53 protein-coding genes (2 of these 53 running past the window's edge) are annotated in these 56,357 nt (G+C 67.8%); 9 read left to right on the forward strand and 44 right to left on the reverse strand.

The genetic code is table 11. The features are described from left to right. The 17 genes from C8261_RS08205 to C8261_RS08285 all read right to left on the reverse strand — a co-directional run. Positions 1–821, reverse strand: the 5' end (the start) of a protein-coding gene (locus tag C8261_RS08205; protein WP_328588064.1) for an asparagine synthetase B family protein. It extends 988 nt beyond the left edge of the window; 821 of the gene's 1,809 nt are visible here — the first part of the coding sequence; its start codon is at positions 819–821; the stop codon falls past the left edge of the window. 11 nt (positions 822–832) lie between these two features. Further along, positions 833–2,437, reverse strand: coding sequence for an acyl-CoA ligase (AMP-forming), exosortase A system-associated (locus C8261_RS08210; RefSeq protein WP_107493185.1), 1,605 nt, complete (start codon positions 2,435–2,437; stop codon positions 833–835). Between the two features lie 46 nt (positions 2,438–2,483). Next, positions 2,484–3,629, reverse strand: a complete 1,146-nt coding sequence (locus tag C8261_RS08215) for a VanZ family protein (protein ID WP_107493186.1) — start codon at positions 3,627–3,629, stop codon at positions 2,484–2,486. A 28-nt stretch (positions 3,630–3,657) separates the two neighbouring features. Continuing rightward, entirely contained in the window at positions 3,658–4,818 is a 1,161-nt protein-coding gene (locus C8261_RS08220; RefSeq protein WP_107493187.1) for a right-handed parallel beta-helix repeat-containing protein, read from the reverse strand. After that, positions 4,815–5,714 carry an acetylglutamate kinase gene (gene argB / locus C8261_RS08225; RefSeq protein WP_107493267.1) on the reverse strand — a complete coding sequence of 300 codons (900 nt, stop codon included), beginning with the start codon at positions 5,712–5,714 and terminating at the stop codon, positions 4,815–4,817. Before argB ends, C8261_RS08220 begins: the two co-directional genes overlap by 4 nt. Positions 5,715–5,814: 100 nt before the next feature. Further along, on the reverse strand, positions 5,815–6,231 hold the full coding sequence (locus C8261_RS08230; protein ID WP_181358886.1) for an Hsp20/alpha crystallin family protein: 417 nt from the start codon (positions 6,229–6,231) through the stop codon (positions 5,815–5,817). 83 nt (positions 6,232–6,314) lie between these two features. Then, positions 6,315–6,716 carry a barstar family protein gene (locus C8261_RS08235; protein ID WP_107493188.1) on the reverse strand — a complete coding sequence of 134 codons (402 nt, stop codon included), beginning with the start codon at positions 6,714–6,716 and terminating at the stop codon, positions 6,315–6,317. Then, positions 6,713–7,087 carry a ribonuclease domain-containing protein gene (locus C8261_RS08240; RefSeq protein WP_107493189.1) on the reverse strand — a complete coding sequence of 125 codons (375 nt, stop codon included), beginning with the start codon at positions 7,085–7,087 and terminating at the stop codon, positions 6,713–6,715. The genes C8261_RS08235 and C8261_RS08240 overlap by 4 nt, the downstream gene beginning before the upstream one ends. Continuing rightward, complete coding sequence (locus C8261_RS08245; protein ID WP_107493190.1) at positions 7,084–8,757, reverse strand: response regulator; 1,674 nt, start codon at positions 8,755–8,757, stop codon at positions 7,084–7,086. Before C8261_RS08245 ends, C8261_RS08240 begins: the two co-directional genes overlap by 4 nt. A 118-nt stretch (positions 8,758–8,875) precedes the next feature. Continuing rightward, the gene (gene aspS, locus C8261_RS08250; RefSeq protein ID WP_107493191.1) at positions 8,876–10,675 is read right to left on the reverse strand and encodes an aspartate--tRNA ligase; all 1,800 of its coding nucleotides are present in this window, start codon (positions 10,673–10,675) and stop codon (positions 8,876–8,878) included. A gap of 35 nt (positions 10,676–10,710) precedes the next feature. Then, complete coding sequence (locus C8261_RS08255; RefSeq protein WP_107493192.1) at positions 10,711–11,358, reverse strand: DUF502 domain-containing protein; 648 nt, start codon at positions 11,356–11,358, stop codon at positions 10,711–10,713. A gap of 18 nt (positions 11,359–11,376) precedes the next feature. Next, positions 11,377–11,640, reverse strand: a complete 264-nt coding sequence (locus tag C8261_RS08260) for an FmdB family zinc ribbon protein (protein WP_107493193.1) — start codon at positions 11,638–11,640, stop codon at positions 11,377–11,379. 116 nt (positions 11,641–11,756) lie between these two features. After that, positions 11,757–12,608, reverse strand: coding sequence for a prepilin peptidase (locus C8261_RS08265; protein ID WP_107493194.1), 852 nt, complete (start codon positions 12,606–12,608; stop codon positions 11,757–11,759). A 40-nt stretch (positions 12,609–12,648) separates the two neighbouring features. Continuing rightward, positions 12,649–13,884 carry a type II secretion system F family protein gene (locus tag C8261_RS08270; protein ID WP_107493195.1) on the reverse strand — a complete coding sequence of 412 codons (1,236 nt, stop codon included), beginning with the start codon at positions 13,882–13,884 and terminating at the stop codon, positions 12,649–12,651. 16 nt (positions 13,885–13,900) lie between these two features. Further along, positions 13,901–15,628, reverse strand: a complete 1,728-nt coding sequence (gene pilB, locus C8261_RS08275) for a type IV-A pilus assembly ATPase PilB (protein WP_107493196.1) — start codon at positions 15,626–15,628, stop codon at positions 13,901–13,903. 69 nt (positions 15,629–15,697) lie between these two features. Beyond that, the gene (locus C8261_RS08280; protein ID WP_107493197.1) at positions 15,698–17,002 is read right to left on the reverse strand and encodes an HlyC/CorC family transporter; all 1,305 of its coding nucleotides are present in this window, start codon (positions 17,000–17,002) and stop codon (positions 15,698–15,700) included. 81 nt (positions 17,003–17,083) lie between these two features. Next, positions 17,084–17,911: a cytochrome C assembly family protein gene (locus tag C8261_RS08285; RefSeq protein ID WP_107493198.1), complete on the reverse strand. Its 828-nt coding sequence runs from the start codon at positions 17,909–17,911 to the stop codon at positions 17,084–17,086. Positions 17,912–17,952: 41 nt separating this feature from the next. Here C8261_RS08285 and ffh point away from each other — a divergent pair, with 41 nt between their 5' ends. Genes ffh through gloA form a run of 5 tightly spaced genes read left to right on the forward strand, consistent with a single transcriptional unit; the run spans position 17,953 to position 21,998 of the window. Continuing rightward, positions 17,953–19,314, forward strand: a complete 1,362-nt coding sequence (gene ffh / locus C8261_RS08290) for a signal recognition particle protein (RefSeq protein ID WP_107493199.1) — start codon at positions 17,953–17,955, stop codon at positions 19,312–19,314. Next, entirely contained in the window at positions 19,311–20,105 is a 795-nt protein-coding gene (locus C8261_RS08295) for an EI24 domain-containing protein (protein WP_107493200.1), read from the forward strand. The genes ffh and C8261_RS08295 overlap by 4 nt, the downstream gene beginning before the upstream one ends. Then, positions 20,087–20,833 carry a competence/damage-inducible protein A gene (locus C8261_RS08300; RefSeq protein ID WP_107493201.1) on the forward strand — a complete coding sequence of 249 codons (747 nt, stop codon included), beginning with the start codon at positions 20,087–20,089 and terminating at the stop codon, positions 20,831–20,833. The genes C8261_RS08295 and C8261_RS08300 overlap by 19 nt, the downstream gene beginning before the upstream one ends. 5 nt (positions 20,834–20,838) lie before the next feature. Next, on the forward strand, positions 20,839–21,609 hold the full coding sequence (locus C8261_RS08305; protein ID WP_107493202.1) for a M48 family metallopeptidase: 771 nt from the start codon (positions 20,839–20,841) through the stop codon (positions 21,607–21,609). Between the two features lie 5 nt (positions 21,610–21,614). Beyond that, the gene (gene gloA / locus C8261_RS08310) at positions 21,615–21,998 is read left to right on the forward strand and encodes a lactoylglutathione lyase (RefSeq protein ID WP_107493269.1); all 384 of its coding nucleotides are present in this window, start codon (positions 21,615–21,617) and stop codon (positions 21,996–21,998) included. A gap of 49 nt (positions 21,999–22,047) precedes the next feature. On the opposite strand, the gene C8261_RS08315 is transcribed toward gloA, so the two are convergent. Further along, positions 22,048–23,106, reverse strand: a complete 1,059-nt coding sequence (locus C8261_RS08315; protein WP_235864871.1) for an HD domain-containing phosphohydrolase — start codon at positions 23,104–23,106, stop codon at positions 22,048–22,050. A 123-nt stretch (positions 23,107–23,229) separates the two neighbouring features. Here C8261_RS08315 and tsaD point away from each other — a divergent pair, with 123 nt between their 5' ends. After that, on the forward strand, positions 23,230–24,249 hold the full coding sequence (gene tsaD / locus C8261_RS08320; protein WP_107493203.1) for a tRNA (adenosine(37)-N6)-threonylcarbamoyltransferase complex transferase subunit TsaD: 1,020 nt from the start codon (positions 23,230–23,232) through the stop codon (positions 24,247–24,249). 18 nt (positions 24,250–24,267) lie between these two features. Here tsaD and plsY read toward each other — a convergent pair whose 3' ends face one another. Then, entirely contained in the window at positions 24,268–24,858 is a 591-nt protein-coding gene (plsY, locus tag C8261_RS08325) for a glycerol-3-phosphate 1-O-acyltransferase PlsY (protein WP_107493204.1), read from the reverse strand. A gap of 85 nt (positions 24,859–24,943) precedes the next feature. Between plsY and C8261_RS08330 the strand changes: the two genes are divergently transcribed. Then, entirely contained in the window at positions 24,944–25,321 is a 378-nt protein-coding gene (locus tag C8261_RS08330; protein ID WP_107493205.1) for a dihydroneopterin aldolase, read from the forward strand. Between the two features lie 63 nt (positions 25,322–25,384). Here the strand turns inward: C8261_RS08330 and C8261_RS08335 are convergent, their stop codons facing one another. The 8 genes from C8261_RS08335 to C8261_RS08370 all read right to left on the reverse strand — a co-directional run bounded on the left by C8261_RS08335 (position 25,385) and on the right by C8261_RS08370 (position 33,487). Then, the gene (locus C8261_RS08335) at positions 25,385–25,762 is read right to left on the reverse strand and encodes an H-NS histone family protein (RefSeq protein WP_107493206.1); all 378 of its coding nucleotides are present in this window, start codon (positions 25,760–25,762) and stop codon (positions 25,385–25,387) included. Positions 25,763–25,963: 201 nt separating this feature from the next. After that, positions 25,964–26,452 (reverse strand): Cys-tRNA(Pro) deacylase, encoded by a 489-nt coding sequence (gene ybaK / locus C8261_RS08340; protein ID WP_107493207.1) that lies wholly within the window; start codon positions 26,450–26,452, stop codon positions 25,964–25,966. A gap of 31 nt (positions 26,453–26,483) precedes the next feature. Beyond that, positions 26,484–27,401 carry a site-specific tyrosine recombinase XerD gene (xerD, locus tag C8261_RS08345; RefSeq protein ID WP_107493208.1) on the reverse strand — a complete coding sequence of 306 codons (918 nt, stop codon included), beginning with the start codon at positions 27,399–27,401 and terminating at the stop codon, positions 26,484–26,486. A 22-nt stretch (positions 27,402–27,423) separates the two neighbouring features. Further along, positions 27,424–28,701: a glutamate-5-semialdehyde dehydrogenase gene (locus C8261_RS08350; RefSeq protein WP_107493209.1), complete on the reverse strand. Its 1,278-nt coding sequence runs from the start codon at positions 28,699–28,701 to the stop codon at positions 27,424–27,426. A gap of 31 nt (positions 28,702–28,732) precedes the next feature. Further along, a complete protein-coding gene (holA, locus tag C8261_RS08355) occupies positions 28,733–29,773 on the reverse strand; it encodes a DNA polymerase III subunit delta (RefSeq protein WP_107493210.1) in 1,041 nt (346 codons plus the stop codon). Next, positions 29,770–30,276, reverse strand: coding sequence for an LPS-assembly lipoprotein LptE (locus C8261_RS08360; protein WP_107493211.1), 507 nt, complete (start codon positions 30,274–30,276; stop codon positions 29,770–29,772). The genes holA and C8261_RS08360 overlap by 4 nt, the downstream gene beginning before the upstream one ends. An 8-nt stretch (positions 30,277–30,284) precedes the next feature. After that, positions 30,285–32,912 (reverse strand): leucine--tRNA ligase, encoded by a 2,628-nt coding sequence (leuS, locus tag C8261_RS08365; RefSeq protein ID WP_107493212.1) that lies wholly within the window; start codon positions 32,910–32,912, stop codon positions 30,285–30,287. Between the two features lie 248 nt (positions 32,913–33,160). Beyond that, the gene (locus tag C8261_RS08370; protein WP_107493213.1) at positions 33,161–33,487 is read right to left on the reverse strand and encodes a hypothetical protein; all 327 of its coding nucleotides are present in this window, start codon (positions 33,485–33,487) and stop codon (positions 33,161–33,163) included. Positions 33,488–33,771: 284 nt separating this feature from the next. On the opposite strand from C8261_RS08370, the gene C8261_RS08375 reads away from it, so the two are divergent. Then, positions 33,772–35,961, forward strand: coding sequence for a UvrD-helicase domain-containing protein (locus C8261_RS08375; protein WP_107493214.1), 2,190 nt, complete (start codon positions 33,772–33,774; stop codon positions 35,959–35,961). Between the two features lie 20 nt (positions 35,962–35,981). Here C8261_RS08375 and C8261_RS08380 read toward each other — a convergent pair whose 3' ends face one another. From C8261_RS08380 to pilM, 17 genes are all read right to left on the reverse strand, one after another. Further along, entirely contained in the window at positions 35,982–36,761 is a 780-nt protein-coding gene (locus C8261_RS08380; protein WP_107493215.1) for a ParA family protein, read from the reverse strand. Between the two features lie 60 nt (positions 36,762–36,821). Continuing rightward, the gene (locus tag C8261_RS08385; protein WP_146161660.1) at positions 36,822–41,279 is read right to left on the reverse strand and encodes a DUF6701 domain-containing protein; all 4,458 of its coding nucleotides are present in this window, start codon (positions 41,277–41,279) and stop codon (positions 36,822–36,824) included. Continuing rightward, the gene (locus tag C8261_RS08390) at positions 41,276–41,656 is read right to left on the reverse strand and encodes a hypothetical protein (RefSeq protein ID WP_107493217.1); all 381 of its coding nucleotides are present in this window, start codon (positions 41,654–41,656) and stop codon (positions 41,276–41,278) included. Before C8261_RS08390 ends, C8261_RS08385 begins: the two co-directional genes overlap by 4 nt. After that, positions 41,653–42,477, reverse strand: coding sequence for a prepilin-type N-terminal cleavage/methylation domain-containing protein (locus C8261_RS08395; protein WP_107493218.1), 825 nt, complete (start codon positions 42,475–42,477; stop codon positions 41,653–41,655). Before C8261_RS08395 ends, C8261_RS08390 begins: the two co-directional genes overlap by 4 nt. A 13-nt stretch (positions 42,478–42,490) precedes the next feature. After that, positions 42,491–42,931, reverse strand: coding sequence for a type II secretion system protein (locus C8261_RS08400; protein WP_181358887.1), 441 nt, complete (start codon positions 42,929–42,931; stop codon positions 42,491–42,493). Continuing rightward, on the reverse strand, positions 42,921–43,436 hold the full coding sequence (locus tag C8261_RS17600) for a GspH/FimT family pseudopilin (RefSeq protein WP_107493220.1): 516 nt from the start codon (positions 43,434–43,436) through the stop codon (positions 42,921–42,923). The genes C8261_RS08400 and C8261_RS17600 overlap by 11 nt, the downstream gene beginning before the upstream one ends. A 54-nt stretch (positions 43,437–43,490) precedes the next feature. Continuing rightward, positions 43,491–43,904, reverse strand: a complete 414-nt coding sequence (locus tag C8261_RS17805; protein WP_107493221.1) for a type II secretion system protein — start codon at positions 43,902–43,904, stop codon at positions 43,491–43,493. Positions 43,905–43,936: 32 nt separating this feature from the next. Next, complete coding sequence (locus tag C8261_RS17810; RefSeq protein WP_181358888.1) at positions 43,937–44,425, reverse strand: type II secretion system protein; 489 nt, start codon at positions 44,423–44,425, stop codon at positions 43,937–43,939. Positions 44,426–44,526: 101 nt separating this feature from the next. Then, on the reverse strand, positions 44,527–45,753 hold the full coding sequence (locus C8261_RS08420; RefSeq protein WP_107493223.1) for a type II secretion system F family protein: 1,227 nt from the start codon (positions 45,751–45,753) through the stop codon (positions 44,527–44,529). Positions 45,754–45,775: 22 nt separating this feature from the next. After that, the gene (locus C8261_RS08425; protein ID WP_107493224.1) at positions 45,776–47,548 is read right to left on the reverse strand and encodes a GspE/PulE family protein; all 1,773 of its coding nucleotides are present in this window, start codon (positions 47,546–47,548) and stop codon (positions 45,776–45,778) included. Positions 47,549–47,552: 4 nt separating this feature from the next. Further along, complete coding sequence (locus tag C8261_RS08430) at positions 47,553–48,899, reverse strand: SH3 domain-containing protein (protein ID WP_107493225.1); 1,347 nt, start codon at positions 48,897–48,899, stop codon at positions 47,553–47,555. Beyond that, the gene (locus C8261_RS08435) at positions 48,896–49,768 is read right to left on the reverse strand and encodes an ExeA family protein (protein ID WP_107493226.1); all 873 of its coding nucleotides are present in this window, start codon (positions 49,766–49,768) and stop codon (positions 48,896–48,898) included. Before C8261_RS08435 ends, C8261_RS08430 begins: the two co-directional genes overlap by 4 nt. A 13-nt stretch (positions 49,769–49,781) precedes the next feature. Then, positions 49,782–51,479, reverse strand: a complete 1,698-nt coding sequence (gene mshL / locus C8261_RS08440) for a pilus (MSHA type) biogenesis protein MshL (protein ID WP_107493227.1) — start codon at positions 51,477–51,479, stop codon at positions 49,782–49,784. Beyond that, positions 51,476–51,856, reverse strand: a complete 381-nt coding sequence (locus C8261_RS08445; RefSeq protein WP_107493228.1) for a hypothetical protein — start codon at positions 51,854–51,856, stop codon at positions 51,476–51,478. The genes mshL and C8261_RS08445 overlap by 4 nt, the downstream gene beginning before the upstream one ends. Beyond that, the gene (locus C8261_RS08450) at positions 51,849–52,523 is read right to left on the reverse strand and encodes a type II secretion system protein M (protein WP_181358889.1); all 675 of its coding nucleotides are present in this window, start codon (positions 52,521–52,523) and stop codon (positions 51,849–51,851) included. The genes C8261_RS08445 and C8261_RS08450 overlap by 8 nt, the downstream gene beginning before the upstream one ends. After that, positions 52,520–53,146 (reverse strand): hypothetical protein, encoded by a 627-nt coding sequence (locus C8261_RS08455; protein WP_107493230.1) that lies wholly within the window; start codon positions 53,144–53,146, stop codon positions 52,520–52,522. Before C8261_RS08455 ends, C8261_RS08450 begins: the two co-directional genes overlap by 4 nt. A 7-nt stretch (positions 53,147–53,153) precedes the next feature. Further along, positions 53,154–54,089 carry a type IV pilus biogenesis protein PilM gene (gene pilM / locus C8261_RS08460; RefSeq protein ID WP_146161661.1) on the reverse strand — a complete coding sequence of 312 codons (936 nt, stop codon included), beginning with the start codon at positions 54,087–54,089 and terminating at the stop codon, positions 53,154–53,156. A gap of 462 nt (positions 54,090–54,551) precedes the next feature. Here pilM and C8261_RS08465 point away from each other — a divergent pair, with 462 nt between their 5' ends. Beyond that, positions 54,552–56,357 carry the 5' portion of an NADP-dependent malic enzyme gene (locus C8261_RS08465; protein WP_107493232.1) on the forward strand. The gene runs 492 nt beyond the window's last position, so only the first 1,806 of its 2,298 coding nucleotides appear in the window; the start codon lies at positions 54,552–54,554; the stop codon falls past the right edge of the window.

Here is a 56,357-nt window from a genome sequence, read left to right on the forward strand (position 1 = left end):
CGCGCGGCAATGCGGGCGTATTCCATCTCGTCATAGCCGCTGGCGTCGAAGCCGATGGAGTGGCAGCGCGCCGGTGCGTCGAGCGCCCGGCCGAGCATGCCGGCAACGGTCGAACTGTCGGTGCCGCCGGAGAGGAAGGCACCAACCTGATGGCCGTCGGCTTCACGCCGCACGCCGTCGTCGATGATCTGCAGGAAGCGCTCGCGCGCAGTGGCGAAGTCCGCCGCGCCGGGTTCCGCGAAGCGCGGCGTCCACCACGGCCGGCAACTGGCCTGGCCGTCCTGCCAGTGCAGCAGGTGGCCGCCGGGGAGGCGGGCGATGCCGTCGAAGATGGTCAGCGGGGCGGGGATGGCGTGGAAGAAGAGGTACTCGAAGATCGCCTGCGTGCTGATCGTGCGCTGTGTGGCGGGCACGCGGTCGGCGCGGTCGGCGAAGGCCAGGCCGTGGGCGTCGGCGCGGTAGCACACCGGCCAGGTGGCGAAGCGGTCGCTGGCGAGCAGCGCACGGCTGCCGTCGGTGGCCACCATGACGACACAGAAGCGCCCGTGCATGCCGTTCAGCGCGGCTTCGCCGTGGCTCGCCCAGGCCTGCGCCCAGGCCGCTGCGGCGCCTTCGCGGATGGCGGTGTCGTGCACCGCGGGGTCGTCGAAACGGGGAGTGCCGGCGACCAGGCTGAGCAGGCCGTCGCGTTCATAGACGGTATGGGCACTGCGGTGGGCGAGCATGCCGCGGGCGAAGGCGAGGCGGGCGAGCTCCGCTGCCGGCGCAGGGAGGGCAGCGGTGGTGCCGCTGTGGATGTAGCCACTGAATTGTTCGAGCACGGGGGTCTCCGTCAGCGCGCCGGGGGCGCGTCGTCTGCGAGGCTGTTGGCCAGGGCCTTGCGGTCGATCTTGCCGTTGGGGTTGCGCGGCAGCGGCCCGGCGCGCTCCACGAAACGCGCGGGCACCATGTAGGCCGGCATGCGCGCGCGGCACTCGGCGTGCAGGGCGTCAAGGTCGAGGCTTGCGCCGGGCGGGGCGCTGACCACCGCGACGATGGCCTGGCCCAGGGCGTCGCTGTCCACACCGAAGGCGGCGCATTCGCCGACCAGGCGGGTGGCGTAGAGGATTTCCTCGACTTCGTTGGGGCTGACGCGGTAGCCCGAGGTCTTGATCATTTCGTCGCGGCGGCCGATGAAGTAGAGGAAGCCTTCCTCGTCGCGGCGCACGGTGTCACCCGAGAACACCGCCAGTTCGGGAATCACCAGGCCGTCCAGGCGTCCGCCGACGCCACTGGGCAGGGGCTTGTAGCGCTCGGCGGTCTTCTCTGCATCGTTCCAGTAGCCCATGCCGACCAGGGCGCCGCGCTGCACCAGTTCGCCGGGTTCGTTGGCGGCGCATTCACTGCCGTCCTCGCGCAGGACGAGGATCTCGGCGTTGGGGATGGCCTTGCCGATCGAGTCCGGGCGGCGGTCGACCTCCTCAGGGGGCAGGAAGGTGGCGCGGAAGGCCTCGGTGAGCCCGTACATCAGGTAGGGGCGGGCGGCAGGCAGGGCGGCGCGCAGGCGCTTCAGGGTTTCCAGCGGCATGCGCCCGCCGGTGTTGGCGAAGTAGCGCAGATGCTCGCCGACGCCGGTCGGCCACTCCAGCTGGGCAAGCTGTATCCACAGCGGCGGCACGGCGGTGAGCCCGGTGATGCGTTCGCGCTCCACGGCCTTGAGGACGTCGCGCGGCAGCAGGTAGTTGAGCAGCACCGTGCGTGCGCCGACGTGGAAGGCGGTGGTCAGTTGCGAGAAGCCGGCATCGAAGGACAGTGGCAGGGCGGCCAGCAGACTGTCCTCGGGGCGGTTGTCGAGATACTGGGCAACGCTCTTGGCGCCGGCCACCATGTTGCGGTGGGAAAGCACGACACCCTTGGGGCGCCCGGTGCTGCCGGAGGTGTACAGGATGGTGGCGACGTCGGTATCGATGATGCGGTGGCCGGTGGCCGCGGGGGCGGCCTGCAGGGCCTCCCAGCCGTGCACCGAGGCGCCGCCCAGGGTGGGCAGGGCGTCGCCGCTGCCGACCAGCACGACATGGCGCAGATCGTGGCAGCCGGCCAGCGTTTCGGCGAGGGCGGCGAAGCGCTCGTTGCTGGTGACGAGGACGCGGACGTTGCAGTCACGCAGGATGTGGCCGACCTGCTCGGCCTTGAGGATGGGATTGACGGGGACGAAGACGCCACCGGCCAGACCGCTTCCGAAGCTCGCCACGACGGTCTCGATGCGTTTGTCGAGATAGATCGCCACGCGTTCGCCGCGCGCCAGGCCGAGGGCGCCGAGGCCGTTGGCGAAGCGCTGCAGGGCCGCTGCCAGGGAGCCGTAATCGAGCGTATCGCGGCCGAGGCTGAGGGCGGGCGCGGCGGGGCTGCGATGGGCCGAAGCGATGACGAGATCGGGCAGCAGTGCGGTGTTGAGCATGGCGGCGGCAATGAGGGTCGGGGAGGTCGAGTTTAAACCAGCTTGTTCACGATGCCTGAGACATATGACCGCGCGTCGCGTGTTGGCCGCCCTCGCGACGGGGTTGCAGGCGGGCGATGACGACGCCGAGGAGGATCGCCAGCAAGGGGTCGGTGATCTCCGCCGTACGCCCGGCGACGAGCACCTGCAGGCCTTCGATCACGCCCAGCCAGGTGGCGCATGCCAGGGTCGCTGCGCCCAGCGGCGTACCGTTGTGGACCATCAGGCAGATGAGGGCGCCGTAGAGATAGCATTTTTCCACCAGGACGAGGGTGTTGGTGCTCATGCTGCCTTCGAGGAAGCCGGAGAAGGGCAGCCAGGAGAAGCTGTTTGGCGGGCTGGCGAGGGCGAACGGGCGCAGGCCCTCGATGAGTACGGTGACGAAGAGTGCGGCGACGATCAGTCCGCTGGCCTGGGGGCGGCGCAGCAGCGGCAGGGCGGCGATGGCCAGGGCGACGGCGGCAATGTTGTTGAGCGAGATGCTGCCGCCGACGATGAAGGCCTGGCCGGCAGTGACCAGTGCGGCGCTGCCGGCGAGCGCGAGTGCAGGCAGCGGGCGTCCGGCCGCCACCGCGCCGAGGCGGAAGAAGGCCAGCCAGGCGACCGCGGTGTGCAGGCTGCGCAGCGGCGAGAAGCGTTCTATCGCCATCAGCGGCTTGAGGGCGTCACGGACGTTTTGCAGGTCGACGGTTGGCACCAGCGGGAACCAGCGGTAGCAGATCCACAGCAACGCCAGCAGCATGGGGGCGAGCAGCAGGCGCCGGGGCCCGGCGTTGCGCAGCAGCGGCGCAAGGGCGAGGCCGAGGCCATAGCCGAGCAGCAGGCCGAAGGTATTGACGATGGCGTCGCCGAGTGCCGGCACGCGGCTGGGCAGCCAGATCTGCACGACCTGCAGGGCCACCGCGAGGCTCACCCCCAGGACTGCCAGCGTGGCGGTGCGCAGGGTGCTGCCGCCGCGGTGCAGGGCGAGCACCAGCCCGTAGGGCAGGAACAGCAATACGTTGCCGACGAGGTCGCCGCGATGAGCGGGGAGGGCGGGGTCGCTGGCGAGTTGAAGAAGCTCGGTCATGCTGCCTTCGTGGGCGGCAAAGCTGAAGGGGTACAAGGAGCCGTAGCTGATCAGTACGGCAATGAGGATCAGCAGGGTGGGCATGGCGGCGTTCTCCTTCCCTGTCGGTTCTTCAGGGTGTGACTTGCACCGCACCGGGCGGCAGCGGCGCGTCCGCAGGGAGGGTGCGGCGGCCTGCTGGCGGCACGAAGGCCGCGGTGGGGCGGGAGGGGTCGCCGGCCGCAGGGGCCGGGCGCATCTGCCGGGGCAGGTGGCGGGGGTCGAGTTGCAAGGTGCCGAGGTCGAAGGCTGTGGCGGGAACCTGGGCGTTGCCCGCGCTGCGGGTGCCCGGCGGGACGGCGTAGAGTGCGCTGCCGACGGCGAGATTGTTGAGCAGGGTGGTCGAGCTGTCCGCGGGCAGGCGCTCTTCCCACACGCGCAGCAGCCATGCGCCCAGCGGGCGACCACCGAGCAGGGTGTTGTGGGCGAGCAGGAGGTGGCTGTGCGGCCAGGGCTGGCCTTCGGCGCCGAAGGCGATGAGGGCCGGATTGGCGCTGCGTTCGTTCTGCGCAATGATGTTGCCGACCACTTCGGCGCGGCCGCCGTTGGGCAGGTCGATGGCGTAGGAGGCTTGCCCTTCCGGGCCGTCGGCGATGAGGTTGTAGCGGATGGTGCTGGTGCGTGCGCGCGACTTGATGAGGTGGCCGCGGTGGCCGTCGCGGAAATGACTGCCGCGCACATCGAGGCTGGCAATGCGGCCGACGTAGAGCAGATGCGGCAGCGGCGTATCCTGGGCAATCGCCGGTCCGAACACGCTGTCGCGGATGATCAGTTCGGCGTTGGCGTCGTTGGCGGTGAGGATGCCGTTCTGGTTGTCGATGAAGCGGCAGTTGTGCACCGTCAGCCGGCCGCGCTCGAAGCGGATGCCGGCGCCGTTGCCGTCGGCGACGCGGGCGCCGCGGAACTCGATGTTGTCGATGCGGATGTCGCCGCCGCGTACCACCCAGATCGCCTTGCCTTCGGCGCTGCGGCCGTCGGCGAGGAGTACCGCGCCACTGCCGGTGGCGCGGATGTCGAGGCGCGCCTGCGTCCATACCGCCACATCGCCGCGGTATTCGCCGGCGGCGATCAGCACGGTGTCGCCGCTGCGCGCCTGACGGGCTGCCTCGGCGATGGTGGCAAAGGCTTCGCCGGGGCCCACGCGCAGGATGCTGGCGCCGCCGGCGGCGGCCGGCGCGGCAAGCAGTGCGGCCAGCAGCGCGGCGCTGCGGCAGGCGCGCAGCGCCGTGGTCATCTGCTCTTGATCATCGTGCCGACGCCGTGGTCGGTGAGGATCTCCAGCAGCAGGCAGTGCTCGACGCGGCCGTCGATGATGTGCACGGACTTCACGCCGTTGCGCGCGGCGTCGAGTGCCGAGGCGATCTTCGGCAGCATGCCGCCGGAAAGGGTGCCGTCGGCGACCATCTCGTCGATTTCGCGCGGAGTCAGGCCGGTGAGCAGATTGCCGGCCTTGTCGAGCACACCCGGGGTGTTGGTGAGCAGGACGAGCTTCTCGGCCTTGAGGATCTCGGCGAGCTTGCCGGCCACCACGTCGGCGTTGATGTTGTAGGTTTCGCCCTCTTCGCCGACGCCGATGGGGGCAATCACCGGGATGAAGTCGCCCTGATCGAGGAAGGCGATCAGGCTGGGGTCGATGCCGGTGATCTCGCCGACCTGGCCGACGTCGATGAGGTCGCCCTGCGGAGCGTCCTTCTTCTGCATCAGCAGCTTCTTGGCGCGGATGAAGCCGGCGTCCTTGCCGGTCAGGCCCACCGCCTTGCCGCCATGCTGGTTGATGAGGTTGACGATCTCCTTGTTCACCTGGCCGCCGAGCACCATCTCGACCACTTCCATGGTCTCGGCGTCGGTGACCCGCATGCCCTGGATGAACTCCCCCTTCTTGCCGACCCTGGCGAGCAGGCTTTCGATCTGCGGGCCGCCACCATGTACCACCACCGGGTTGAGGCCGACGAGCTTGAGGAGCACCACGTCGCGCGCGAAGCAGTCCTTGAGGTGCGGGTCGGTCATCGCGTTGCCACCGTACTTGATGACGATGGTCTTGTCGAAGAAGCGCTTGATGTAGGGCAGGGCCTCGGCAAGGATCTCGGCCTTGCGGGCGGGGGTGACGGTGTCGGCGGCGGGTGCGGTCATGGCGGGGTCCATCGGCGGGTTGGGAAACTGCGCCGATTCTACCCCGTCCGGGCGTCGTGCTGCGGCCCCGCGCGGATGCCGGCGGGGCCGCATGGCCGAGTCAGTCGATGGCCAGCCGGCGGGCCTGGGCGGCGGCCTTCTTGGGCAGGGTGAGCTCGAGCACGCCGTCGTTGAAGCGGGCGCTGGCGCGGGCCTCGTCGATGTCCTGGCCAAGCTGGAAGCTGCGCGAGACCTTGCCGAAGTAGCGTTCGGTGCGCAGCACGCGTTCGCCTTCCTTGACTTCCTTCTCCTGCTTGCGCTCGGCGCTGATCGACACCACCGGGCCGTCGATGCTGACGTGGATGTCGTCCTTCCTGACCCCGGGCAGCTCCGCATGGACCTGGTAGGCGTCGTTGTCCTCCTTGACATCGACACGCATCTGCGGAGCCTCGGCGGTGGTGTTGCCGAATTCGACCGGGCGGACGAAGAACCCGCGGAACAGGTCTTCGAAGGGGTCACGACGGATGATGTTGGTCATGATGGTCTCCTGACTGTCTGTGGGTGGGGAACTGCCTGCGTTGAATATAGGTTCGGCAAGGGCGATTTCAAGCCACCCCGGCATTACCCCGGTGCGCCCAGTAGATAGACTGCCAGGCAGGTTCCCGCCACGGCCTGCCGTGCCGCGGCCTCGGCGAAGATGTCGAGGAGGGTGGCGTGGTCGGCCGGTGAATGCGCGTGCAGGGTGCCGAGGCCGCTGACGAGCACGACGATGGCGTCATCGTGCAGCCAGTCGAGATCGCCGAGGCAGTCGGCGAGGGCATCCCAGTTGTGGCCGAAATGCCCGGGGAAGTGCAGCGCAGCGGCAAGGCGGCCAAGCACGGCGGCTTTGTCCGCGCAGTCATGCAGATCCACGCGGTGCACATCGCGGCCGCCGGCAGCGAGGGCGCTCAGCAGTGCTTCGGCGTGTGCTGCGGGCAGGTGGTGGACGCCCGCCTGGGGCGCGTGGTCGGCGAAGGGGTTCATCGCTTGCGGTCTATGCGCTGGAAACTGCGGTAGTGGTCGGCGGTCCAGTAATACACCTCCGGCGGGCGGCCGCCGGTGACGATGCGGCGGGCGCCGCGGTTGCGCGCGCCGGGGGTGTCGACGGTGTATTCGCGGTAGTAGCCGCGCGGCTGGGCAGGCAGCAGCCCCTCGCGGTTGTGGAAGGTGGTGCCGTCCTGGCGGTAAGGGAAGGGGCCGCCGGCGTCGATCAGGGCGAGGGTGGCGTGGGCCTCGGCGGGGAGTCGGCTGGCTGCGATTCCGCCATCGTCGGCAGGGGCGCAGGCCAGCAGTGCGGCGCCGAGCAGCGCCAGCACGGCAGGGCGCAGGAGGGCTGCCAGACGGTCACGCATCATGCCGAGAAGAAATCCTTCAGGCCGGCGGCTGCCCGCATGCTGCCGGTGCCGCGCTGGCGCAGCTTGTCGTGCTTCTTGAACAGCGCATGCATGAATTCGGAGATTGCCGCCAGGCGTGGGCTGGCGGGGTCGGCGCGGCGCGCGCGGGTGATCAGGGCGCCGGCCTGGGTGGCGAAACGCTCGTTCCAGCCGCGGTGTTCGATGTGGCGCAGCAGCGCCAGCGCGGCGTTGAAGAGGACGTGGGGATTGCCGGGCATGCGCCGCGCGGCGTTCATCATCTCCACCACCGCGCCGTCGAAGTCGCCGCTCTTGGCTTTCTCCGCACCGGTGACGATGAGCTTGCGCACTTCCTCGCGGGTGCGCGTCTCGAGTTCTTCGGCGAGCGTTTCCAGGCCGCGGCTGTGCAGCGCGGCGCGGGTGCTCTCCACGGTGCCGTCGTCGGCGGCATTGCGCAGCACATCGAGCACCAGTTCGCAGCCTTCGGATTCCAGATCGTTGTCGAAGCAGGCCTTGAACAGATCCTGCTTCAGCGCCGGGCTCAGCTCGGTGGTGTCGGCGCCGGTGGCGATGGCGTCGACCAGCGCGCTGCGGGCTTCCTCCGGTTGCGCGGCGGCGGTGTAGTAGAGGTTGCGGCACAGCGCCGCACAGATCTGCGTCTTGCGGCGGGCGCCGAGGCTGCGCTCCATGTCGCGGATGGTTTCGCGGGCCGCTTCAGGCTTGCCCTGGCCGAGTTGCGCCTGTACCAGACGGACGTGATCCTCGGGATCACGGAACTCGGAGTAGCGGCTCTTCTCGATCAGTGCGCCGAGGGCTTCGGCGGCGGCATCGGGCTGGCCGAGCTGCAGTGCCAGGGTGGCGCTGTTGCGCAGTCGGTGGAGGCGGTGGGGTGAGCGCCTGACGGCGTCGTTGAGGGTTTCCAGCGCTGCGCCGCTGTGCCCGCGCAGTTCGCGGCATTGCGCCAGCAGATCGTAGGCGCCGATATAGAGTTCGTGCTCGGCGACCAGAGCACAGAGGATGTCCTCGGCGGCTTCATAGTGCTTCTTGAGCATCAGCGTGCGTGCCAGGCCGAACTGTGCCCAGGGCAGGCTGCCGAGGGTCAGTGCGGCGCGATAGGCGGTCTCGGCGTCGTCCAGGCGGCCCATGTCGATGAGCAGTTCGGCCTGCTTGCGCAGCAGTTCGCTGCGGTACTGGGGGTGGCTGGCCTCGGCCTCGTGGAGGATCTCGGCGGCACCCATGGGGTTGCCCATCGCCATCAGGCGGTAGGCGGGCAGGAAGACCTCGCGGCGATCGAGTACCTTCTGCAGCCTGTAGTGCAGGGCGTGGGCAGCGAGCGGCTTGAGGATGTAGTCATCCGGGGTGAGCTCGGCGGTGCTGACCACGCGCTCGTAGTTGCGCTCGCCGGTGACCATCACGAACAGCGTGTCGAGGGGGATGATGTCGTGGCTGCGGAGGTCTTCGAGCAGATGCTGGCCGTCCTGGCCGTCGTCGAGGTTGTACTCGCACAGGACGATGTCGAAGCGCCGTTCCTTGAGCCGTTTGATGGCACTGCCGGCATTGGTGGCGAACTGCACCTGGCTGACCCCGAAGCTCGCCAGCATGGCGCGCAACTGTGCGCGCATGCCGGGATTGGCATCGATGACCAGTACGGAGGCGGCGGCTAGTTCGGCCATGAAGACGGCTCGGCAGGGCAACGGCGGTATACGGTTTACGGCCGCAGCCGTCAGCCCTTGAGCGGACAACAAAAAGCGGACGGCAGGCCGTCCGCTCATCTTGCCATACGCCGCTCGCTCAGTCGCGGGCGATCTCGATCTGGTTGTCCACCTTCTGGCGCAGGCGGATGTGCAGCTCGCGCAGTTGCTTCTCATCGACCCCCGAAGGCGCATCGGTGAGCAGGCACTGGGCGCGCTGGGTCTTGGGGAAGGCGATGACGTCGCGGATCGACTCGGCGCCGGTCATCAGGGTGACGATACGGTCCAGGCCGAAGGCCAGGCCGCCGTGCGGCGGCGCGCCGTACTTGAGCGCGTCGAGCAGGAAGCCGAACTTCACCTGCTGCTCCTCGGGGCCGATGTTGAGCGCCTCGAAGACCTCGGCCTGCACGTCGGCGCGGTGGATACGCACCGAGCCGCCGCCGATCTCCCAGCCGTTGAGCGCGAGGTCGTAGGCCTTGGCCAGGCACTCGCCCGGATTGCTCTTGAGCAGTTCGAGGTGGCCGTCCTTCGGGCTGGTGAAGGGATGGTGGCAGGCGGTCCAGCGCTTGTCGTCCTCGTCGTATTCGAACATCGGGAAGTCCACCACCCACACCGGGCACCAGGTCTCACCGGTGAGGTAGCCCTTCTCGTGGCCGAGCTTGACGCGCAGCGCGCCCAGCGCATCGTTGACCACCTTGGTCTTGTCGGCGCCGAAGAAGATCAGGTCGCCGGACTGCGCGCCGGTACGCTCCAGGATGGTGGTGAGCGCCTTCTCGTGCAGGTTCTTGACGATCGGCGACTGCAGGCCTTCCTCGTTGGGCTTGGCGGCGTCGTTGACCTTGATGTAGGCCAGGCCCTTGGCGCCATAGATGCCGACGAACCTGGTGTACTCGTCGATCTCGCCGCGCGTCAGGCTGCCGCCGCCGGGCACGCGCATCGCCGCCACGCGCCCGCCGCTGGCGGCCGGGCCGGAGAACACCTTGAAGGCCACGTCGGCCACCGCGTCGGTGACGTCGACCAGTTCCAGGGTGACGCGCAGGTCCGGCTTGTCGGAGCCGTAGCGGCGCATCGCCTCGGCGTAGGTCATGCGCGGGAAGGGGGCGGGCAGTTCGACGGCGAGCGACTCGCGGAACACGAAGCGGATCATCTCCTCGACCAGCGCGGTGATCTGCTGCTCGTCCATGAAGGAGGTTTCCAGGTCGACCTGGGTGAATTCCGGCTGGCGGTCGGCACGCAGGTCCTCGTCGCGGAAGCACTTGGTGATCTGGTAGTAGCGGTCGTAGCCGGCCACCATGAGCAGCTGCTTGAAGAGCTGCGGCGACTGCGGCAGGGCGAAGAACTGGCCCGGATGCACGCGCGAGGGCACCAGATAGTCGCGCGCGCCTTCCGGCGTGCTCTTGGTGAGCATCGGCGTTTCGACGTCGATGAAACCCTGGGCGTCGAGGAAGCGGCGGAAGGCCATCGCCACCTTGTAGCGCAGCATCAGGTTCTTCTGCATCTGCGGGCGGCGCAGGTCGATGACGCGGTGGGTGAGGCGCACGTTCTCCGACAGGTTGTCGTCGTCGAGCTGGAAGGGCGGGGTGGCTGCGGCGTTGAGGACTTCGATGTCCTGGCACAGCACCTCGATCTCGCCCGAGGTCAGGTTGGCGTTCTCGGTGCCGGCCGGGCGGCGGCGCACGCGGCCGCTCATCTTCAGCACGAACTCGTTGCGCACCGATTCGGCGATGGCGAACATCTCCGCACGGTCCGGGTCGCACACCACCTGCACCAGGCCTTCGCGGTCGCGCAGGTCGATGAAGATCACCCCGCCGTGGTCGCGGCGGCGATGTACCCAGCCGCAGAGGGTGACGGTCTGGTCGAGGTCGGCGGCAGTGACTTGGCCGCAGTAGTGGGTTCGCATGGTCGTTCGGGTTCCGGCAGAAAACAGGATGAGGGTCAGGGGGCGCTCGCCCCGGGCTGGCCGCCCAGCAGGGCGGCGCGGGCTTCGGCATGGCGTGGCGGTGGTGCTACCACGCCCATCGAGATGATGTACTTGAGGGCTTCATCCACGCTCATGTCGAGCTCGATGACGTCTTCGCGCGGCATCATCAGGAAGAAACCAGAGGTCGGGTTGGGCGTGGTCGGGACATAGACACTGACGTAGTCGCCGTGCAGGTGACGGGCGGCATCGCCGCCCGGTTGCCCGGTAAGGAAGGCAATGGTCCATGAGCCATGGCGCGGGTACTGCACCAGCAGGGCCTTGCGGAAGGCCTGGCCGGTACTCGAAAAAAGGGTGTCGGAAACCTGCTTGACACCGTAATAGAGCGACTTCACCACCGGGATGCGGCCGAGCAGGGCCTCCCAGTAACGCACCAGCTTCTGCCCCAGCACGTTGGCGGCGACGACGCCGGTGAGCAGCACCAGGGTGACGCTCACCAGCAGGCCGACACCCGGCAGGTTGAAGCCCAGCATCGCCCGTGGTTGCACGTCGGCGGGCAGCCACTCGATGACCTGGTCAAGGGTGCCGATGATCCACGCCAGCACCATGAAGGTGATGGCGAGGGGAATCCAGATCAGCAGTCCGGTGACGAAGTATTTCTTCACGCCGCGGGGTGTCCGGGCTCAGCCCGGGTGGCAGGCACAGCTGCCGCCGCAGCCTGCCGGCGCGGGGGCGGCCTCGCCCTGCGGCGCGGCCGGGCAGCTGGCACCCTTGAAATCGGTGGCATACCAGCCGCTGCCCTTGAGCTGGAAGCCCGCTGCCGACAGCAGCTTGACGTAGCTGGCAGTGCCGCACGACGGGCAGGTGCTGAGCGGTGCATCGCTCATCTTCTGGATGTGTTCCTTCTGGAACCCGCAGCTTTCACAACGATATTCGTAAATGGGCATGACGACCTCCCGAAAGGCAAGCGTGCAAGTCTAGCGCAATGCGGCAATGCGGAAAAGCAAGCCTCCGCGCTCCGGCGTCAGCAAGGTGGGGGCGTCGCGGCTGCTTTCAAGAGCACTCAGAAAATGGCCAGGTAGTGGCGCGTGATCGCTTCGCCCCAGAACAGCGCGATGACGCCGGCGGCAGCGAGGTAGGGGCCGAAAGGGATGGGGACGTTGCGGCCGTGGCGGGCAAGGACGATGAGGGCGATGCCGACCGCGGCGCCGACCAGCGAGGACAGCAGGATGGTCAGCGGCAGCACCTGCCAGCCCAGCCATGCGCCGATGGCGGCGAGCAGCTTGAAGTCGCCGTAGCCCATCCCTTCCTTGCCGGTGAGGAGCTTGAAGAGCCAATACACCGACCACAGGGCGAGGTAGCCGGCCATCGCGCCGATCACCGCACTGGAGAGGTCGGTGTAGGTGCCGGCGAGGTTGAACAGCAGCCCACCCCACAGCAGCGGCAGCGTGAGGTCGTCGGGGAGGAGCTGGGTATCGAGGTCGATGAAGGCCAGTGCAATCATCGTCCACAGGAAGAACAGGGCGCCGAGCGCGGCGAGCCCGAAGCCGAAGTGCCAGGCGGCGTAGCCGCTGAGCGCGGCGCTGAGCAGCTCGACCACCGGATAACGGCCGCTGATCGGCGCCGAACAATGGCGGCAGCGTCCCCGCAGGATCAGGTAGCTGACCACCGGGATGTTCTCTACCGCGGTGATCAGGTGGCCGCAGTGCGGACAGCGCGAGCGTGGGGTGGCGAGATTGAAGCGCTCCTGGGAGGGCGCCGCTTCGCCCCGCAGTTCGGCCGCCTGGGCTTGCCATTCGCGTTCCATCATGCGCGGCAGGCGGTGGATGACGACGTTGAGGAAGCTGCCGACGAAGAGGCCGAGCACGGCCGCGACGACGCCGAAAGCGAGCGGCTGTTGGAGGAATTCTGTCATGGGAAGATGAGCGGGTGCCCGCAGGCACCCGCCGGAGGGGTCAGACCACGGCGCCGATCTTGAAGATGGGCAGGTACATGGCAACCACCAGGCCGCCGATCACGGTGCCGAGGAAGACCATGATGATGGGCTCAAGGAGCTGCGACAGGCCGGCAACGGCATCGTCGACTTCCTGCTCGAAGAAATCAGCGACCTTGCTGAGCATGGAGTCGAGCTGGCCGGATTCCTCACCGATGGAAACCATCTGCACCACCATGGTGGGGAAGACGAAGGCGTTCTGCATCGCCACGGTGAGGCTGGTGCCGGTGCTGACTTCGCCCTGGATCTGCTTGGTGGCGGTGACGTAAACATGGTTGCCGGAAGCGCTGCCCACCGAATCGAGCGCTTCGACGAGCGGGACGCCGGCGGCAAACATCGTCGATAACGTGCGGGCCCAGCGCGCCACGGTGGCCTTGCGGATGATGTCGCCGATCACCGGCAGCTTCAGCACGGTACGGTCGACCGCGATCTGCATTGCCACCGAGCGCCGGTAGGTGTAGCCGATGGCGACGACGATGCCGATGAGGATGCCGAAGATGACGTACCAGTAGTCGACGAAGAAGTCGGAGATGGCGATGACGATCTGCGTCGGTGCGGGAAGGTCGGCACCAAAGCTGGAAAAGACATTCTTGAACTCGGGAATCACGAACAGCATCATTACCGAGATCACCAGGGCGGCTACCACCATCACCGCGATGGGGTAGAACAGCGCCGACTTGATCTTGCTCTTGATGGCGAGGATCTTTTCCTTGTAGGTGGCGATGCGGTCGAGCAGGCTGTCGAGGATGCCGGCCTGTTCGCCGGCGGCGACGAGGCTGCAGAAGAGCTTGTCGAAATGCACCGGGTGCCTGCTGAAGGCCTGCGACAGGCTGAGGCCGGTTTCGACGTCGTTGCGCACTTCGTTGAGCAGGCGGGCCAGGGCGGGGTTGCCGGAACCCTTGATGCCGATGTCGAAAGCCTGCAGCAGCGGCACGCCGGCCTTCATCATGGTCGCCAGCTGACGGGTGAACAGGGCGATGTCCTTGTCGGTAATCTTGCCGCCGCGCGACATGCGCTGCTTCTTGACCTTGCTGACCGTCACCCCCTGGCGCCGCAGGGTGGCCTGCACCACCGACTCCGCCGCGGCGCGCATTTCGCCGCGAATGATCTTGCCGCCCTTGTCCTTGCCTTCCCAGTGATAGAGATCTTCCTTGGGGCCGCCCTTCACTGGTCGGCTGGCGCGGGTTGCTGTGGCCATGAGTGTGGTCCTCGTGTTATTCGTTGGTGGAGGCCAGCACTTCTTCCAGAGAAGTGACCCCCTGCTTGACCTTCAGAAGCCCGGACTGGCGCAGATCGCGCACCCCCTCGCGGTGGGCCTGTTCGGCAATGTCCATGGAGTTGCCGTTGGTCATGATGATGTGGGCGATTTCCTCGGAGATCGGCATGACCTGATAGATGCCCACGCGACCCTTGTAGCCGCTGCCCTTGCAGCGCTCGCAGCCTGCCGGGCCATAGGGTTGCCAGCTGCCATCGAGGTCGGCCTCGTCGAAGCCGGCCTGCAGCAGCACCTCGATGGGAATGTCTACCGGCTGCTTGCAGGTGCACAGACGGCGGGCGAGGCGCTGGGCGGTGATGAGGATTACCGAGGAGGCGATGTTGAATGGCGCCACGCCCATGTTCTTCAAGCGTTCGAGCGTTGTCGGGGCGTCGTTGGTGTGCAGCGTGGACAGCACCAGGTGGCCGGTCTGTGCGGCCTTGACGGAGATCTCGGCGGTTTCCAGGTCGCGGATTTCGCCCACCATGATGACGTCCGGATCCTGGCGCAGGAAGGCGCGCAGCGCTGAGGAAAAGCTCAGGCCGGCCTTGTCGTTGACATTGACCTGGTTGATGCCGGGCAGGTTGATTTCTGCCGGGTCTTCGGCGGTGGAGATGTTGACCCCCGCCTTGTTGAGGATGTTCAGGCAGGTATACAGCGACACCGTCTTGCCCGAGCCGGTCGGTCCGGTGACCAGGATCATGCCGTAGGGGCGGTCGATGGCATCAAGCAGGGCTTTCTTCTGGTCGGGCTCGTAGCCGAGCGCATCGACTCCCAGCATCGCAGAGGATGGGTCGAGAATACGCATCACGATCTTCTCGCCATGCAGCGTCGGCAGCGTGGAGACGCGGAAGTCGATGGCCTTGTTCTTGGACAGCACCAGCTTCATGCGGCCGTCCTGCGGGACGCGCTTCTCGGAGATGTCGAGGCGGGAGATCACCTTGATGCGGGCGGCGATCTTCTCGCGCAGCACCAAGGGTGGCTGGGCAACCTCGCGCAGGACGCCATCGGTGCGTACGCGGATGCGGTAGTACTTCTCGTAGGGTTCGAAGTGGATGTCCGAAGCCCCCTCGTTGATGGCGTCGATAAGTACCTTCTGGATGAAGCGCACCACCGGGGCGTCGTCGACTTCGGAGGCGGCATCGTCGGCAGTGGGTTCGGCGGTTCCGCCCTCCTGATCGAGGAGGTCCATGTCGAAGTCGTCGCCGGTGAGTTCCTTGATGCTGTCGGCGGCCGATTCGTTGAGGCCTTCGGCCAGCTTGGCGAGCTTGTCGGCCTCCGCTACCACCAGATCGATCTGCAGCCCGGTCTGGAAGCGGATCTCGTCGAGCACCCGCATGTTGGAGGGGTCGGCGATGGCGACCAGGACACGGTTCTGGCGCTTGCCCAGGGGCACCACGTGGTGCTTGGCGCAGAGCTTGCGGTCTACGGCGTCGGCCGGGATGAAGGACTTGTCGAGGGCGCCGATGTCGAACAGTGGGTAGCCGAAGGTCTCGGCAGCGAAGCGCGCGACGTCGCGGGTGCTGATCAGCTTGCGCTGCGCCAGTTCGAGCAGGAAGCCGTTCGATGAGCCCTTGCCGGTACCCGCCTCGGTAGCACAGGACAGCGCGTCCGCCTCGGAAAGACGTCCGTGCTGGACCAGGGCGCGGGCAAGACCGCTCAGGGCTGACTGCGAGGTGGCTGCCATGTGTGCAATATTAACTAACTGACATTCGATCTTGCACGCCGCCGCCCGGCTTGTAAAGGCCCGCGGCGCTCAGGGGTGTTCCAGAGAGTGTGTGGAGGCGTCCGGCCGGGTCTGGGGGCGGAACAGGCGTACCGTGCGCACCCGCCTATCCTGAGTCTGTACGACCTCGATCGGGGTGTCGGCGATCTTCAGCGACAGTCCGCCTTCAGGAATATCCTGCAGGTGCTCGAGGATCAGTCCGTTGAGGGTCTTGGGGCCGTCAAGCGGCAGGGAGAGGTCGAGCTTGCGGTTCAGCTCGCGCAGGTTGAGGCTGCCATCGACCAGCACGCTGCCGTCCTCGCCCCAGCATACGCGGTCGCCGCTGTCGGGCACGCTGGTGGTGAATTTGCCGATCAGTTCCTCGATGATGTCTTCCAGGGTCACCAGGCCGAGCAGTTCGCCGTATTCGTCCACCACCAGGGCGAGGCGCTGGTGGTTTTCCTGGAAGAACTGCAACTGCGAGTACAGCGGTGTGTCGGCGGGGATGAAGTAGGGTTTGCCGACCAGCTCGCGGATTGCCTCGGGCTCGAAGCCTTCCTCCAGAGTGTGGCCGAGCAGGCGGCGCAGGTGGAGGATGCCGATGACGCGTTCGGAGTCGTCTTCGAACACCGGCAGGCGGGTGTGGTAGCTGGTGGCGATGCGGCGGCGGATCTCCTCGGGCGGGGCGGAGAGATCGATGCTCTCGATGGCGCCGCGTGCGGTCATGACGTCTTCGACGGTGATGTTCTCGAGATCGAAGATATTGACCAGGATGCTGCGGTGCTTGCCGGGAATGTACTGCCCGGACTCCAGCACCATGGCGCGCAGTTCTTCCAGTGACAGGCTGCTCGCCGCCGCGTCGCTCTGCGGCTGCAGGCGCAGGATGGAGAGCAGGCCGGCAACGAAGAGGTTGACGAACCAGACCGCGAAATAGGACAGCTTCAGCAACGCGGTGAGCGGATAGCTGAGGATGGGGGCGAGGCGGTCGGCGTGGTGGGCGCCGATGACTTTCGGGGAGATCTCCGAGAACACCAGGATCAGGAAGGTCAGGGCGACCGTGCCGGCGCCCAGCGCCCAGCGATCCTCGCCGAAGAGGTGAATGGTGATCACGCTCGACAGCGTCGCTGCGGCGATGTTGATCAGATTGTTGAACAGCAGGATCACGCCCAGCAGGCGATCGGTCTTGGCCAGCAGTTCAAGTGCAAGCCTGGCGCCGGTGTGGCCTGCGGCGGCCCTGGAGCGAAGCTTGTAGCGGTTGGCGGCCATCATGACCGTTTCGGTCATGGAAAAGGCCCCCGAGAAGATCAGCAGCAGAACCAGGGTGGCAAGCTGCGCGGGGAGAAGTGATTCGGACACGCCGACTCGTCAGTTACGCGGGAATCCGAGTATTGGCGGGGGGGCTCCGGCTGTCAAGTGATGAGCCGTTGTGTGCCCGTCTCAGTAGGCGCGGCTGAGCATCACCTCGATCACGAAGCGGCTGCCGACGTAGGCCAGCAGCAGGGCGACGAAGCCTGCCAGGGTCCAGCGCAGCGCCATGCGTCCGCGCCAGCCGCGGACGTGGCGGCCGATCAGCAGGATGCCGAAGAGCAGCCAGGACACCACCGCAAACACCGTCTTGTGGTCGAGTCGGAAGGCCTGCCCGAAGAGCGTTTCGGAAAAGGCGATGCCGGTGATCAGGGTGAGGGTGAGCAGCACGAAGGCGATGCCGATGAGGCGGAACAGCAGCGCCTCCATGGTCAGCAGTGGCGGCAGGCTGGCGAGTGCGCGGGAAAAGCGGGCGTTGTGGAGCTGGCGCGCGGCCACGGCCATGAGCATGGCGTGCAGGGCGGCAAGGGTGAACAGGCTGTAGGCCAGCATGGCGATGATGAAGTGGGCGCGGAAGGCCGGCGAGCCGGCGTTGGTGAGCACGTGATCGCCGGGGAACAGCGCCGGCAGCAGGCTGCCACCGACGCCGGCGAACATCGCCAGCGCGTGCAGGCCGTCGAGGCGGGCGTAGAGGGTTTCCACCCAGTAGAAGCAGATCGCCAGCCACACCATCAACGAGATGGCCACGCCAAAGCCGAAGCGCATCTCGCCGCCGGCGAACAGGGCGCCGTGCAGTGCCGCGCCGTGGGCGAGCAGGGCGGCGAGCAGCACCAGACGCTCACGCAATGACATGCACTGGCGCGCGCCGGAGACGCCGCCGGCATGGCAGGCGCGCCAGAAATGCAGGCCCAGTGCGGCATACAGTGCCGCGGGCAGGAGATGAAGTAGAATCTTGACCATAGCCTTCGCAGTTTACTCCAACGCCGAGATCCTCATACAACATGCTCGACAATCTCACCCAGCGCCTCTCCAAGGTCGTCAAGTCCCTGCGTGGACAGGCCCGGCTGACCGAAGACAACATTCAGGAAGCGATGCGCGAGGTGCGCATGGCCCTGCTGGAGGCCGATGTCGCCCTGCCGGTGGTCAAGGACTTCGTCGCCCGTGTGCGCGAGAAGGCTGTCGGCCAGGAAGTGATCGGCTCGCTGACGCCGGGCCAGGCCCTGGTGGGGGTCGTGCACGACGAGCTCAAGGCCCTGATGGGGGGCACCCACAGCGGCCTCGACCTGGCGGCGCAGCCGCCGGCGGTGATCCTGATGGCCGGCCTGCAGGGCGCGGGCAAGACCACCACCACCGGCAAGCTCGGCAAGCTGCTCACCGAGCGCATGAAGAAGAAGGTGCTGGCGGTGTCGGCCGACGTCTATCGCCCGGCGGCGATAGAGCAGTTGAAGACCGTCGCCGCTCAGGCCGGCATCGAATTCTTCCCCTCGTCGGCCGATCAGAAGCCCGTCGACATCGCCCTTGCTGCGCTCGACTACGCGCGCCGGCACTATTTCGACGTGCTGCTCGTCGATACCGCCGGCCGTCTGGCCATCGACGACGCCATGATGGCCGAGATCAAGGCCCTCCATGCCGCAGTGAAGCCGGTCGAAACGCTCTTCGTCGTCGATGCCATGCTCGGCCAGGATGCGGTCAATACCGCACGCGCATTCAGCGAGGCGCTGCCGCTTACCGGCGTGGTGCTGACCAAGCTCGACGGTGACGCGCGCGGCGGTGCTGCGCTGTCGGTGCGCCACGTCACCGGCAAGCCGCTGAAGTTCGCCGGTGTCGGCGAGAAGCTCTCCGGGCTGGAGGAATTCCACCCCGAGCGCATGGCCAGCCGCATCCTCGGCATGGGCGACATCCTCGGCCTGGTCGAAGAGGCGCGCCGCGGTGTGGACGAGGACAAGGCCCGTGCCTTTGCGCAGAAGCTCAAGACCGGCAAGGGCTTCGACCTCAACGATTTCAAGGAACAGATTGCCCAGATGCGCAGCATGGGCGGCATCGGCGCGATGCTCGACAAGCTGCCCGCACAGTTCGCCCAGGCCGCAGGCAAGCTGCAGGGCGGGGCGGAAGAGAAGGCCATCGGCCGCGTCGAAGGCATCATCAACTCGATGACTCCGCAGGAGCGCGCCAAGCCCGAGATCCTCAAGGCCAGCCGCAAGCGGCGCATTGCCGCCGGCGCGGGGGTGAGCGTGCAGGAGGTCAACCGCCTGCTCAACCAGTTCGAGCAAACCCAGAAGATGATGAAGCAGTTCTCCAAGGGCGGCATGCAGAAGATGATGCGCGGCCTCAAGGGCATGCTGCCCGGCGGCATGATGCGATGAGTGCCTTGCTGCTGGCCATCGGCCGGGCGCTGCGCAGCCTGGGGCGGCGCGGGGTGCTCTGGCATCTGCTGTGGCCGGGGCTGGTGGCGGCGCTGATCTGGCTGCTGGTGGGTATTCTCAGCTGGAGCGTGCTGATCGCCACGGTGCTCGACTGGGTGCTGGGCTGGCCGGGCCTGGGGGCCTGGCTGAGCAGCTCCGAGTCCGCCACTGCGGTGCTCGCGGTGCTGGTCAAGATCGCTGTCTTCCTGCTCTTCGTGCCGCTGATCTACATCACCGCCGCGGTACTCGTGGGGGCGGTGGCGTTGCCGCTGATCCTTGAGAAGGTGTCGGTGGCCGAATACGGCGATCTCGAACTGCGCCGTGGCGGCAGCGCCCTCGGCAGTGTGTGGAACACCGCCGCTGCCGCCACGCTGTTCGTCTGCGCCTTGCTGCTGTCGCTGCCCTTGTGGCTGATCCCCGGCCTCGGTCTGGTGATCACCGTTGCCCTCACCGCCTGGCTCAACCAGCGCGCCTTCGCCTACGATGCCCTGATGCTGCATGCCGATGCCGACGAACTCGCCGCTCTGCCGCGCGTCCACCGGCTGCCCATGCTCACCCTCGGCGGGCTGGGGGCGCTGATGGCCTACGTGCCGGTCTTCAACATCCTCGCGCCGGCGTTCTGCGGGTTGACCTTCGTGCACTTCATGCTCGAATCCCTGCGTCGCGAGCGCGCCGAGCATGGTGTCACCCTGCTCGACCCTGAACCCCAGACCTCGACCTCCGTGGAGCAGACATGGCATTTGGAGCCCTGATCGTTGGCGATGAGATCCTCTCCGGCCGGCGTGCCGACAAGCATCTGACCAAGCTCATCGAACTGCTGGCCGCGCGCGGCCTGAAGCTGGCGTGGGCACGCTATGAGGGCGACGACCCGCAGCGCCTGGCCGCCGCGCTGCGCGACAGCTTTGCTTCGGGAGACACGGTGTTCAGCTTCGGCGGCATCGGTGCAACCCCCGACGACCATACGCGCCAGGCCGCTGCCACTGCGCTGGGCGTCGAGCTTGCCCTCCACGCCGAGGCAGAGGCCGAGATCCGCGCCCGCTTCGGCGACGAAACCACGCCCGAGCGCCTGCAGATGGGCGTCTTTCCGCTCGGCAGCACGATCATCCCGAATCCCTATAACCGCGTTCCCGGCTTCGCCATCCACGGGCACTGGTTCGTCCCCGGCTTCCCGCAGATGGCCTGGCCGATGGTCGAATGGGTGCTCGACACGCACTACGCCCACCTCCATCACGCCGAAGACTACGTCGAGCAATCGCTTACCGTCTGGGACACCTACGAAGGCCAGCTCATCGACCTGATGCGCAGCCTGACCGCAGAGTTTCCCGCGGCTACGCTGTTCAGCCTGCCCACGCTGCCCGGCGAAGGGCAGCGCCGCAGCCTGGAGCTGGGCATGAAGGGCGCGCAGGCGGTGGTGGAGGCGGCGATGGCACGCATCCGCGCCGAACTCGACCGCCGCGGCCACCCCTGGGAGGCGCGCTGAGCGGCATGCTGCGCCCCAGGCGCGCGACGGCGATCGAGCACGACGCCTGTCTGCTGGTTGATGGCCGCGAACTGCGCTACACCCTGCGTCGCTCAACGCGCCGCACCCTGGCCATGCAGGTCGATGCGCGCGGCCTGCGCGTCGCCGTGCCGCTGCGCTGCGCCGCGGGGGAGGTCGAAGGCTTCGTGCGCCAGCATGCGCAGTGGGCATTCGCCCGTCTTGCGGCGCTTGCCGAACGGCAGCAGCGCAGCGCCTTTGCCATCGTCGACGGCGCCACCTTCCCGCTCCTCGGTCATCCCTGCCGCGTGCGCCTCGGCGGGGGGCGCGGGGCACGGTGGGCACCTGCCGCCGACGGTCATGACGAACTGTGGCTGCCGGCCGCTGCGGCCGACCACGCCGCGTTGTTGCAGCGTGCCCTGCGGGGGCGGGCGTTGGCGTGGTTTGGCGGGCGGGTGGCCGAGTACTGCCATCGCCTCGGCGTGGCCGCCCCGCCGGTGCGTCTGAGTTCGGCGCGCACGCGCTGGGGCAGTTGCTCGCTGCGTTCGGGAATCCGCCTGCACTGGCGCCTGATCCATCTGCCGCCGGCGCTGGGCGATTACGTGGTCGCCCACGAAGTCGCCCACCTGCTGGAAATGAACCACTCGCCGCGTTTCTGGTCGGTGGTCGAGTCGCTGTATCCGGACTGGCGTGCGGCGCGCGTGCGCCTGCGTGCGGCCGCCGCCGGCCTGCCGCTGTTCCTGCCCGGGGAGGATGCCGGGCCCATCAACGAGGATTGAACACCATGCGCATTCTTCACACCATGCTGCGCGTCGGCGACCTGGAGCGCTCCATCGCCTTCTATACCGAGGTCCTGGGCATGCGTCTGCTGCGCCGCCAGGACTATCCCGAGGGGCGCTTCACGCTGGCTTTCGTCGGTTACCAGGACGAGGCCGCCGGCGCGGTGCTCGAGCTTACCCACAACTGGGATACCGCGGCCTACGAACTGGGTACTGCCTATGGCCACATCGCTCTGGCGGTGCCCGATGCCGCCGGCGCCTGTGAGCAGATCCGCGCACGCGGCGGCAAGGTGGTGCGCGAGGCCGGGCCGATGAAGCACGGCAGCACGGTGATCGCCTTCGTCGAGGATCCGGACGGCTACAAGGTCGAACTCATCGAGCGCGACTGAACGGAGCGACGGCCGTTGCGGTCGCGCCCCGGGGGGCGGGAAGTCTGGCTCAGGCCTGGTCGCCGTAGCGCTGGCGGATGGAGAGCACCTCTTCCCAGGCGCCGAGCAGGGCATTCACGCACTGCGGGTCGAAATGGCTGCCGCGGCCGTTGCGCAGCAGCGCCTCGGCGTCCGCCAGCGCCCACGCCGGTTTGTAGGGGCGTGCCGAGGTGAGCGCATCGAAGACGTCGGCGACGGCAACGATGCGTCCTTCAAGAGGAATCCCGTCACCGGCGAGGCGGCGCGGGTAGCCGCTGCCGTCGAACCTCTCGTGATGGCTCAGGGCGATGCTGGCGCCGAACTGGATGATCGGTGAGCTGGAACCTTTCAGGATGTCGTGGCCGATCTCCGGATGGCGGCGCATCAGCGCCATCTCCGTGCTGCTCAGCGGCCCCGGCTTGAGCAGGATGTGGTCGGGGATGCCCAGCTTGCCGACGTCGTGCATCGGTGCGGCGAGCAGCAGTGCCTCCACGTAGGCGGCGTCACAGCCCAGTTGGCGGCCGATCAGTGCCGCATACTGGGCCATGCGCTGAATGTGGGCGCCGGTCTCGGGGTCGCGGAACTCCGCCGCGCGCGCCAGGCGGGTCACCGTCTCGCGTTCGCGGGCGTGAATCTCCGCGGTGGCGCGACGGACCTCCTCGGCGAGGGTTTCGGCACGGTTGCGGGTGGCGAGGTGGGCTTCGCGCAGCGCCAGCATGTTGCGCACCCGCGGCTCGAACTCGTGGGCGTCGATGGGCTTGAGGAGGAAATCGTTGGCCCCGGCCTCCAGCGCCTGGTAGCGCACCTTGCGCTCGTCGCTGGCGGTGACCATCAGGATGGGTACGTCGTTGTGGGCGTGCTCGGCGCGTACGCGGCGGATCAGCTCGACGCCGTTGAGCTCGGGCATCATGTAATCGACGACGATGAGGTCCGGTTCGTGGCCTAGGCACCACGCCAGGCCCTCGCGGGGGTCGGCGAAGGCGCGGGGCAGCCAGCCGGGGTGGCGGCCGACGAGCTTCTCCATCAGCACCAGATTGAGCGGGGTGTCGTCGATGATGGCGATCTGCATCAGCGGGCCGGGCGGATTCATGGGGGCGATTGTATGCCGGGGTGCTGCCGGCGTGGACCCATGGCACACCATTTTGAGCACTTTGGCGGCGTTCTGCTGCCTTGCAGTAGAATGCGGCTCCCCCTTGCCAGCCAGAGCGGAGCAATGAAGGTACTGGGTATCGAATCCTCCTGCGATGAAACCGGCGTTGCGCTCTACGACAGCGCGCGCGGCCTGCTCGGTCACAGAGTGCACTCGCAGATCGACCTCCATGCCGCTTACGGTGGCGTGGTCCCCGAGCTCGCCTCGCGCGACCACATCCGCCGCCTGCCGCTGCTGGTGCGCGAGACGCTCGCCGAGGCCGGCTGTGCGCTGAGTGAGATCGATGCGCTGGCCTATACCGCCGGCCCCGGGCTGGCCGGCGCCCTGCTCGTCGGCGCCGGCGCGGCCGAGGCGCTGGCGCTGGCGCTCGACGTGCCCGCCCTGCCCATCCACCACCTCGAAGGTCATCTGCTGTCGCCGCTGCTGGCAGCTGACGCGCCCGATTTCCCCTTCGTCGCCCTGCTGGTATCGGGTGGCCATACCCAGTTGATGCGCGTCACCGGGGTGGGTGAGTACGAACTGCTCGGTGAGTCCCTCGACGATGCCGCCGGAGAGGCATTCGACAAGACCGCAAAGCTCCTCGGTCTCGGCTATCCGGGCGGCCCCCAGCTCGCGGCGCTGGCCGCCACCGGCAGCGCCGGGCGTTTCCGCCTGCCGCGACCGATGCTCAACTCCGGCGACCTCGATTTCAGCTTCAGCGGTCTCAAGACGGCGGTGCTCAACGTCGTTTCCGCACCGGGCTGGCAAGCCGCCGACGCTGCCGATCTGGCGGCGGATTTTCAGCAGGCGGTGGTCGAGGTGCTGGTCAGGAAGGCCCTCGCCGCGCTGCGCAGCACCGGCCTGCAGCGTCTGGTGGTGGCCGGCGGGGTCGGTGCCAACCGCGAACTGCGCGCCCAACTCGATCGCGCCGCGGCGCGCCGCGGCTGGCGGGTGTATTACCCCGAGGCCGAACTATGCACTGACAACGGCGCCATGATCGCCTTTGCCGGAGCGCTGCGCCTGGCGGCTGGCGCAGGCGGCAGCCGGGAAGGGCGGATTGCCATCCGGCCGCGCTGGCCGCTTGCCGAGCTCATGCGGCCTTAGCGCCCCTGGCGCCTTCGCTCAGGACTTCTGCCCGATACGCCCCTCGGTGCCGGCCAGCAGGCGGCGGATGTTGGCGGCGTGGCGCCACACCAGCACTGCGGCCATGACGGCCAGGACGCCCACCACCACGCCGTCACCGACGAGGAAGTAGCCTGCCAGCGGTGACACCAGCGCGGCGGCCAGCGCCGCGGCCGACGAGTAGCGGCTGAGCAGCGCGGTCAGCAGCCAGACCGCCAGGCACAGCAGGGCCAGCCAGGGGTTGATGCCGGCGAGCACGCCGAGGGCGGTGGCGACCCCCTTGCCGCCGTTGAAGCGCAGGAAGAGCGAGAACACGTGACCGAAGAAAGCAGCCAGCCCGGCCAGTGCCGCCTCTGCGGCGCTGAAGCCGAGGGCGGCGGCGATCCACACCGCGGCAGCGCCTTTCAGGCAGTCGCCGACCAGGGTGAGGGCGGCGGCGGCCTTGTTGCCGCTGCGCAGCACGTTGGTGGCGCCGGGGTTGCCCGAGCCGTAGGCGCGTGGATCGGCAAGGCCGAACAGGCGGCTGGAGACGATGGCGAAGGGAACGGAGCCGAGCAGGTAGGCGCCGGCGAGCAGGAGCAGGAGGTTCATGGGCGGAGGCGGATGGGGCCGTGGAAGGAAACCGGAGAAATCGGCATTGGCGCTACAATGTGCGCGATTCTAATCGGGAAGGCCCATGGATTTCATATTTATCGAAGAGCTCCGCGTGCAGGCCTGGGTCGGCATCTATGCGCGCGAAAAGGCGGCGCCACAGACGGTGGAACTCAATCTCACCTTCGGCGTTCCGGATGCCGCCGCCGAGCATGACGATATTGCCGACACGATCAATTACGCCGAGGTGATCGAACGCATTCGTGCCGAACTTGCCGAGCGCCATTTCAATCTCATCGAAACGCTCGGCGAGTTCGTCGTCAGCCTGCTGTTCGAGGAATTCGGTGCGCCGTGGGTCAAGATCCGCATCGCCAAGACCGGAGTGATGAAAGGCGTGCGTCGGGTCGGGGTATTCATCCAGCGCGGCCGCGCCGGCGTTTCATTGCCCGACGTGCAGTGCTGAGGGTGCTTGCCGCGCGCAAGAATAAAAATGACGGGCCCGCAGGCCCGTCATTTTTCTTTCTGCTCAGCCCTGCTTGATCAGCAGCGCTTCGAGGGCGCCGCCTTCGGCCAGCCATTTCTCCACCCACAGCGGCTTGCGGCCGCGGCCGGTCCAGGTGGCCTTTTCGTCTTCCGGGTGGCGGTACTTGGGCGCCACGCGGCTGCCCTTGCTGCCTGCAGCCTTGGCGGCGCGGCGCGGCTTGGCGGCAGCAGCCTTGGGCTTCTTCTCGGTGCCGGCTGCGGCAGCCACGACTTCTTCCAGCGACAGGCCCTGGTCGGCCGCCATGCGCTGCATCTTCTTGAGCAGGTCCTTGCGCGTGGAGTCGCTGCGGCGGCGGATTTCGTTTTCCACCCTGGCCTGCAGGCGGCGCAATTCGGTCAGCGACAGGCTGGACAGTTCCATGATTTCTCCTTTATTCGGATCGGGTCATATTGCGGTGAGAATCGACACGCGCACCGAAACATATCCATCCAGTTTGCGTGATGCCCGCCATTGTGCAGGAAAAACTCTTACGCAGTAAAACCTTTGTGTTATTTCCGGAGAAATTCTGCGACATCTTGCGCGCTTTTTACCCTGCACTGCTGCGCAGGGTAAAAAGCTGATTCACTGCCCGACCTGAACCAACTGCGGCTGCAGTACGCGCAGGATGTCGTGCGGGTGAACGCCGACAAGAAAACCGCGCCTGCCGCCGTTGATGTAGACCAGCGGCATGTCGAGGATGGTCTTCTCGATGAATACCGGCATGCGTTTGCGCGTACCGAACGGCGAGGTGCCGCCGATCAGGTAGCCGCTGTGACGGTTGGCGATTTCCGGGGCGCAGGGTTCGATGCGCTTGCGTCCGGCCTGACGGGCCAGCTCCTTGGTGGACACCTTGCGGTCGCCGTGCATCAGCACGATGAGGGGCGCAGCGTGTTCGTCTTCCATCACCAGGGTCTTGATCACCGCGTGTTCGGCCACGTTCAGCTCGCGCGCCGAAACCCGTGTGCCGCCGTGCTCCTCGTAGTCGTATGGGTGGGCCGAGAAGGCCACGCCGTGCTGGCGCAGGAAGCGGGTGGCGGGGGTTTCCGGGGCGTGTGCGTCGTGCTTGCTCATGTTGATTCTCCGGCTGTCGCGGACCCGCTGCTCAGGCGCGCGGGTGATGGCGGGCGTGCAGGGCCTTGAGGCGCTCGCGGGCGACGTGGGTATACACCTGGGTGGTGGAAATGTCGGCATGGCCGAGCAGCATCTGCACCACGCGCAGGTCGGCGCCATGATTAATGAGGTGGGTGGCGAAGGCGTGGCGCAGGGTGTGGGGGGAGATGCGTGTACCCGGAATGCCGGCGCTTGCCGCATGGTTCTTGACGATGCGCCAGAACATCTGCCGGCTCATGGCGCTGCCGAAGCGGCTGACGAATAGATCGTCGCTGAGCCGTCCGCCGAGCAGTTGCGGGCGGGCGTCGCGCACGTAGGCAGCGAGCCAGTCGGCGGCGACTTCGCCGAGCGGCACCAGGCGTTCCTTGCTGCCCTTGCCCATCACCTTCAGCACGCCTTCGCCGAGGCTGACGTTGAAGCCCTGCAGGCCGACCAGTTCGGAGACCCGCAGGCCGGTGGCGTAAAGCAGTTCCAGCATGGCGCGGTCGCGCAGCCCCTGGGCGGTGCCGGGGTCGGGGGCGGCAAGCAGGTCTTCCACCTGGCGCTCGGAGAGGGTGCGCGGGAAGCGTTGCCCGGGCAGGGGCGAATCGAGCAGGCGGGTGGGGTCTTCGGCGAGTTGTCCCTGGGCGATCAGGTGGCGGTAGAAGCGCCGCCATGCCGACAGCAGACGGCGCTGGCTGGCGGGACGGGAGCGGGTGCTGAATTCGGCCAGGTAGGCGGCCAGATCGCTGCCGTGGGCAGCGCGCAGGGTGGTGCCGCGGCGCTGCAGCCAGCGCGCGAAGAGGGCGAGGTCGCTGCGGTAGCCGGCCAGGGTGTTGCGGGCGAGGCCGTGTTCCAGCCACATCGCGTCGCCAAAGGCATCGAGCTCGGCGATCTCGCCCGCGGGCAGGGTCTGGTCGGCGGCGCTCATCGACAGGCGCGCGCGGCGGATCTCAGCGCCGGATCTCGCCGTTGCCGAAGACGACCCACTTCTGGCTGGTCAGCCCTTCCAGGCCGACCGGGCCGCGGGCGTGGATCTTGTCGGTGGAAATGCCGATCTCCGCACCCAGGCCGTACTCGAAGCCGTCGGCGAAACGGGTCGAGGCGTTGACCATCACCGAGGCCGAGTCGACCTCGCGCAGGAAGCGCATCGCGCTGCTGTAGTTTTCGGTGATGATGGCCTCGGTGTGGCCGGAGCTGTAGCCGTTGATGTGGGCAATGGCCTCGTCGAGCCCGTCGACCACCTTCACCGCGATGATGGGCGCGAGGTATTCCTCGCGCCAGTCGGCGTCGACTGCCTCGCGCAGCCGTTCGGCAGCGACGCCGGCCTCGCGCAGCAGGGCCAGCGCCTCCGCGCAGCAGCGCATCTCGACGCCCTTGGCGGCGAGCATGTGGCCGATTGCCGGGAGGCACAGGTCGGCGACGGTGCGCGACACCAGCAGCGACTCGGCGGTGTTGCAGGTGCCGTAGCGCTGCGTCTTGGCGTTCTCGACGATGGGCACCACCTTGGCGGGATCGGCCTCGTCGTCGACATAGACGTGGCAGTTGCCGTCGAGGTGCTTGATCACCGGCACGCGCGCGTCGCGGGAAATGCGTTCGATGAGGCCCTTGCCGCCGCGTGGCACGATGACATCGACGAACTCGGGCATGGCGATCAGTTCGCCCACTGCGGCGCGGTCGGTGGTGTCCACCACCTGCACCGCATGTTCGGGCAGGCCGGCGGCAGCGAGCCCGGCGCGCACGCAGGCGGCGATGGCCTGGTTGCAGTGCAGGGCCTCCTTGCCGCCGCGCAGGATGGCGGCGTTGCCGGACTTCAGGCACAGCGCCGCGGCGTCGGCAGTAACGTTTGGGCGGGCTTCGTAGATGATGCCGATGACCCCCAGCGGTACGCGCATGTGGCCGACCTGGATGCCCGAGGGGCGGCGCTTGACGTTGCTGATCTCGCCCACCGGGTCGGCGAGGGCAGCGATCTGTTCGAGGCCCGCGGCCATGGCTTCGACGCCCTTGTCGCTGAGGGTGAGGCGGTCGAGCAGCGCGGCGTCGAGGCCGGCAGCGCGGGCTTCGTCGAGGTCGCGGGCATTGGCGGCGAGCAATTCGTCACGGCGGGCGCGGATCTCCGCCGCCATCGCCAGCAGGGCGGCGTCCTTGGCGGCGGTGGAGGCCGCGGCCAGCTGCCGCGAAGCGGCGCGGGCCTGGCGGCCGAGGGTGTGCATGTAGTGCTGGATGTCCATCTTGGCGGTCCGGTGACGGGCGTCGAAAGGCTCAATTAGAGCATCGATTCGCCTTCTGCTGCACCCCCGCGGCTGCCAGGCGCAGGCTGAGCTGGAGGAACTCGTCCCACACGTCGCCGGCGGCCAGCCCCTTGATGATGCGGTCGATGCGTGCGGCGTGGAGCAGGGCGGCGCGCAGTGCGGCGCTGGAGAGACGGGGCAGGGCGCGGCTGATGGCCTGCTTGCGGCGTTCGTCGAAGACGCGCTCGGCCTTCAGCAGCGCGGGCAGCGGCTGGCCGCTGTCCTGGCCGCCCTTCACGGTGGCAAGGGTGCGGATCTCGTTTGCCAGTGCCCACAGCACCAGCGGTGGTGCCGCGCCCTCGCCGGCAAGGCCGTCGAGCAGGCGCGCGCAGCGCGCCGGGTCGCCTTCGAGGACGGCCTGGCGGAGCTTGTCGATGTCGTAACGGGCGACGTTGAGTACGGCGTCCTGGACCTGGGCGAGGTTGAGGCGGCCCTCGCCGTGGAGAAGCGCGAGCTTGCGGATTTCCTGGTGTGCGGCGAGCAGGTTGCCTTCGACGTGGTCGGCGATGAAGGCAAGGGCTTCGGCATCGGCATCCAGCCCCTGGCTGCGCAGCCGCGCGGCGATCCACGCCGGCAGTTGGGCGCGTTCGGGGGCGTTGGCCTCGATCACCGTCGCCTGTGCGCCCAGTGCGGTAAACCAGGCAGCCTTGCGCGCCTGCCAGTCGAGTTCGGGCAGGGTGATCAGGGTCACCACCCCGCCGGGCAGTGCCGCGGCATAGCGCTGCAAGGCGTCACCGCCGTCACGTCCGGGTTTGCCGGAAGGGATGCGCAGGTCGATCAGCTTGCTGCCGCCGAACAGCGACAGGTTGCCGGCAGCCATCAACAGGCTGTCCCAGCGGAAACCCTGGCCGACCACCAGCGTCTCGCGCTCGTCGAAACCCTGGCGGCGGGCCGCGGCGCGGATCGCGTCGGTGGCTTCGAGCACCAGCAGCGGCTCGTTGCCGTGCACCACCCACAGTGGCGCGAGCGGGCGTTCGAGCTGGGCGGCGAGCTGCTCCGGGCGCAGGTTCACATCCGTACGGCGGCCAGACGGCGCATCAGCTGTTCAACCAGCTCCTTCTCCATGTCGCGTTCGAGCAGCGCCTCTTCCTGCTCCTTGGCGAGGATGCGGTCATCCTGGAAGGTGTACTCGCGCTGTGTGCGCAGCATGGTCGGCGGAATCAGGGGTTCTCCGCTGCGGTCGAGGAGCTGGAAGCCGAGCTCGCGGGTGAGCTGGTATTCGCGTACCTTGCCGGCCCCGGTGAGGCTGAGGATTTCGCGACCGCTGCGGTTTTCGAGGATCTGCAGCTGCACGTCGGCCTGCGCGGGGTTGGTGACCACCGTGGTGGTGCCGCTGGCGGCAATCTGCCGGGCGAGCTGGGCGCCGAAGCCGGTCACCGGGCTGACGCCGAGGTGGATGGTGGAGAAGGCCAGCGCCTGTGGGCCGCGCAGGCGAAAGCCGCAGCCGCCGAGCAGGGCTCCGGCGCTGAGGGCGGCGCCGGCGAGCAGCAGGCGGCGACGGGAGGGTGTATGCATGGCTGACCTCAGGCGACGATATTGACCAGACGGCCGGGTACCACGACGACCTTCTTCGCCGCGCGCCCTTCCATGAACTTCTGCGCCGCCTCGGAGGCCAGTGCGAGGGCCTCGATGTCGGCGCGCGCGGCATCGGCGGCGACCTTGATGCTGCCACGCAGCTTGCCGTTGACCTGCAGCATCAGCTCCACTTCGTCCTGCTCCAGCGCCGCGGCGCTGACCTCGGGCCAGCTCGCCGCGAGGATGTCGGCGCCGAAACCGCATTCCTGCCAGAGGGCGTGGCAGATGTGCGGGGTGATCGGCGAGAGCAGGCGCAGCAGGATGGAGAAGCCTTCCTCGGCGACTTCGGCGTGGGCGCCGGGGGCCGCGGCGGCCAGTTCCTTGTGCGCCTTCTCGAGCGCATTGAGGATCTTCATCGCCGCCGACACCACGGTGTTGAACTGGTGCTTGCCGAAGTCGTAGCTGGCCTGCTTGAGGTGGGTATGGATCTCGCGGCGCACGTCGGCCGCCGCCGCGGGCAGCGCGTTGGCGGCGAGCGCGCGCTCGGCCGGCAGCGCGGCGCGCGTCTCGCTGGCAAAAGCGTGGCCGTAGTTCCATACCCGGCGCAGGAAGCGCGAGGCGCCCTCGACGCCGGAATCGGACCATTCGAGCTGCTGGTCGGGCGGGGCGGCGAAGATGATGAACAGGCGCGCGGTGTCGGCGCCATACTGGTCAACCAGCGACTGCGGATCGACACCGTTGTTCTTCGACTTCGACATCTTCTCGGTGCCGCCGATGACCACCGGCAGGCCGTCGGATCCCAGCCTGGCGGCGACGATGCGGCCGCGCTCGTCACGCTCGACGACGACGTCGGCCGGGTTGATCCACTGCTTCTTGCCGCCGTCGAGCTCGCGGTAGTAGGTCTCGGCCACCACCATGCCCTGGGTGAGCAGGGCGTTGAAGGGTTCGGAGGCCTTCACCAGGCCGCAGTCGCGCATCGCCCGGGTGAAGAAGCGCGAGTAGAGCAGATGCAGGATGGCGTGTTCGATGCCGCCGATGTACTGATCGACCGGCGCCCAGTAATCCACCCGCTCATCGACCATCGCGGTGGTGTTGTCGCTGCAGGCGTAGCGCAGGAAGTACCACGACGATTCGACGAAGGTGTCCATGGTGTCGGTTTCGCGCTTCGCCGGCTTGCCGCACTTCGGGCAGGTGCACTCGTAGAACGAAGCCATCTTGGCGAGTGGTGAACCGCGCCCGGTGACCTCGACGTTCTCGGGCAGCACCACCGGCAACTGTTCGTCCGGTACCGGCACGTCGCCGCAGTCGGCGCAATGGATCATCGGGATCGGGCAACCCCAGTAGCGCTGGCGCGAGATGCCCCAGTCGCGCAGGCGGTACTGCACACGCTTGGCGCCCAGACCCTTTGCGGAGAGGTCCGCAGCGATGGCATCGACCGCGCCCTGGAAGTCGAGGCCGTCATACTTGCCGGAATTCACCAGGCGGCCGTATTCGGCGTAGGCGTCCTGCCAGGGGGCGACGGTGTCGGTGTAGGCCTCCGCGCCGACCACCATGCGGATCGGCAGTTCGTACTTGGTGGCGAAGGCGAAGTCGCGTTCGTCGTGGGCCGGCACCGCCATCACCGCGCCTTCGCCGTAGCCCATCAGCACGTAGTTGGCGACCCAGACTTCGAGCGCCTCGTCGGTGAGCGGGTGACGCACCTTGAGGCCGGTGGCCATGCCCTTCTTTTCCATCGTCGCGATGTCGGCCTCGGCGACGCCGCCGCGCTTGCATTCCTCGATGAACCCGGCGAGTGCCGGGTTGCCGGTGGCGGCTTGAGTGGCGAGCGGGTGTTCGGCGGCCACGGCGACATAAGTCGCGCCCATCAGCGTATCGGCGCGGGTGGTGAACACCTTCAGTGCGCCTTCGTGGCCGATGCTGTCGACATCGAAGGGGAAGCTGATCTCCACGCCCTCGGAGCGCCCGATCCAGTTCTTCTGCATCAGCTTGACCTGCTCGGGCCAGTTCGGCAGCTCGTCGAGCGCGGACAGCAGTTCGTCGGCGTAGGCGGTGATCTTCATGTAGTACATGGGGATCTCGCGCTTCTCCACCAGCGCACCGGAGCGCCAGCCGCGGCCGTCGATGACCTGCTCGTTGGCGAGCACGGTCTCATCCACGGGGTCCCAGTTCACCGTGCCCAGACGCTTGTAGATGAGGCCCTTCTCGTACAGGCGGGTGAACAGCCACTGCTCCCAACGGTAGTACTCGGGCGTGCAGGTGGCGAGTTCGCGCGACCAGTCGATGCCGAAGCCGAGGCGCTTGAGCTGCCCCTTCATGTACTCGATGTTGGCGTAGGTCCACTGCGCCGGCGGCACGTTGTTCTGGATCGCGGCGTTTTCTGCCGGCATGCCGAAGGCGTCCCAGCCCATCGGCTGCAGCACGTTGCAGCCCTTCATGCGGTGAAAGCGCGCCAGCACGTCACCGATGGTGTAGTTGCGCACATGGCCCATGTGCAGTTTGCCCGAGGGGTAGGGGAACATCGACAGGCAGTAGTACTTCGGGCGGCCGGCATCCTCGACGGCGCGAAAGGCCTGGGTGCGCTCCCAGTGCTGCTGGGCGGCGGATTCGAGCTCGGCGGGCTGGTATTTTTCCTGCATGGGCGGGGCTTCGGGGCTTGACGTTGAGAACACGCGAGTATAGCGCGAAGGCGCACTCAGGGCTTGTGAAGGAATCGTCGCGAGCGCCAGCCGCGCGGCGGATTGATTCACCAGTCGGAGAGTGCTGCCGTGCGCGTCGGGGTGGGCGCGGGCAAAAAAACGGCACCCGGATTGCGCCGGATGCCGAACTCCAATGAAGGAGAGGAGGGAGACGGTGTGCCGGAGGGCTTCCGGCGCGCAAGGGCGCCTCAGGCGGCCTTGCGGAAAGTGTCGAGGTTGCGCTGCCAGTTTGCCGAGATGGCGGTAAAGACATCTTCCATGGCCAGCAGCGGCAGGCGCCACATGCGGTTCTGGCTGCGCACCAGCGGGGTCACGCGCGGCGCACAGAGGGTGTCGCGTTCGGCTTCGAGGAGCGCCAGGAAATGATCCATGGCTGCGCCCCAGTATTCGGCGTTGCCCACCCAGCCGGTTTCGGCGGTGGCTTCGCGGACGGCCTTGCGCCACAGCACGGTGGCGCGTTCTTCGGAAACACCCGCCTTGCGGGCATACCACGGTAGCAGTTTGGGGGTCTTCATGGCGGTTCTCCTGTGGGCCCGATGGGGCCTCTTCAACGGGCTTTCCGGCCTTGTGGGCACGTCAGCCGATTCCTTGCAACAGCCTGCGGGCAAGATTCATGCAGGGTTCTCTGTTGCTGTGCACAACTTAAAGTTAATCCATCAAAACGGCCTTTGCAAGCTCGATTTGTTGCGTGTTGTTGCGACGCAACAATACGCCTCCGTCTGGAAGTTGCGGCCGCTCTGGCGTGCTTGCGGGCGGGGGCGTGTGCAGGAGGTAGAATGCGTGCATCCAAGGAATGCCCATGTCCGACCTGCTCGCCAAACTCAATACCGAACAACTGCAGGCTGTCACCCTGCCGCCCCAGCACGCGCTGATCCTCGCCGGCGCCGGCTCCGGCAAGACCCGCGTACTCACCACCCGCATCGCCTGGCTGCTCAGCACCGGCCAGTGCGACCCGGCGGCGATCCTCGCGGTGACCTTCACCAACAAGGCCGCCAAGGAGATGCATGCGCGCCTCGGTGCGCTGCTGCCGATCAACACCCGCGGGATGTGGATCGGCACCTTCCACGGCCTCTGCAACCGCCTGCTGCGTGCCCATCACCGCGATGCCGGACTGCCGCAGCTGTTCCAGATCCTCGACTCCGCGGACCAGCTCGCCGCCATCAAGCGACTGCTCAAGGCACTCAACGTCGATGACGAGAAGTTCCCCCCGCGCGAACTGCAGCACTTCATCAACGCGCAGAAGGAAGCTGGACTGCGCCCCGCTGCCGTCGACGTCTGGGACGACTACAGCCGCCGCCGGGTGGAGCTCTATCAGGAGTATGAAACACAATGCCAGCGCGAGTCTGTTGTGGATTTTGCGGAGTTGCTGCTGCGCACCTTCGAGCTCCTTGAGCGCAACGAGCCGGTGCGACGCCACTACCAGCGCCGTTTCCGCCACATCCTGGTCGATGAGTTCCAGGATACCAACCGCCTGCAGTACCGCTGGCTGAAGCTGCTCGCCGGTGGCGAACCGCCGGCCTGCCTGTTCTGCGTCGGCGACGATGACCAGTCGATCTACCGCTTCCGCGGCGCCGAGGTCGGCAACATGCGCGATTTCGAACGCGAGTTCCAGGTCACCGGCGTGATCCGCCTGGAGCAGAACTACCGCTCGCACGGCAACATCCTCGATGCCGCCAACGCCATCATCCGCAACAACAGTGCCCGGTTGGGCAAGAACCTGTGGACGGAAGCCGGTGCCGGCGAGCCGATCCGGATCTTCGAGGCATTCTCCGATAGCGACGAGGCGCGCTGGGTCGTCGACGAAATCCAGCAGCTGGTGCGCGACGGCGCGCTGCGTGCCGACATCGCCCTGCTGTACCGCTCCAACGCGCAGTCACGGGTGCTGGAGCACGCGCTGTTCTCGGCGGGCATTCCCTATCGCGTGTATGGCGGCCTGCGCTTCTTCGAACGCCAGGAGATCAAGCACGCGCTCGCCTACCTGCGCCTGATCGCCAACCCCGACGACGACACCGCCTTTGCGCGGGTGGTGAACTTCCCCACCCGCGGCATCGGTGCGCGCTCCATCGAGGCCTTGCAGGACGCCGCGCGCACCTGGAGCACCAGCCTGTATGCCACCGTGCCCCATCTCGGCGGCAAACCCGGCACCGTGCTTGCCCAGTTCGTCCGCCTGATTGAGGAATTGCGCCGGGAGACGGCGCGCCTGCCGCTGCCCGAACTGGTCGATCACGTGCTCGACCGCTCCACCCTGCGCGACCACTACAAGAGCGAGAAAGAAGGGCGCGAGCGCCTGGAAAACCTCGACGAGCTGATTGCCGCGGCGGCCAATTTCACTGCCGAGGCGCAGGCCGGGGCCGAGGCGCTGGCCGCCGATCACGCCCTGCTGGCGGATTTTCTTGCCCATGCCTCGCTGGAGGCCGGCGAACACCAGGCCGACCAGGGCATGGACGCAGTGCAGTTGATGACCGTGCATGCCGCCAAGGGTCTGGAGTTCGACGCGGTCTTTGTCTCCGGCCTGGAAGAAGGCCTTTTCCCGCACGAGAACAGCATCCTGGAGTCCGAGGGGCTGGAAGAGGAGCGCCGGCTGATGTATGTGGCGGTGACGCGCGCGCGCCAACGCCTGTACCTGTCCTTTGCGCAGAGCCGCATGCTGCACGGGCAGACGCGCTGCAACCTGCGCTCACGCTTCCTTGAAGAGATTCCCGCGCCCCTCGCGCGCTGGCTGACGCCGCCGAAGCCTCGCGGCGGCCCTGGAGGGGGCTATTACGAGCCTCCGCGCGGCGCCTTCGCCCCGCGAGCGCAACCGGCGGCAGCACAGGCCTTGCCGGGCGGCCTGCGTGTCGGCCAGCTGGTCAGGCACGCACGTTTCGGCACCGGGGTGATCATCGCCGCCGAAGGCAGCGGTTCGGATGCGCGCGTGCAGATCAATTTCGGCGATGCCGGCATCAAGTGGCTGCTGCTCGGCGTGGCGAAGCTCGAAGCCTGCGCCTGAGCCCTGTCGCTGGGCGGGATTCAGGTGCCGTACTTGCGCGCCAGACTGTCGTGCAGGTCGACGAACTCCTGCGCCAGCTTGTGGCGCGGGTCGAGGTGGATCATCGGCCTGGCCTGCTCGTGGGATTCCTTGATCTTCACCGATGCCGACAGGTAGGGCGCCAGTACCGGCAGGCCTTCGGCAATCAGCTCATCGACGACCTTGCGCGGCAGGCTGGCGCGCGGCTGGAACTGGTTCACCACGATGCCTTCAACGGCCAGTTCGCGGTTGTGGTCGGCCTTGATCTCCTCGACGTTTTCCAGCAGCGCATACAGTGCGCGGCGTGAAAAGTCGTCGCAATCGAAGGGGATCAGGCAGGCATTGGCAGCGATCAGCGCCGAACGGGTGTAGAAGTTCAACGCCGGCGGGGTGTCGATCCACACGCAGTCGTAGTCTTCGGCGAGCTCGTCGAGGGCGTCGCGCAGCTTGTAGATCTTGTAGCGCGATTCGAGCTTGCCCTGCAGCTCCTCCAGTTGCGGGTGCGAGGGCATGACGTGGAGCCTGTCGAAGGGCGAGGCGACGATGAACTCCTCGGTGGCCTTGGGGTTGAGCTTGAAGTTCAGCGTCTGGTCGAAGAAGTCGGCCAGTGTGGTGTCCTGGTCGGCACCGTCGGCACCGAGCAGGTACTGGGTGGAATTGCCCTGCGGATCGAGGTCCACCACCAGCGTGCGCAGCCCCTTGTGCGCGCCGATGGCCGCGAGGTTGCAGGTTATGGTGGACTTGCCCACTCCGCCCTTCTGATTGAACACCACGCGTCGCATCGTTCTTCTCCCCGTTTGGCTGGCCAGATTATGCCCAAAAAGCTTGCCGGGGTGAGGTTTTCAGCGCCACACCTCGCGCATGCGGATGACGCTCGGGTTGCCGCGGTAGAGGCCCCAGGTGGCGCGCCCGCGTGGGGTGTCGGGGGCGCCTAGCCAGCTCATCCCCGCAGCGTTGAGCTGTGGGGTGAGATCGACGAAGCCGGGGTTGCCGGCACCGGGGGCGCTGAACTGCAGTTGCAGCACACCGGCGGCGAAGGTGCCGAAGCCGCTGGCCGTGGTGCTGCCGTTGCCGACGGCGATGCTGCCGTCGACGCGCCCGTTTTGCTGGTTGTTGTCCAGGCGCAGGTGGGCGGGGGCGCCGAGGGCGCTGCAGTTGTCGTCCGCGTTGGTGACGAAGCGGCTGCCGTCGTAGTGTTCGGCGCGTACGACGACGTTGACCGGTTGCGTCTCCAGGTGCTGGTGGGCGTTGTCCACCGCCAGCCGCCCCCAGCGCAATTCGGTGCCAGCTATGGCGCCGATGCGCAGGGCGTCGCAGGCACCGTCGCCGTTGGCGTCGTAGCACGCGCCGTCACTGTCGGTGAGCGCGGCGGCGGGGATGTCGAGATCCACGCTGGCGGCGAAGGGCGCCAGCGGAGTGGCCGGCTTGCCGTAGCGCAGTTGCACATTGGTGAGGCTGGCTACGGCGCTGCCGTCGTAGATCTCGGTGCCGCTCCAGGCCACCGTGCCCGCGTCATCCTCGGCGAGCGTGGCGGCGGTGGCTGCGGCGTTGCCGTGGCTGCGCCCGCCCAGGGCTGCAGGCAGGCGCCAGAACGGGCCGGCATAGTTGAGGGTCACGCCGCCGGCGATGTTGAGTCCGCTGACGGTAAGCTGCGGCGCGACCAGATAGCCGAAGGGGCTGCCGAGATAGGTGAAGCTGGCGTTGCAGGCATTCTCCAGCACCGGGGTGTTGGCGCTTGCCGCCAGACGGGCGGGGATGAAGCGCCCGATCGGCAAGGAGTGTCCGCCCGCCACCGTCTCGCCAAAATAGGCGCCCGCCGGCGGAGTGGCGGTGAAGCGGAACACGCCGACTTCGGAGACCGATTGCTGCAGGTTGCGCTCGCCGCCGTCGGCGGCCACCAGGTCGAGCGCATTCACGCCGGTGCTGCCGGGCTGGCCGGCAAGTGGGGCGACCACTTCGCTGCCCAGGACGATACCCCCCTGGCGGTAGTTGGGGGTGGTGGCGTTGCCGGTGCACAGGTCGCCATCGCCGTCGACCTCCCAGGCCACGGCGCGGATGCCCAGCGGGAAGAGGGCGCCGGCGCGGGCGAAAGCGGGGCAGGTATGGTCGCCGGCAAGGCAGTGGGCGCCCGCTGCGCTGCTGTCGATGCAGAAACCGGCGGGCTTGACGACGAAGTCGTCGCTGCCATTGAGGGTCAGGCCGCTGTCCTCGTTGGCGGCGCTGCCCTGGTAGCGCGCCAGCAGGGTCATCAGGCCGGCGTCGGCATAGCGTACGCTGATGCGTGCATCGGCGTTGGCGTCGAAGTCCAGCGTCAGGTTGGTCCACGTGGCGGTATTGCTGATCGCACTGCCATCGACGTGGACGCGCGCGCTGCCCGTGGCCGGGTCGGCATACTGCGAGCGGAAGCCTACGGTGCGCGCTCCGGTCAGCGCCGGGGCACATGTTTCCGGATTGGCCGGATCGGTGCGCCGGGCAGAAATCACGATCTCGCCCTGCGGGCGGTTGGCGATCAGCGTGGGGATGTCGAATACCAGTCCGCTGGCATTGAACTGCAGTGTGCAGTTGCCCTCCACGCCGTTGCGGAAGCAGCGCGTGACGTTCGCCGCGGTGGGGATGCTGGTGGCGATGCCCAGGGTCGCCGTACCCGCGGTATTGCGGCGTAGCTGGAATACCGCGCTGCCGCCGCTGAAGGTCTTGCTGTTGCTGCCGCCGAGCCAGTACTGGGAGGAGGTGTTGGCTGGCTGCAGGGTGAGGTCGACACTGCCGGCATAGAGCGCGCTGCAGGCATTGTTGGCGCAGGCCTGGATGGTCACCGACTCCGGTGCGCAGGTCAGTCCGCTGCCGTCGTGGACGATGCGGAAATGGTTGATCGGGTTCTGCAGGGGCTCCATGCGCAGTGCGCAGACATCAAGGTTGTCAATCTCGTGGTTGTCGTTGCTGCCGCCGGTGGAGCCGGTGAGGGTGAGCAGGAGGTTCTCCGGCACCGCCGCCTGACCTGCGCTCGCCAGCACATTGACCGGGCCGATGAGGGTCTGGAAACCGCTGCCGGTATCGCGCTCGACGGTCACCCAGGATTGCCCGGCGGTCTGGCTGTCGATGGTGATGCGGTAGCGCTGGCCGGCGGTGGTGCGCAGGGTCGGTGACAGCGTGGCGGTGCCGGCGATGTAGGCGTAGCCCGTCTGGCCACTGCCCGAGCCGCGCATTGCCACGGAGTTCTGCCGTCTTCCGGGGCCGCCGTTGCGCCCCTCGGTGGGGTTGGAATAGTTGCCGTAGGTGTCGAGCGCGACGCCGATCCAGCCGCCCGCAAAACCACTCACCCCGCTGCGGTTGGCATAGCCCAGCGAGCCGCCGTACCCCCCGGGGGCCGGCGTCTGGGCCGCGTCCGAGAGCACCACGGCGATGCCGTCGGCGCCGCTGCCACCGTAGGCATGGAAGTCGAACTCGAGGGTGACGAGATTGCCGGCCGAAGGGAAGACGCGCTGGAAGGTTGCCGCGGTGGCGACGTTGGCGGTGTTGTCGGTCAGGCGCAGGCGCCCATCGACGATGCGCGGATTGCCGAAGCTGCCGCTGCGGTTGGTTACCGCCCAGTCGTCGCCGACTTCGCTGCGAGCGAAGTTGTCGGAGACGCACTGGAAGGCGGGTGGGCATAGGCGTTCGGAGCCGTCCAGGTTCTTTCCGGCAGACTGCTTGGCATGAATGTCGGCGACCTGGCCGGCGTCAAGGACGCTGTCGAAGATCAGCACTTCATCGACATCGCCAACCAGATAGGCGGCGGCTGCGCTGGCATTGGTGTTTTCGATCCGGCCGATGCTCGAGAAGGGGGTGGTGACTGCCCCTGAGCCGGTGGTGCCGCTGCGGTTCAGACTGCCGTCGATATAGATGGTGTACGCGCCCGAAGAGGCGTTGCGGGTGAGGACGATGTGGTGCCACTGGCCGTCGTTGATGGCGACGGTCGATCTGGCGTTGTCGTCGTTGCCTTTGGAGATGCCGATCCGTCCGGAGGCGTCCAGCCATCCCCAGAAGATGTCGTTGGTGCCGCCTGCCTGCTCCACGCCGCTCACCCCGGGCGCTCGCCAGTTGGTGTCGTCACCGGTCTGGGTGGTCCTGATCCAGAAACTCAGGCTGGCGGTGCCGGAAAGCACGGAGGAGAGATTGTCCACCTGGACGTGGCTGCCGCCATCGAAGCGCCCTGCCCGGCAGATCGCTCCCGGTGCGGTAGTCGCTGCGCCGTCGATCGCCGTGCCATGGCGGGCATTGCCGCTGCCGTCGACGACTTCTCCGGTTGCGCCACTCCACACCGCTTCATCCATTGCGTAGGCTGCCACGGGCGGGGGTAGTGCGGAAGCGTTGCAGCGCGGGTGGTCAGGTGTGCAGATGCCGATGACCCGGCTGCTGCCGTCGATACTCAGGCTGCCGTTCCAGCCACCGGCGGTAACGTTGCCGACAACGGTGGTGTTGGTGGTCAGGGTGATCGTGTTGCTGCTGGCGGTAATGTTGCCCAGGATCGTGCCGCCCGAAATCGAGACCGGGCTGCCGTTGCTGCTGACGTTGCCGGTGATGTCGGTATTGGTGGCAATAACTGCGCAGCAGTTTGAATGCACGTTGCCAATCACCGTGCCGCCGACCAGAGTGATGCGGCCGTTGTTTGCAGTGATGCTACCGCTGATGTCGGTGTCGGTGGCATAAACCCGGCAGCAGGCCGATTCCACGTCGCCGCTCACGCGGCCGCCGCTGAGCCGGATCTCGCCGCTGTTCGCGGTGATGTCGCCACCAATCTCGGTGTCGCGGGCGGTAACGCCGGAACGGGCATTCACGGTGCCGCTTACCGTGCTATCGGTCAGGTTGGACGAGCCGTTGGTCAAGATGGTGCCGGTCAGGTTCGTTCCGTTCAGGTTGATGGCGCCCGAGCTGGTCGAGGACAGGTTGCCGTACAAGGTGTTGCCGGTGCCGTTGGCCTGGATGGCCCCCCAGCGGGTCTGGACGTCGAGCCTGTCGGTTGCGCTGCCCAAGGTATTGTTACCCTGAAGCGTGATGCCACCGAAGACAATCAGCGTGAGCTCCGAATTCGGCACGATGCTGTCCCCGGCGGAGAGGGTGATGCTGCCGCTGCAGGTGCGAGTGCTGCCCGAAGCGGACCAACTGCCGCCGCTGCAGGTGGGGTAGTTGCCGGGGTTGCCGGGGCTGCCGTTCAACCCGAAGTTGGCAGCATGCGCCGGAAGTACGGTGCACAAGGTCAGCAGCACCGCGATGATGCCGCGTCCGAGGCAGGAAGAAGCTGGTGTGATGAGCTGTCCGGTCATGGCGAGATCCACAGGGTCATTGTCGCTTCCCGTGTCGCAGCCCCTGCTGGCGAGGCGCTTGTCGCCGTGGCCACGCTGGTGACGCGTATAACGTTCAGTTGTTCGCCGCCCTCGGTCACGCTGCTGCCATTGCAGCTTACGTCAACGTCGAACCCGGCGAAGCTCAGCGTTCCGGAACAGGGCAGGCCGCTTGCTGCCCGATGCCGTCCCCACTCCACTCCGGCCCGCGTGGCGTACCAAGCCTGGCGACCCTCCTGTGCCATCAGCGTGCCGAGGTGCTGGGTGGCGCCCAACTGTATGATGACAGCACCGAGGCCGGACAGTACGACCATGATAAACACCACGGCGATAATGGAGAAACCGCGCTGCTGCTTCATGGGGCGTTAACCACCTGGGCCTGATAAAGCAGGTTGATGGACTCGCCCTCGGCGGTCAGCCCCAGGCGCAGGGTGACGAGGCCGTTGCGCACGTGGTCGCCGGGCTGGTAAGTGAACTGACACAGACTTACGCGGTCGGCAAGCAGGGCCCCATCGCTGCTGCCAAAGCCGGCGGGTTGTGCCGGACTGAAGCCGTAGCCGGTGTGGCGCCGCAACTGGCCGTCAGCACAGAAGTAGCTCACCGGCCCGCTGGCGGGCACTACGTCGAAGCGCTGGGCGCCGAGTGAGGGGAAAGGGAAGAGCCTGGCGGTGCTCAGGCTCATCGTTCCGCCTGCGAACGCCGCGATCGGCGCGCGATTGTCGCCGATGTAGGCGTTGGCGGCTGGTCCGCTGGCGGTGGCGTTGTAAATTACCAGTTGGTCTCCGGGTGCCGCGCCCGCCGCGAGTCCGCCGAGGACGTCGAAGCTGCTGTCGGCGGCGGCAAAATCCAGCGGATCGGACGCGGGGTCGGCCGGATCGGGCAGGGCGCGGTAGCGTCCGCCATCGGTGGTGGGGATGAACTCCAGATAGCTTCCGCCACCGGCAATCCGCACGCTGTTGGGCAGCGCCATGCGCAGCTCGCGGACCATGCGGGTGAGCGCCAGATCTGCCTCCGCAACGAGTTCGGCGCGGCGTGCCTGGTCTTCGAAGGCTCGGAAGGGCTGCAGCAGTATGCCCGCGGAGAGCCCGCCAAGGATGCCGAGGATGATGATCACCACCACCAGTTCGACCAGCGTAAAGGCTCTCTGAGTCGCGGCTGTTGTGAGGTTGCGATGCTTCACGGCGGCGCCCTGCTCAGTCCTCGGCACGGAAGCCGATGAGTTCGCTGCTAGCGCCGTCGCCGTTGACGAGCACGGTGATGCGGCAGCCCGGCACTCCGGCGAGCGTGTCACCGGCCACCGTCACCTGCACGCGGTAGCCGCTCAGCCCGGCCAGTTCAGCACCGCTCACGTCCACCGGCGGCTGGTCGTCCACACCGTCGTAATCGGCGACGAAAGCCCATTCTCCGCGTGCTGTGCCGCCCGCGCTCACGCCAGGACAGCGCATGCCCATGATCTCTTCGAGGTAGCCTTCGGCGAGCGCGATGGCCTGCTGCTGGAGCATCGGGTCGGCACTTCTGGACACGGTGTTGTTGAAGGCAGCGAGGATGCCGACCAGTCCTGCCGACAGCACGACGATGACGACGATGAGTTCGATAAGCGTGAAGCCGCGGCAAGGGCGATGCTCAGCGCACATGGCCGGTTTCTGCTTCCACGTTGATGCTGCGCGAACCGATGGCGACGGTCGTGCCGGCGCTCGGGCGGCCGAGGCCATCGAAGGACAGCGTGGCGCTGCCCACGGTGACCCCGGTTGGCGCTTCTCCCCGCCCCCTGGCCGATCCGTCCCACGGGCGGCCGCTGCCGGGGTTGAGCAGATAGGCGCCGCCGCTCGCCGGGCAAGCTGCAGCGGTGCAGATGCGGTAGGCGCCGCCGCCGAAAACCGCGCTCACCGTCGTGTTGCGGGCGACAGCGACCTGCCGCGCATAGCGCAGCGCGGCGACTGCCTCCTCGGTATAGCCGTACTCGTCGAAGCCGCCGGTATCCAGACGAGGTATGGCGACTACGGCGAGGATGCCGAGGAGGACGATGACGAGGACGAGCTCGATGAGGGTGAAGCCACGCGGGCGGGAGCATCGCCCCCGCCCGCGGTCAGCAAGCCGTCCGGATGAGGCGCAGCGTGTTTCGGTACGGCGCTCTGGCATGCAGGACCGCCGTACCGTGTTCCGCTTCAGCTCTTCCGGGCAGCGCACGTCTGTTTAGTCTGCTGTCGGAATGATAATTACATCATAAGTGGCCGCTCCGGATTCGGTGGATGCGATCTTGCAGGTATTAGTTGATTGTCCGCGGCTGGTTACGGGAATGGGGCCGCCAGAAACGGTGAACTTCGCGGCATCGACATCGGGGTCGATGAGGCCGTTGATCGCCGCGGTACATGTCGTCCCGCCTGCGATTGCGACGAAATCGGTGCCCGCAACTTTCCCTGGAATGCGACTGGTGGCGTAGTTGATTGACGAGCCTGAACCAACTGCGCCAGCTATTCCCTGCGCCGCAGCGTTTCCAGCGTCTCTGCCTAGATCGACAAACTTCGGCACCGCCACCGCCGCCAGAATGCCAAGAATGACGATGACGATGACCAGTTCGATGAGGGTGAAGCCTTGTTGCTGTTTCATGCTTGTTTCTCCGTGCAGGAAGTCAGGAAGTCTCAGCAGCCGCTGGTGTCGCGGGTGATGGTGGGACGGCCGCCGGCGGCGCTGGGCGCGGTGTAGGCCACGCTGCAGGTGGGGATGCCGTCGAGCTGCGCGGTACCGCCGCTGTAGGTCCACCGGCTGGGCAGGTCGTCGAACAGCGGGCGCAGGTTGGCGGCGGTGGCCTGGGGATAGCCGTAGACGGTGCTGACGCGGGTGGCCGCGGGGTTGCAGGCAGCGGCGGTGGCGGAGGTGCCGGTGGCGTTGGTCTCCAGGTTCACGCAGGCCGCGGCGCTGGTGTGCAGGCCGGCGGCGGCCATCTTGGCGAAGACGACGTTGGAGCCCGACTTCACCGCGGTGTAGTAGGAGTCCACCACGGCGATGCGGGCCTCGCGCTGCAGCGAGATGAACTTGGGAATCGCCACCGCGGCAAGGATGCCCAGGATGACGATGACGATGACCAGTTCGATGAGCGTGAAACCTTGTTGGTGTTGGCGCTGTGGCATGGCGGAAAACCCTCCGGTGGATAGTGCTTTTGGCTGAGTATAGCCCGGCACCGCGAGGCTGCCGGGCGTGAAGTGGGTCACGTTGTGACGGGCTTGGCGTTTCATCGGCGGCTGGCCAGCTGGGTGAGGTCCCACATCGGCAGGAAGACGCCGAGGGCGAGTACCAGCACCATGATGCCGACCACCACGGTGAGCAGAGGTTCGATGATGGCGCTGAGGTTGGCGATGTCGTACTCGACCTCGCGGTCGTAGAAGTCGGCGACTTCCAGCATCATCACGTCGAGCTGGCCGGTTTCTTCGCCGACGGCGATCATCTGCAGCACTACCGGGGTGAACACCTGCGCCTGTGCGGCGGTGCGCAGCAGGGAGTCGCCGCGCTCTACGCCGGCGCGCATGGCGAGGATCTTGTCGGCGATGTGGGCGTTGCCGCTGGCCCGCGCCACGCCGACCAGCGCCTGGGTGATGGGCACCCCGGCGCTCAGCGCGACGCCCATGGCGCGGGTGAAACGCGCCAGGGTGGCGCGCAACAGCACGTCGCCGACCTTGGGGATGCGCAGCTTGGCGCGGTCCCACCACAGACGGCCGCTGTCGGTGGCGGTCCAGCGCCGGAAGGCGAACACCGCCAGCGCCAGACCGACGAGGATGAGGGGCCAGTAAGCGCTGGCGAAGGTGGAGATTGCCAGCAGGATGCGGGTGGGCAGCGGCAGTTCCATGTTGGTGCTGGCAAAGACCCCGGCAAAGGCGGGAATGACCAGCACGGTGAGCACGCCGATGGCAATGCCGATGGCGACGATGACGAAGGTGGGATAGCGCATCGCCGCCTTGACGCGGTCGATGACCACCTTGTCGCGCTGCAGGTAGTCGTACATGCTCTGAAAGGCGCGGTCGATCTGCCCGGTCATCTCGCCGACGCGCAGGATGCTGATGTAGAGCGTGCCGAAGACGTCGATGTGGCGCGCGAAGGCGCTGGAGATGTCGCGCCCGCCTTCGAGGTCGCGGCCGATTTCCTTGAGGATAGCGGCAAAGCGCGGGTTGGGGGTGGATTCGGCGAGCCGCATGAGGCCCTGGATGATGGGGACGCCGGCCTTGGTGATGCTGTACATCTGGCGGCTGAAGAGGATCAGGTCGTCGAGGCTGATGCGGCGTTCGAAGAGGGCAGCAAGGTCGATGCCGCTGCCGGCGCTGCCGCCCTGCACCTCATCGACCTGCAGCGGAATCACGCCACTGTCGGCAAGCTGGCTGGCCGCGGCCTGCGCAGAGTCGGCACTCACCCTACCTTCGCGCAGGGTGCCGGCGGCGTCGCGGGCGCGGTAGCTGTAGGTCTTCATCGCGGTGTATCAGTGACGGCGCTCATACGGGGATCTGCTGGCCGGCGTAGTCGAGGCTGGCGAGTGCCTCCAGTTCCACTTCGCCGCCCATGCGCACGACCTCTTCCAGCGAGGTGATGCCGCGCGCGGCGAGGTCGAGGGCGTTCTGCGCCAGGGTGCGGAAGCCCGGGCGTTCGCGCACCAGGCGGTGGAAGCTGCTGACGTCGCCACGGCGCAGGGCGTCGGCGAGCGGCTCGTCGATGTCGAGGAACTCGAACACGCCGACGCGGCCCTTGTAGCCGGTGTTGTTGCACTGCATGCAACCGCTGCCGTGGCGGAAGCCGTTGGCGGCGGTACCCACCTGCAGTTCCGGCATGGTGCGCAGCCAGGCCAGTTCGTGGGCGTCGGGGGTGTGCGGTTCGGCACAGTTGGGGCAGACGCGGCGCACCAGGCGCTGGGCGAGCACGGCTTCCAGCGAGGTGGCGACGAGGTAGCCGGGCGCGCCCATGTCGATGAGGCGGTTGGCGGTGCTGACGGCGTCGTTGGTGTGCAGGGTGGACAGCACGAGGTGGCCGGTCATTGCCGCGCGCAGGCCGATCTCGGCGGTCTCCTGGTCGCGCATCTCGCCGATCAGGATGATGTCGGGGTCCTGGCGCAGCGCGGTGCGCAGCACGCCGGCAAAGCTGAGGTTGATCTTGAAGTTCACCTGCACCTGGTTGATGCGCGGCAGGCGGTATTCGACCGGGTCCTCGATGGTGATGATCTTCTTGCCCGGCTCGTTGAGCTCGGCGAGGGCGGAGTACAAGGTCGAGGTCTTGCCGCTGCCGGTGGGGCCGGTGACCAGCACCATGCCGTGGGGCTTGCGGATGGCGCGGCGCAGGCGGCGCACCATGTCCGCCGGCATGCCGACATGGTCGAGGCCGAGGATGCCCTGCGATTGGTCGAGCAGGCGCATCACCACCGATTCACCGTGAATGGTCGGCATGGTGGACAGGCGCACGTCCACGCTGCGATCGCGCACGCGGATGTTGAAGCGGCCGTCCTGCGGCAGGCGCCGTTCGGAGATGTTGAGACCCCCCATCAGTTTCAGGCGCGAGACCAGCGCCGAGGCGATGCGGCGCTCCTTCATCACCTGCTCCTGGAGCACGCCGTCGATGCGCTGGCGGATGCGCAGCACCGCTTCGTCGGGCTCGATGTGGATGTCGGAGGCGCCGACCTGCACGGCGTCCTCGAACAGGGTCTGCAGCAGGCGCACCACCGGGGCGTCGGCGACGTCGGTGCCGGCCGCGAGGCGGGCGAGGTCGAAGTCGGTCTCGGCCAGTTCCTCGCCGAGTTCCTCGGCGATCGAGGAGATCTCGTCGGTGCGCCGGAAGACGTTGTCGAAGGCGGCGAGCAGGTCGGCTTCGCGCACCACCGCCACCTTGATGCCCTGCTGCAGGATGCGGGCGATCTCGTCCTGGGCAAAGATGTCGGTGGGGTCGGCCATGCCGATCAGGAAGCCGCCGCGGTCGTCGAGCACGATGGCGCGGAAGCGTCGTGACAGGGTTTCCGGCAGGCGGCGCACCAGCTCCGGGCGGAACTGGTACTGGCGCAGGTCCACATAAGGTACCTGGAGCTGACGGGAGAGGAAGTCGAGAAGGCCCTGGTCGTCGATGTAGCCCAGGTCTACCAGCGTGCGGCCGAGGCGCACCCCGGTCTTCTTCTGCTCGGTGAGGGCGGTCTCCAGCTGCTGCTGGGTGATCACGCCGTTGTCGACCAGCAGGTCGCCGAGGCGGATGCGCTTGCGGCCGGGGGCGGCGGCGGGGGCTTCGGTCATCGTCTCAGTCTCCGGTGCCACGCAGCACGCTCAGGCGGCTGCGCGCATGGCGCTCCAGTGCGGGGTCGAGCGGGGTGGCGGCGAGGGTCTGCTCCCAGGCGCTGCGCGCGGGGCCGTGCTCGGCGAGCGCCTCGAGCGAGATCGCCAGCCCGGCCCAGGTGGTGGCGGCGCGCTGACCGCGTGCGATGGCCTTGCGGTAGGCGGCGACCGCTTCGGCATGGCGGCCGACGCGCTGGCGCAGCGCGCCCAGTACGGTGAGGGCTTCGCCGTCGAGGCTGTCCTCGCCGACCCCCTCCAGGCTGCGCAGGGCGCCGGCGGCATCGCCGCGGTCGGCGAGCAGGCGGGCGTGCAGCACGGCGGCGCGAGGGACGTGCAGGAGATCGGCGAGCAGGGCTTCCAGCTCGGCGCTGCGTTGCTGGCGCAGCAGCAGCGCGGCGAGGGTGTTGAGGGCCTCGCTGTGCCCGGGATCGGCGGCCAGCGCGCGGCGCAGGGCGCTCTCCGCCGCCGCGCTGTCGCCGCGTTCGAGCGCGCGCAGGGCGTTGAGCTGCTCGCCGGCGGCGCGTGCAGCGGGGGCGGTCGCGGGGTTCGCGGGTGCCGGCGGCGGCGCAGTGGCTTGAGTGGCGAGCTCGGGAGGAGCGGCTTCCGTGGGGGCGGCGGCATAGGGTTCGAGCGCGGCGAAGTCGCGGCTGACCCAGCCGGTGGTGCCGTCGGCGGTGCGGATCTGGAGGAAGTGCGGATGGCTGTCGACCAGCAGCAGGTCGCTGCGTGCGCTGATGACGTGCAGCACGGTGCTGTCGAGGCTGGGCGCGGCACGCAGGTTGACGCGCTTGCCGGGGGCGATGAAGACCTGGCGTGCGGGTGCTGTCGCCGGCGGGGCGGCAGTGGTCACCGGCGCAGGGTTTGCCGCCGGGGGCGCCGTGGCCTCCGCCGACGGTGCCTCCGCGGCCTCCGCCGACGGTGCCTCCGCGGCCTCCGCCGACGGTATCTGCGCGTCCTCTGCCATGGGCGAGGAGGGCGAGGCTGCGGGCGTGTGCGCTGCCGCCTCCGGCGTCGGCGCAGCGGGGGGGGCAATCAGCGCAGCGCTGGCCGCTGCCGGCTCGGCGGCGGGTGTCCGGATCATTGCGTCGACGGCGCGCTGGTCGTGCCCGGCGGCGCGTTGCTGGCCGTACAGCAGGTAGCCGCCGAGGACGCCGAGGGCGAGGCCGACGCCAAGCAGCAGCGCCCAGCTCGGCGGCCAGCGCCGCGGGTGCAGCGGTGGCACGGTGACGGTGTCGTCGACCAGGGTGGATAGTCCATGGGGGCGGGCCTGGCGGCGGTCCATGTCGCGCAGGACGTCGTTGATCAGGCTCATGGGCTGCTCGGAGCAATGAGGGTGGACAGGCGCAGCAGGCCGAAACGGGCGGGCATGGTGGCGCCCTCGGTGTCGGCGACGGCGCGCAGCACGTGGCGGGTGTCAACCGCCTGGGCGCCTTCGCCGAAGGCGGCAAGCAGGGCCTTGTGGGCGAGGACGTTGATCAGCCGCGGCACGCCGCGGCTGCCGCGGTGCAGGCAGCGCAGTGCGCGGCGTCCGAACAGCGTCGCCGGGCGCGTGCTGCCGGCGTGCGCGAGGCGGTGGGCGACGTAGTCGCACAGCTGGGTGGTGTCGAGGGGGGCGAGGCGGTAGCTGAAGCCGATGCGGCTGCGCAGCTGGCGCAGGTGATGGGCGGTGAGGCGCTGGTCGAGTTCGGGTTGGCCGAACAGCACTACCGTCATCAGCTTGCGCTTCTCGCTCTCCAGGTTGCTGAGCAGGCGCAGGGCCTCGAGGGTGTGGTCGGGCATGGCCTGCGCTTCGTCCAGGCACACCACCACCCGCCGCCCTTCGCTGGCCAGCGCGATGAGGCGGTCGTTGAGGAGCTTGAGCTGCAGGTGCTGACCCAGCGCGCGCGGCGCGCTGGTGCCGAGTTCCTCGGCGAGCGCGGAGAGCAGGGTGTCGGGTTCGAGCAGGGGGTTGGGCAGCCAGGCACTGACGTACTCGGGGCCCAGGCTGGCGAGCAGCTTGCGGCACAGCAAGGTCTTGCCGGTACCGACCTCGCCGGTGATCTTGATGAAGCCCTCGCCGCCGGCGAGCGCCACCAGCAGCACGTTGAGCGCCTCCTGGTGCGCCCGTGCGGCGTAGAAGAAGGCGGTGTCCGGGGTCAGCAGGAAGGGGGCTTCGCGCAGGCCGAAGTGCTGCTCGTACATGGTGCGGCGTCGCTCAGCGCAGCGGCCCCTGCGGGGGCGCGAGGGTGTCGATGCGCTGGCCGGTGGCGCGCAGGTCGTCGTGCCAGACCTGCTCGTCGTCGACCACTATCGGCTTGAGCAGGATCACCAGTTCGGTCTTGCGGCGGCTCTGCTGGGTGTGGCGGAAGAGGTGGCCGAGCACCGGCATGTCGCCGAGCACCGGCAGGCTGGCCTTGCCGTCGCGCTGCACGTCCTGCATGAGGCCGCCGATGACGATGATCTGGCCGTTGCGCGCACGCACGATGCTGTCCGATTCGCGCGTGCTGGACAGCGCCAGGGGCAAGGTCTGGGTCTGGCCGAAGACGGTGAGGGTCTTGGTCTGGTCAACCACCTCGCTGACCGCCGGGCGCACGTGCAGGATGATCTCGCCGTTGTGGTCGATCTGCGGGGTGACGTCGAGGGCGATGCCGGAGAAGAAGGGCGTGAGCTCGATCTCCGGGTTGGTGTTGGTGGTGGTGCCGGTGGTGGTGTTGTTGCTCGACACGCGGGTGACGAAGAACTCGTCGGTGCCGACCTTGATCACTGCCTTCTGGTTGTTCATCGTCGCGATGCGCGGGCTGGAGAGCACCTGCACGTCGCCCTGGGTCTTCAGCAGTTCGATGAAGGCGGTGAAGTCGTTGAGGTTGAGGGCCAGCGAGAACACCCCGCCAAAGCCCGAGGCCAGGGTGTTCTGGACTTCCTGCAGCGCGCGCGGGTCGAGCACGCCGGTCTGGCCGCGGATGTCGGAAGCGCCGCTGCCGAAGATGGTGCCGCCACCGGTCATGCCGCCGACGATGGTCTTGTCGCTGCCGGGTCTGCCCAGCGCCGCCCAGTTGATGCCGCTCTGGAAGCCGTCGGAGAGTTCGACCTCGAGGATCTTGGCTTCGAGCAGCACCTGGCGGGTGATGCTCGACTGCAGCGAGCGCAGGAAGCTCTCCACCTCGCGCAGCTCGGCGGGCATGCCGCGCACCAGCACCAGCCCGGTGTGCGGATTGATCACCACGGCGCGGCCATTGCTGTCGGCACCGGCGGTGCTGCCGATGATGAGTTGCAGGGATTGCTCGAGTTCGGCCCAGAAATCGCTGCGACTGGCGGTCTCGATCTGGCTGCTGGCCGGGGCGGCGTTGTCGCTGCCCGAGGTGCTGCCGCTCTGGCTGCTGCCGCTGCCGCCGCCGCGCAGCTGTCCGGAGCTGACCCGGGTTTCGGTGCGCCCTTCGCGGGTGAGGTTGATGTAGTTGACGTTGAACATGCGTGACTGCAGGGCGGCCGGGAAGACCTGCCAGCCCGCGCTGCTGCGGCGCACGTCGTAGCCATAAACGTCGCGCACGGCAGTCAGCACGTCGGCCACGCTGACGTTGCGCAGGCTCAGCGTGAGGGTGCCGGAGACCGCCGGGTGGACGACGATGTTCTCCTCGCTGTCGTGCAGCAGCGACATGAAGAAGGTGCGCGCCTCGACTTCGCGCACGTCGATGTCGAAGCGGTGTTCGGGCGCCCGCGGAATTTCCAGGCTCACCGGTGGCAGCAGCGAGGCCGCGACCTCCGGGGGAACCTCGGCTGCGGCGGCGGGCGGCTGGCTGGCGGCGATCTCGGCGCGCAGGCGGTCGCTTGGCGACTCGCCGTTGAGCGCCGGGCGCGGGGTGGCGCAGGCGGCAAGCAGCAAGGCGGCGAGGAGGGCGGGCAGGCGTGGGCTCATGGTCGTGTTCCGTTCCGCCCGGCAGGGCGTTTGCTGATCCCCGGGGAGGAAAATTGCAGGGTGATGTCGCCGTCGTCGGTGCGCAGACGTACCGCGGCGGCATCGATGTGTACCACCTCGGCGCTGCCGATGTGGTCGCCGCGGCGCACCGTGAGGTCGTTGATCACCGCGTAGCGGTCGTCGGCGCCGATGCGCGTGGCCTGCAGGACGAGGGCGTCCGCGGGTGTCGCTGCGGCCGCCGCTGCGGCGGGGGCGAACAGTCCCGCGGGCGGGCGCAGGGGGTCGGGAATGGAGTCGGGAACGGGGCCGTCGGCAGCGCTGCCGGTGAGCGGGCAGAGCAGTGCCAGGGTGAGCAGCAGGCGCGTGGCTTCAGACACCGATCCACTCCTCGTCGAGGCTGAGGGTGTACAGACGCAGGGTGAAGCGCGCCTGGCCATCGGCGTCAGCGGCGATGCTGAGGAGCTCCCAGCCCAGCGTCCACGGCAGGGCCTCGATGGCACCGAGGTAGGCCAGCAGGGCGGCGTACTCGCCGCGCAGATCGAGCTCCACACCGCGCTGCCAGATGCCCGGGCCGGTGTCCGCCGGGGCTGCTTCAGTGTCGGCGGCGGCAGGGCGTTCGAGTACGGGCTGTGCCGGCAGGCTGCGCAGGCCGTGCAGGCTGAGACCGCCGGTTTGCGACACCAGGGCACGCAGTACGCGGGTCATCTCGGTGGCGCTGATGAAACGTGCGCTGGCTTCCTGCAGGCGCACTCCGGTGGCGCTGGCTTCGCGCTGCAGGGCGGCGATGCGGGCCTTCATGGCGGCGTCGGGGTCGAGCTCGAGCTCGGCCTGCAGCATCGCCTGCTGCGCATCGAGAGTGGCGAGCTGGGTACGGGCCTCGGTCAGACGTGCGCTGTCGCTGCGCCAGCTGCGCTGGGCAGGGGCGATGAAGAGACTGTCGGTGACGAAGATCAGCAGTGCCGCGAGGGCGCCGAGGAGCAGGGCGCGCTCGCGCACGGTGCGCGCGTCGAGACGGGCGAGGAGGGTGTTCCAGGCCTCTTTCATCGCACCTCCCCGCCGTCCGTGGTGCATCCGCCGTGCTTGCAGCCGGCGATGACGCTGAAATCGAGCCAGCGTCCGTCGTCACCGCCGCGGACGATGTCGAGCTCGCCGAAGCTGAGCCCGGCAAACGCCTTTTCACGGCCCAGCCCTTCAAGATAGACCGGCAACAGGTCGGCGTCGATGACGCTGCCATGAAGGACGAGGTCGGCACCGCCGTTGCCGATATGCACGCCGCGCAGCCACAGTCCCTGCGGGCGCTGGCGGCCGAGGCCGGCAACGAAGGTGGACAGCGGTGCGTCGGCGGCGGGACGGCTGGCGATGTCGACCAGCCGGCGCAGGTGCTGCAGGCGGCGCTCGAGATGGCGAGCCTGCTCGGCGAGGGCGGCATCGGGCTGGCGCGCCTCAAGGCGTCCGCCAAGTTCGGCGACGCTGGCCTGGCGTTCGGCGAGTGCGCCATTCACACGCAGCAGTTCGTCGCGCGGGGTGGCGGCACGCTGCGTCATCCACAGCGCGGCGAGCACGCACAGCGCGCTGACGGCAAGCAGGGCGAAGACCACCTGGCGGCCCGGCAGCACCGCCTTGCGTTCGCGCAGTTCGTCCTGAAAGAGGTTGATTTGCTGGCGCATGGCGGCCCTAGTCGATTCCCAGTGCCCCGCCGATGGCCAGCGGCAGGCGTTCGTCGTCGCTGTCGAGGGCGTCGGCAGCGCTGCATAGCTGCGCCGCGCCGGCGCGCTCGGCGGCAATGCCCAGTGCGGTGGCGGCGTAGCCGGCGAGGCGGTCGAGTCCGGGGTGGGTGCCGGGCAGCAGCAGGCGCTTCACCGGGGCGTGGCCGAAGTGGCTGTCATAGTAGTCCATGGTGCGCTGCACTTCGAGGGCGATGCGGTCGTCGATGTCCGACCATGTGCTCAGCCCGCCGTCCTCTCCGCTGCTGCCACCCTGGCCCAGGCTGCGCAGGCCGTGGTCGAGCGCGCGCGCCATGTAGAAACGGTCGTCGCGGCAGATCGCCAGCATCCCGCGCTGGGCCTGCAGGTAGAGCACGGCGGTGGTTTCACTGGCGGCCAGTGCGCGGCTGACCAGATTGCGCAGGGCAAACTCGGGGATGTCGATGCGCACCAGCTCCAGCCCGGCGGCGCCGAGTTCGGCAAGGCGCGTCTTCAGCAGGGTGCGGCGGGCGGCCACCACCTGCACCGGTTCGATACGCTTCTGGCGTGCGGGTGGGGTTTCGAAGAAATCGATCACCGCTTCCGCGGGGGAGTATTCGAGGAGGTCCTTGAGTTTCCAGCGCAGGGCGGCGCGCAGCTCTTCGGCGGGTACCTCGGGGCGCTCGAGCTGGTGGATGCCGTAGCTGCCGTGTTCCAGGACCAGGGCCGTGGGCGCGCCTTGCAGCGAATGAGCGGCCACCCAGCCAGCGAGCTCTGCGACGTTGCCGGCGAACACCGACAGCAGTTGCGGGCGCTGGCCGTCGCTGCGGCGCAGGGCCAGCGCGAGCACGCCCTCGGCATCGATGACAACCCCGACCTGGTCGAGGCTGGTGCCTCTTCTCCTGCTGCGGAAAAGTTTGCCCAACAAGCTCGCTGTGCTCCTCGTGTAAGACGATTACTGGCAGTGGCACGCAGTGCCGATTATGCATCCGATTTTGCATATTATTGCGATCTTCGGACTTTGGTGATAGCTGAAGACCGTCATTGCATCAACAAAACAGCAGCTTGGCGGAACTATTTCACATTTTGCCTGAAATACGTAGACACATTGCTCCCTTACTCGCGCATGGCGCCCCTGCCCAAGCAGGCCGCCGTGGAGTACACTCCGTGCTCGTCAGTCATGCACGCTCCGGCCCACTCCCCGAAGCCGGCGTCATGCGGGCCGCTGGCGGCCCGCTCCGCAGCAGGAGGGCGCGCGAACAGCGCCGCTCATCCACCATAACCCGAACAGCTGCGGATGTTCGCAATAGGCGAGGCGGTTGCATGCGCCCACCATTGCGCTGACGCGTACTGACGCAAGACTACCGCACCCATTCCGAGAGGGAGAACAATGGATCAGGATTTCATCGCCGCGGCGCTCGACTATCACCGTGCACCGACGCGGGGCAAGATTTCGGTGGTGCCGACCAAGGGCCTCACCAACCAGCGCGATCTGGCGCTGGCCTATTCGCCCGGCGTTGCCGCGGCCTGCGACGCCATCGTCGCCGATCCCGCCGAGGCGCGCGAGCTCACCAGCCGTGGCAACCTGGTGGCGGTGATCACCAACGGCACCGCGGTGCTGGGGCTGGGCAACATCGGCCCGCTGGCCTCCAAGCCGGTGATGGAAGGCAAGGGCTGCCTGTTCAAGAAGTTCGCCAACATCGACGTCTTCGACATCGAACTGGCAGAGAACGACCCCGACAAGCTGATCGACATCATCGCCGCGCTGGAACCCACACTCGGTGGTGTGAACCTTGAGGACATCAAGGCGCCGGAGTGCTTCTACATCGAGCAGAAGCTGCGCGAGCGCATGAAGATCCCCGTCTTTCACGACGATCAGCACGGCACCGCGATCATCTCCGCGGCCGGCCTGATCAACGGCCTGAAGCTGATCGGCAAGGATATCGGCAAGGTCAAGCTGGTGTGCTCCGGCGCCGGCGCCGCGGCCATCGCCTGCCTTGACCTGATGGTGGGCCTGGGGCTGAAGCGCGAGAACGTCTTCGTGTGCGACTCCAAGGGCGTCATCTACCAGGGCCGCGACGAGAAGATGGAGGCCAACAAGGCGCGCTACGCCCAGGTCACCGACGCGCGCACCCTGGCCGACGCCATCGTCGGCGCGGACGTCTTCCTTGGACTGTCCACCGCCGGCGTGCTGAAGCCCGAGATGGTGCAGAAGATGGCTGCGCAGCCGCTGATCTTCGCGCTCGCCAACCCCAATCCGGAGATTCTTCCCGCCGACGCCAAGGCGGTGCGCCCGGATTGCATCATTGCCACCGGCCGTTCCGACTTCCCGAACCAGGTCAATAACGTACTGTGCTTCCCCTTCATCTTCCGTGGTGCGCTCGACGTCGGCGCCAGCACCATCAACGAGGAGATGAAGCTGGCTTGCGTGAAGGCGATCGCCGAACTCGCCCAGGCCGAGCAGAACGACATCGTCGCCTCCGCCTACGGTGGTGCGGAACTGTCCTTCGGCCCCGAGTACATCATTCCAAAGCCCTTCGATCCGCGCCTGATCGTCAAGATCGCTCCGGCAGTGGCCCGTGCGGCGATGGACTCCGGCGTGGCCACCAAACCGATCGAGGACTTCGACGCCTACGTCGCCAGCCTCACCGACTTCGTCTACCAGTCCGGCATCATCATGAAGCCGGTGTTCTCCGCCGCCAAGCGCGTGCCGCTGGCGCAGAAGCGCGTGGTGTACGCCGAAGGCGAGGATGAGCGCGTGCTGCACGCCGCCCGCGTGGTGATCGACGAAGGCCTGGCGCGGCCCATTCTCATTGGCCGTCCCGGCGTGATCGAGATGCGCATCAAGAAGATCGGCCTCAATCTGGTGCCGGAGCGCGATTTCGACATCGTCAACCCGGAGTCCGACCCGCGCTACCGCGAACTCTGGCAGGAGTACTACCGCCTGATGAGTCGCGACGGCGTCACCCCGGACATCGCCAAGGCCAAGATGCGTCGCGACACCACGCTGATCGGCTGCATGCTGCTGCGTACCGGCGATGCCGATGCGCTGGTGTGCGGCACTTTCGGCACCTACGACTACCACCTCAAGCAGGTCCAGGACGTCATCGGCCTCAAGCCCGGCTGCAAGCAGTTCGCGGCGATGAACATCCTGCTCCTGCCCAAGCGCGTGCTGGCGGTTACCGACACCTATGTG

Source organism: Pseudothauera lacus (assembly GCF_003034845.1).
GTDB lineage: Bacteria > Pseudomonadota > Gammaproteobacteria > Burkholderiales > Rhodocyclaceae > Pseudothauera > Pseudothauera lacus.

Coding starts and splice junctions, on each gene's coding strand:
- C8261_RS08210 (WP_107493185.1), bottom strand. CDS start 2,437: ATGCTCAACACCGCACTGCTGCCCGATCTCGTCATCGCTTCGGCCCAT.
- C8261_RS08215 (WP_107493186.1), bottom strand. CDS start 3,629: ATGCCCACCCTGCTGATCCTCATTGCCGTACTGATCAGCTACGGCTCC.
- C8261_RS08220 (WP_107493187.1), bottom strand. CDS start 4,818: ATGACCACGGCGCTGCGCGCCTGCCGCAGCGCCGCGCTGCTGGCCGCA.
- argB (WP_107493267.1), bottom strand. CDS start 5,714: ATGACCGCACCCGCCGCCGACACCGTCACCCCCGCCCGCAAGGCCGAG.
- C8261_RS08230 (WP_181358886.1), bottom strand. CDS start 6,231: ATGACCAACATCATCCGTCGTGACCCCTTCGAAGACCTGTTCCGCGGG.
- C8261_RS08235 (WP_107493188.1), bottom strand. CDS start 6,716: ATGAACCCCTTCGCCGACCACGCGCCCCAGGCGGGCGTCCACCACCTG.
- C8261_RS08240 (WP_107493189.1), bottom strand. CDS start 7,087: ATGATGCGTGACCGTCTGGCAGCCCTCCTGCGCCCTGCCGTGCTGGCG.
- C8261_RS08245 (WP_107493190.1), bottom strand. CDS start 8,757: ATGGCCGAACTAGCCGCCGCCTCCGTACTGGTCATCGATGCCAATCCC.
- aspS (WP_107493191.1), bottom strand. CDS start 10,675: ATGCGAACCCACTACTGCGGCCAAGTCACTGCCGCCGACCTCGACCAG.
- C8261_RS08260 (WP_107493193.1), bottom strand. CDS start 11,640: ATGCCCATTTACGAATATCGTTGTGAAAGCTGCGGGTTCCAGAAGGAA.
- C8261_RS08265 (WP_107493194.1), bottom strand. CDS start 12,608: ATGACAGAATTCCTCCAACAGCCGCTCGCTTTCGGCGTCGTCGCGGCC.
- C8261_RS08270 (WP_107493195.1), bottom strand. CDS start 13,884: ATGGCCACAGCAACCCGCGCCAGCCGACCAGTGAAGGGCGGCCCCAAG.
- pilB (WP_107493196.1), bottom strand. CDS start 15,628: ATGGCAGCCACCTCGCAGTCAGCCCTGAGCGGTCTTGCCCGCGCCCTG.
- C8261_RS08285 (WP_107493198.1), bottom strand. CDS start 17,911: ATGGTCAAGATTCTACTTCATCTCCTGCCCGCGGCACTGTATGCCGCA.
- ffh (WP_107493199.1), top strand. CDS start 17,953: ATGCTCGACAATCTCACCCAGCGCCTCTCCAAGGTCGTCAAGTCCCTG.
- C8261_RS08295 (WP_107493200.1), top strand. CDS start 19,311: ATGAGTGCCTTGCTGCTGGCCATCGGCCGGGCGCTGCGCAGCCTGGGG.
- C8261_RS08300 (WP_107493201.1), top strand. CDS start 20,087: ATGGCATTTGGAGCCCTGATCGTTGGCGATGAGATCCTCTCCGGCCGG.
- C8261_RS08305 (WP_107493202.1), top strand. CDS start 20,839: ATGCTGCGCCCCAGGCGCGCGACGGCGATCGAGCACGACGCCTGTCTG.
- gloA (WP_107493269.1), top strand. CDS start 21,615: ATGCGCATTCTTCACACCATGCTGCGCGTCGGCGACCTGGAGCGCTCC.
- C8261_RS08315 (WP_235864871.1), bottom strand. CDS start 23,106: ATGAATCCGCCCGGCCCGCTGATGCAGATCGCCATCATCGACGACACC.
- tsaD (WP_107493203.1), top strand. CDS start 23,230: ATGAAGGTACTGGGTATCGAATCCTCCTGCGATGAAACCGGCGTTGCG.
- plsY (WP_107493204.1), bottom strand. CDS start 24,858: ATGAACCTCCTGCTCCTGCTCGCCGGCGCCTACCTGCTCGGCTCCGTT.
- C8261_RS08330 (WP_107493205.1), top strand. CDS start 24,944: ATGGATTTCATATTTATCGAAGAGCTCCGCGTGCAGGCCTGGGTCGGC.
- C8261_RS08335 (WP_107493206.1), bottom strand. CDS start 25,762: ATGGAACTGTCCAGCCTGTCGCTGACCGAATTGCGCCGCCTGCAGGCC.
- ybaK (WP_107493207.1), bottom strand. CDS start 26,452: ATGAGCAAGCACGACGCACACGCCCCGGAAACCCCCGCCACCCGCTTC.
- xerD (WP_107493208.1), bottom strand. CDS start 27,401: ATGAGCGCCGCCGACCAGACCCTGCCCGCGGGCGAGATCGCCGAGCTC.
- C8261_RS08350 (WP_107493209.1), bottom strand. CDS start 28,701: ATGGACATCCAGCACTACATGCACACCCTCGGCCGCCAGGCCCGCGCC.
- C8261_RS08360 (WP_107493211.1), bottom strand. CDS start 30,276: ATGCATACACCCTCCCGTCGCCGCCTGCTGCTCGCCGGCGCCGCCCTC.
- leuS (WP_107493212.1), bottom strand. CDS start 32,912: ATGCAGGAAAAATACCAGCCCGCCGAGCTCGAATCCGCCGCCCAGCAG.
- C8261_RS08370 (WP_107493213.1), bottom strand. CDS start 33,487: ATGAAGACCCCCAAACTGCTACCGTGGTATGCCCGCAAGGCGGGTGTT.
- C8261_RS08375 (WP_107493214.1), top strand. CDS start 33,772: ATGTCCGACCTGCTCGCCAAACTCAATACCGAACAACTGCAGGCTGTC.
- C8261_RS08380 (WP_107493215.1), bottom strand. CDS start 36,761: ATGCGACGCGTGGTGTTCAATCAGAAGGGCGGAGTGGGCAAGTCCACC.
- C8261_RS08385 (WP_146161660.1), bottom strand. CDS start 41,279: ATGACCGGACAGCTCATCACACCAGCTTCTTCCTGCCTCGGACGCGGC.
- C8261_RS08390 (WP_107493217.1), bottom strand. CDS start 41,656: ATGAAGCAGCAGCGCGGTTTCTCCATTATCGCCGTGGTGTTTATCATG.
- C8261_RS08400 (WP_181358887.1), bottom strand. CDS start 42,931: ATGTGCGCTGAGCATCGCCCTTGCCGCGGCTTCACGCTTATCGAACTC.
- C8261_RS17600 (WP_107493220.1), bottom strand. CDS start 43,436: ATGCCAGAGCGCCGTACCGAAACACGCTGCGCCTCATCCGGACGGCTT.
- C8261_RS17805 (WP_107493221.1), bottom strand. CDS start 43,904: ATGAAACAGCAACAAGGCTTCACCCTCATCGAACTGGTCATCGTCATC.
- C8261_RS17810 (WP_181358888.1), bottom strand. CDS start 44,425: ATGCCACAGCGCCAACACCAACAAGGTTTCACGCTCATCGAACTGGTC.
- C8261_RS08420 (WP_107493223.1), bottom strand. CDS start 45,753: ATGAAGACCTACAGCTACCGCGCCCGCGACGCCGCCGGCACCCTGCGC.
- C8261_RS08425 (WP_107493224.1), bottom strand. CDS start 47,548: ATGACCGAAGCCCCCGCCGCCGCCCCCGGCCGCAAGCGCATCCGCCTC.
- C8261_RS08430 (WP_107493225.1), bottom strand. CDS start 48,899: ATGAGCCTGATCAACGACGTCCTGCGCGACATGGACCGCCGCCAGGCC.
- C8261_RS08435 (WP_107493226.1), bottom strand. CDS start 49,768: ATGTACGAGCAGCACTTCGGCCTGCGCGAAGCCCCCTTCCTGCTGACC.
- mshL (WP_107493227.1), bottom strand. CDS start 51,479: ATGAGCCCACGCCTGCCCGCCCTCCTCGCCGCCTTGCTGCTTGCCGCC.
- C8261_RS08450 (WP_181358889.1), bottom strand. CDS start 52,523: ATGAAAGAGGCCTGGAACACCCTCCTCGCCCGTCTCGACGCGCGCACC.
- C8261_RS08455 (WP_107493230.1), bottom strand. CDS start 53,146: ATGCGCCAGCAAATCAACCTCTTTCAGGACGAACTGCGCGAACGCAAG.